55 protein-coding genes (2 of these 55 cut by a window edge) are annotated in these 57671 nt (G+C 56.3%); 24 read left to right on the plus strand and 31 right to left on the minus strand.

Annotated features, from left to right (window positions below; all coding sequences use genetic code 11):
* From VJ369_RS11205 to VJ369_RS11235, 7 genes are all read left to right on the plus strand, one after another.
* Positions 1-691: the 3' portion of a 3-carboxyethylcatechol 2,3-dioxygenase gene (locus VJ369_RS11205; RefSeq protein WP_324092156.1), read on the plus strand. 248 nt of this gene lie to the left of the window's left edge; the window shows 691 of its 939 coding nt (coding positions 249-939); its start codon lies off the left edge, out of view; it ends in the stop codon at positions 689-691.
* Positions 691-1533: a 2-keto-4-pentenoate hydratase gene (locus VJ369_RS11210; protein WP_324092157.1), complete on the plus strand. Its 843-nt coding sequence runs from the start codon at positions 691-693 to the stop codon at positions 1531-1533. Before VJ369_RS11205 ends, VJ369_RS11210 begins: the two co-directional genes overlap by 1 nt.
* 57 nt (positions 1534-1590) lie before the next feature.
* Positions 1591-2526: an acetaldehyde dehydrogenase (acetylating) gene (locus VJ369_RS11215; protein WP_324092158.1), complete on the plus strand. Its 936-nt coding sequence runs from the start codon at positions 1591-1593 to the stop codon at positions 2524-2526.
* A gap of 20 nt (positions 2527-2546) precedes the next feature.
* A complete protein-coding gene (gene dmpG / locus VJ369_RS11220) occupies positions 2547-3575 on the plus strand; it encodes a 4-hydroxy-2-oxovalerate aldolase (protein ID WP_105678383.1) in 1029 nt (342 codons plus the stop codon).
* A gap of 307 nt (positions 3576-3882) precedes the next feature.
* Positions 3883-4584 carry an IclR family transcriptional regulator domain-containing protein gene (locus VJ369_RS11225; protein ID WP_324092159.1) on the plus strand — a complete coding sequence of 234 codons (702 nt, stop codon included), beginning with the start codon at positions 3883-3885 and terminating at the stop codon, positions 4582-4584.
* 147 nt (positions 4585-4731) lie between these two features.
* A complete protein-coding gene (locus VJ369_RS11230; RefSeq protein WP_324092160.1) occupies positions 4732-6462 on the plus strand; it encodes a bifunctional 3-(3-hydroxy-phenyl)propionate/3-hydroxycinnamic acid hydroxylase in 1731 nt (576 codons plus the stop codon).
* A 78-nt stretch (positions 6463-6540) separates the two neighbouring features.
* On the plus strand, positions 6541-7293 hold the full coding sequence (locus tag VJ369_RS11235) for a 4'-phosphopantetheinyl transferase superfamily protein (protein ID WP_324092161.1): 753 nt from the start codon (positions 6541-6543) through the stop codon (positions 7291-7293).
* Between the two features lie 10 nt (positions 7294-7303).
* On the opposite strand, the gene VJ369_RS11240 is transcribed toward VJ369_RS11235, so the two are convergent.
* From VJ369_RS11240 to VJ369_RS11255, 4 genes are all read right to left on the minus strand, one after another.
* A complete protein-coding gene (locus tag VJ369_RS11240) occupies positions 7304-7651 on the minus strand; it encodes a cupin domain-containing protein (RefSeq protein ID WP_324092162.1) in 348 nt (115 codons plus the stop codon).
* 114 nt (positions 7652-7765) lie between these two features.
* Complete coding sequence (locus tag VJ369_RS11245) at positions 7766-8596, minus strand: hypothetical protein (RefSeq protein ID WP_324092163.1); 831 nt, start codon at positions 8594-8596, stop codon at positions 7766-7768.
* Between the two features lie 434 nt (positions 8597-9030).
* Positions 9031-10254 (minus strand): MFS transporter, encoded by a 1224-nt coding sequence (locus VJ369_RS11250; RefSeq protein ID WP_324092164.1) that lies wholly within the window; start codon positions 10252-10254, stop codon positions 9031-9033.
* A gap of 97 nt (positions 10255-10351) precedes the next feature.
* A complete protein-coding gene (locus VJ369_RS11255) occupies positions 10352-10555 on the minus strand; it encodes a helix-turn-helix transcriptional regulator (RefSeq protein ID WP_229676933.1) in 204 nt (67 codons plus the stop codon).
* Between the two features lie 232 nt (positions 10556-10787).
* On the opposite strand from VJ369_RS11255, the gene VJ369_RS11260 reads away from it, so the two are divergent.
* On the plus strand, positions 10788-11276 hold the full coding sequence (locus VJ369_RS11260; RefSeq protein WP_105678393.1) for an Lrp/AsnC family transcriptional regulator: 489 nt from the start codon (positions 10788-10790) through the stop codon (positions 11274-11276).
* 3 nt (positions 11277-11279) lie between these two features.
* Here VJ369_RS11260 and VJ369_RS11265 read toward each other — a convergent pair whose 3' ends face one another.
* The 5 genes from VJ369_RS11265 to VJ369_RS11285 form a co-directional block, all read right to left on the minus strand.
* Positions 11280-12521, minus strand: a complete 1242-nt coding sequence (locus tag VJ369_RS11265; RefSeq protein ID WP_324092295.1) for an MFS transporter — start codon at positions 12519-12521, stop codon at positions 11280-11282.
* Positions 12472-12903, minus strand: a complete 432-nt coding sequence (locus tag VJ369_RS11270; RefSeq protein WP_324092296.1) for a low molecular weight phosphatase family protein — start codon at positions 12901-12903, stop codon at positions 12472-12474. Before VJ369_RS11270 ends, VJ369_RS11265 begins: the two co-directional genes overlap by 50 nt.
* A 47-nt stretch (positions 12904-12950) precedes the next feature.
* Entirely contained in the window at positions 12951-14459 is a 1509-nt protein-coding gene (locus VJ369_RS11275; protein ID WP_324092165.1) for an APC family permease, read from the minus strand.
* Between the two features lie 76 nt (positions 14460-14535).
* Positions 14536-15393, minus strand: a complete 858-nt coding sequence (locus VJ369_RS11280) for a universal stress protein (RefSeq protein WP_324092166.1) — start codon at positions 15391-15393, stop codon at positions 14536-14538.
* 2 nt (positions 15394-15395) lie between these two features.
* Positions 15396-16808, minus strand: a complete 1413-nt coding sequence (locus VJ369_RS11285; protein WP_324092167.1) for an NAD(P)/FAD-dependent oxidoreductase — start codon at positions 16806-16808, stop codon at positions 15396-15398.
* Positions 16809-16913: 105 nt separating this feature from the next.
* Between VJ369_RS11285 and VJ369_RS11290 the strand changes: the two genes are divergently transcribed.
* Complete coding sequence (locus tag VJ369_RS11290; protein ID WP_324092168.1) at positions 16914-17567, plus strand: TetR/AcrR family transcriptional regulator; 654 nt, start codon at positions 16914-16916, stop codon at positions 17565-17567.
* A 214-nt stretch (positions 17568-17781) separates the two neighbouring features.
* On the opposite strand, the gene VJ369_RS11295 is transcribed toward VJ369_RS11290, so the two are convergent.
* The 13 genes from VJ369_RS11295 to VJ369_RS11355 all read right to left on the minus strand — a co-directional run bounded on the left by VJ369_RS11295 (position 17782) and on the right by VJ369_RS11355 (position 29111).
* On the minus strand, positions 17782-17970 hold the full coding sequence (locus tag VJ369_RS11295) for a hypothetical protein (protein ID WP_324092169.1): 189 nt from the start codon (positions 17968-17970) through the stop codon (positions 17782-17784).
* A 167-nt stretch (positions 17971-18137) separates the two neighbouring features.
* Positions 18138-18518, minus strand: a complete 381-nt coding sequence (locus VJ369_RS11300) for a hypothetical protein (RefSeq protein WP_324092170.1) — start codon at positions 18516-18518, stop codon at positions 18138-18140.
* Between the two features lie 353 nt (positions 18519-18871).
* Positions 18872-19111: a hypothetical protein gene (locus VJ369_RS11305; protein WP_324092171.1), complete on the minus strand. Its 240-nt coding sequence runs from the start codon at positions 19109-19111 to the stop codon at positions 18872-18874.
* A gap of 237 nt (positions 19112-19348) precedes the next feature.
* Positions 19349-19837 carry an Lrp/AsnC family transcriptional regulator gene (locus VJ369_RS11310; protein ID WP_096254879.1) on the minus strand — a complete coding sequence of 163 codons (489 nt, stop codon included), beginning with the start codon at positions 19835-19837 and terminating at the stop codon, positions 19349-19351.
* 86 nt (positions 19838-19923) lie between these two features.
* A complete protein-coding gene (locus VJ369_RS11315; RefSeq protein ID WP_324092172.1) occupies positions 19924-20373 on the minus strand; it encodes a DedA family protein in 450 nt (149 codons plus the stop codon).
* A 42-nt stretch (positions 20374-20415) separates the two neighbouring features.
* Entirely contained in the window at positions 20416-21672 is a 1257-nt protein-coding gene (locus VJ369_RS11320; protein WP_324092173.1) for an MFS transporter, read from the minus strand.
* A complete protein-coding gene (locus VJ369_RS11325) occupies positions 21669-22814 on the minus strand; it encodes an NAD(P)/FAD-dependent oxidoreductase (protein WP_324092174.1) in 1146 nt (381 codons plus the stop codon). The genes VJ369_RS11320 and VJ369_RS11325 overlap by 4 nt, the downstream gene beginning before the upstream one ends.
* Positions 22815-23132, minus strand: a complete 318-nt coding sequence (locus tag VJ369_RS11330) for a bifunctional 3-phenylpropionate/cinnamic acid dioxygenase ferredoxin subunit (protein WP_324092175.1) — start codon at positions 23130-23132, stop codon at positions 22815-22817.
* A gap of 167 nt (positions 23133-23299) precedes the next feature.
* Positions 23300-24379: an oligopeptide/dipeptide ABC transporter ATP-binding protein gene (locus VJ369_RS11335; protein ID WP_324092176.1), complete on the minus strand. Its 1080-nt coding sequence runs from the start codon at positions 24377-24379 to the stop codon at positions 23300-23302.
* Positions 24376-25443, minus strand: a complete 1068-nt coding sequence (locus VJ369_RS11340; protein WP_324092177.1) for an ABC transporter ATP-binding protein — start codon at positions 25441-25443, stop codon at positions 24376-24378. The genes VJ369_RS11335 and VJ369_RS11340 overlap by 4 nt, the downstream gene beginning before the upstream one ends.
* Positions 25440-26411, minus strand: coding sequence for an ABC transporter permease (locus VJ369_RS11345; RefSeq protein ID WP_324092178.1), 972 nt, complete (start codon positions 26409-26411; stop codon positions 25440-25442). The genes VJ369_RS11340 and VJ369_RS11345 overlap by 4 nt, the downstream gene beginning before the upstream one ends.
* A 9-nt stretch (positions 26412-26420) precedes the next feature.
* Positions 26421-27452, minus strand: a complete 1032-nt coding sequence (locus VJ369_RS11350) for an ABC transporter permease (protein ID WP_324092179.1) — start codon at positions 27450-27452, stop codon at positions 26421-26423.
* A 66-nt stretch (positions 27453-27518) separates the two neighbouring features.
* On the minus strand, positions 27519-29111 hold the full coding sequence (locus VJ369_RS11355) for an ABC transporter substrate-binding protein (protein WP_324092180.1): 1593 nt from the start codon (positions 29109-29111) through the stop codon (positions 27519-27521).
* A 268-nt stretch (positions 29112-29379) separates the two neighbouring features.
* On the opposite strand from VJ369_RS11355, the gene VJ369_RS11360 reads away from it, so the two are divergent.
* The 4 genes from VJ369_RS11360 to VJ369_RS11375 all read left to right on the plus strand — a co-directional run bounded on the left by VJ369_RS11360 (position 29380) and on the right by VJ369_RS11375 (position 33296).
* On the plus strand, positions 29380-30372 hold the full coding sequence (locus tag VJ369_RS11360) for a 2-hydroxyacid dehydrogenase (RefSeq protein ID WP_324092181.1): 993 nt from the start codon (positions 29380-29382) through the stop codon (positions 30370-30372).
* Positions 30373-30507: 135 nt separating this feature from the next.
* Positions 30508-31194, plus strand: coding sequence for an NAD(P)H-binding protein (locus tag VJ369_RS11365; protein ID WP_324092182.1), 687 nt, complete (start codon positions 30508-30510; stop codon positions 31192-31194).
* Positions 31195-31398: 204 nt separating this feature from the next.
* Entirely contained in the window at positions 31399-32532 is a 1134-nt protein-coding gene (locus tag VJ369_RS11370) for an L-talarate/galactarate dehydratase (RefSeq protein ID WP_324092183.1), read from the plus strand.
* 59 nt (positions 32533-32591) lie between these two features.
* Positions 32592-33296 (plus strand): FadR/GntR family transcriptional regulator, encoded by a 705-nt coding sequence (locus tag VJ369_RS11375; protein ID WP_414652651.1) that lies wholly within the window; start codon positions 32592-32594, stop codon positions 33294-33296.
* A gap of 134 nt (positions 33297-33430) precedes the next feature.
* On the opposite strand, the gene VJ369_RS11380 is transcribed toward VJ369_RS11375, so the two are convergent.
* From VJ369_RS11380 to VJ369_RS11395, 4 genes are read right to left on the minus strand one after another with little or no spacing between them, the layout of a single operon-like run.
* Positions 33431-33823, minus strand: a complete 393-nt coding sequence (locus VJ369_RS11380; protein WP_324092185.1) for a universal stress protein — start codon at positions 33821-33823, stop codon at positions 33431-33433.
* Complete coding sequence (locus VJ369_RS11385) at positions 33820-35355, minus strand: tripartite tricarboxylate transporter permease (protein ID WP_324092186.1); 1536 nt, start codon at positions 35353-35355, stop codon at positions 33820-33822. Before VJ369_RS11385 ends, VJ369_RS11380 begins: the two co-directional genes overlap by 4 nt.
* A gap of 23 nt (positions 35356-35378) precedes the next feature.
* On the minus strand, positions 35379-35951 hold the full coding sequence (locus tag VJ369_RS11390; RefSeq protein ID WP_324092187.1) for a tripartite tricarboxylate transporter TctB family protein: 573 nt from the start codon (positions 35949-35951) through the stop codon (positions 35379-35381).
* Positions 35952-36001: 50 nt separating this feature from the next.
* The gene (locus VJ369_RS11395) at positions 36002-37006 is read right to left on the minus strand and encodes a tripartite tricarboxylate transporter substrate binding protein (RefSeq protein WP_324092188.1); all 1005 of its coding nucleotides are present in this window, start codon (positions 37004-37006) and stop codon (positions 36002-36004) included.
* 152 nt (positions 37007-37158) lie between these two features.
* Here VJ369_RS11395 and VJ369_RS11400 point away from each other — a divergent pair, with 152 nt between their 5' ends.
* The 5 genes from VJ369_RS11400 (at position 37159) to VJ369_RS11420 (ending at position 43203) form a co-directional block, all read left to right on the plus strand.
* Positions 37159-38046, plus strand: a complete 888-nt coding sequence (locus VJ369_RS11400) for a LysR family transcriptional regulator (protein WP_324092189.1) — start codon at positions 37159-37161, stop codon at positions 38044-38046.
* Positions 38047-38212: 166 nt separating this feature from the next.
* A complete protein-coding gene (gene kdgD, locus VJ369_RS11405) occupies positions 38213-39151 on the plus strand; it encodes a 5-dehydro-4-deoxyglucarate dehydratase (protein WP_324092190.1) in 939 nt (312 codons plus the stop codon).
* 51 nt (positions 39152-39202) lie between these two features.
* Positions 39203-40804 (plus strand): aldehyde dehydrogenase (NADP(+)), encoded by a 1602-nt coding sequence (locus tag VJ369_RS11410; protein ID WP_324092191.1) that lies wholly within the window; start codon positions 39203-39205, stop codon positions 40802-40804.
* Between the two features lie 3 nt (positions 40805-40807).
* Positions 40808-42136, plus strand: a complete 1329-nt coding sequence (locus VJ369_RS11415) for an enolase C-terminal domain-like protein (RefSeq protein WP_324092192.1) — start codon at positions 40808-40810, stop codon at positions 42134-42136.
* A 125-nt stretch (positions 42137-42261) separates the two neighbouring features.
* Complete coding sequence (locus VJ369_RS11420; protein WP_324092193.1) at positions 42262-43203, plus strand: AEC family transporter; 942 nt, start codon at positions 42262-42264, stop codon at positions 43201-43203.
* Between the two features lie 80 nt (positions 43204-43283).
* Here the strand turns inward: VJ369_RS11420 and VJ369_RS11425 are convergent, their stop codons facing one another.
* Complete coding sequence (locus VJ369_RS11425; RefSeq protein WP_324092194.1) at positions 43284-44489, minus strand: FAD-binding oxidoreductase; 1206 nt, start codon at positions 44487-44489, stop codon at positions 43284-43286.
* Positions 44490-44814: 325 nt separating this feature from the next.
* Positions 44815-45759 carry a LysR family transcriptional regulator gene (locus tag VJ369_RS11430; RefSeq protein ID WP_324092195.1) on the minus strand — a complete coding sequence of 315 codons (945 nt, stop codon included), beginning with the start codon at positions 45757-45759 and terminating at the stop codon, positions 44815-44817.
* A 102-nt stretch (positions 45760-45861) separates the two neighbouring features.
* Between VJ369_RS11430 and VJ369_RS11435 the strand changes: the two genes are divergently transcribed.
* The 3 genes from VJ369_RS11435 to VJ369_RS11445 all read left to right on the plus strand — a co-directional run bounded on the left by VJ369_RS11435 (position 45862) and on the right by VJ369_RS11445 (position 49689).
* Positions 45862-47187 carry an enolase C-terminal domain-like protein gene (locus VJ369_RS11435; RefSeq protein ID WP_324092196.1) on the plus strand — a complete coding sequence of 442 codons (1326 nt, stop codon included), beginning with the start codon at positions 45862-45864 and terminating at the stop codon, positions 47185-47187.
* Positions 47184-48158: a 2-hydroxyacid dehydrogenase gene (locus tag VJ369_RS11440; protein ID WP_324092297.1), complete on the plus strand. Its 975-nt coding sequence runs from the start codon at positions 47184-47186 to the stop codon at positions 48156-48158. Before VJ369_RS11435 ends, VJ369_RS11440 begins: the two co-directional genes overlap by 4 nt.
* A gap of 226 nt (positions 48159-48384) precedes the next feature.
* Positions 48385-49689, plus strand: a complete 1305-nt coding sequence (locus VJ369_RS11445; protein WP_324092197.1) for an aromatic acid/H+ symport family MFS transporter — start codon at positions 48385-48387, stop codon at positions 49687-49689.
* Between the two features lie 172 nt (positions 49690-49861).
* On the opposite strand, the gene VJ369_RS11450 is transcribed toward VJ369_RS11445, so the two are convergent.
* Complete coding sequence (locus VJ369_RS11450; protein ID WP_324092198.1) at positions 49862-50659, minus strand: class III extradiol ring-cleavage dioxygenase; 798 nt, start codon at positions 50657-50659, stop codon at positions 49862-49864.
* A gap of 140 nt (positions 50660-50799) precedes the next feature.
* Between VJ369_RS11450 and VJ369_RS11455 the strand changes: the two genes are divergently transcribed.
* Positions 50800-51243: a MarR family winged helix-turn-helix transcriptional regulator gene (locus tag VJ369_RS11455; RefSeq protein WP_324092199.1), complete on the plus strand. Its 444-nt coding sequence runs from the start codon at positions 50800-50802 to the stop codon at positions 51241-51243.
* 6 nt (positions 51244-51249) lie between these two features.
* Here the strand turns inward: VJ369_RS11455 and VJ369_RS11460 are convergent, their stop codons facing one another.
* Together VJ369_RS11460 and VJ369_RS11465 are read right to left on the minus strand one after the other, a co-directional pair.
* The gene (locus tag VJ369_RS11460; protein ID WP_324092200.1) at positions 51250-54450 is read right to left on the minus strand and encodes a DEAD/DEAH box helicase; all 3201 of its coding nucleotides are present in this window, start codon (positions 54448-54450) and stop codon (positions 51250-51252) included.
* A 168-nt stretch (positions 54451-54618) separates the two neighbouring features.
* Positions 54619-55476: a helix-turn-helix transcriptional regulator gene (locus VJ369_RS11465; RefSeq protein ID WP_324092201.1), complete on the minus strand. Its 858-nt coding sequence runs from the start codon at positions 55474-55476 to the stop codon at positions 54619-54621.
* A 299-nt stretch (positions 55477-55775) separates the two neighbouring features.
* Here VJ369_RS11465 and VJ369_RS11470 point away from each other — a divergent pair, with 299 nt between their 5' ends.
* Both VJ369_RS11470 and VJ369_RS11475 read left to right on the plus strand, forming a co-directional pair.
* Positions 55776-57065, plus strand: a complete 1290-nt coding sequence (locus tag VJ369_RS11470; RefSeq protein ID WP_324092202.1) for a benzoate/H(+) symporter BenE family transporter — start codon at positions 55776-55778, stop codon at positions 57063-57065.
* Between the two features lie 557 nt (positions 57066-57622).
* A protein-coding gene (locus tag VJ369_RS11475) for a hypothetical protein (RefSeq protein ID WP_324092203.1) crosses the window boundary here: on the plus strand, positions 57623-57671 show its start. Its footprint extends 1109 nt past the window's final position; 49 of the gene's 1158 nt are visible here — the first part of the coding sequence; the start codon lies at positions 57623-57625; its stop codon lies off the right edge, out of view.

The following is a 57671-nucleotide window of genomic DNA, read 5'->3' on the forward strand; positions in this document are numbered from 1 at the left end:
TATCAACGTCCCCACCTCCATCGCCGAAGAGCTGGCTCAGTACGTTATTGATCAGGACATCGATACCGCGATCAGCCGGAAGATGGAAGTCGACCACGGCGCGGTCCAGCCGGTGGAAATCATGTATGGAAATCTGGCCGACAAGCCAATGATTCCTATCTTCATCAACTCCGTTGCTCGTCCTTTCTCTAAGGTCGCTCGCGTACGCAAGTTCGGCCAGGCTGTCGGAGAGTTCTTCAAGGACTCCGATAAGAAAGTTCTGTTTATCGGTTCCGGTGGCCTTTCACACGATCCCCCTGTCCCACAGATCGCCACGGCTACCGAAGAACAGCGCGCCTTCCTCACCAACGGACGTAAGCCAACTCCGGAGGCACGGGCAGCCCGTCAGCAGCGGACCATCGATACCGCACTGGCCTTCGCCAAGGGCGAGGCCAACATCATGGAATTGAATCCCGAATGGGATCAGGCATTCCTCGAAATCTGCAAGTCCGGAGACGTCACAGGGTTTGATGCGCTCAACCCGGACGAAATGGACGCAGTAGCAGGACACTCCTCGCATGAGGTACGCACGTGGGTAGCAGCCTATTCGGCGCTCAAGGCCTGCGGTGACTACGAAGTCACCTACGAGTTCTACAAGCCAATCAAAGAATACATAGCCGGATTCGGCGTAACGACAGCGGTGATCAAATAATGACTCAGGCTCCACAGACAGGCGCAACGGAATGGGCAAGCAACCACTCCGACGAAGCTCCACGAAGCGAACTCATCAAGCGTTTGGCCGACGAACTACTTGTCGCCACCGAAACATTAGTTCCAGTTCCGCCGCTGCGTGACCGCGTGTTGAACATGACGGTGGAAGACGCCTACCAAATTCAGGATGCGCAGTTGCAGCATCATGTGGCCAAGGGCCGTGTTCTGGCCGGACGTAAAGTCGGACTTACCTCCTTGGCGATGCAGAAGCAGCTCGGTGTTGATTCACCGGACTTCGGTTACTTTTTCGCCGACATGGTTCACCACGAAGACGCCCAGATTCCCGCGGATTCGTTCATCTCCCCCAAGGTAGAACCAGAATTCGGTTTCGTCCTGAAGGAAACCTTGACCGGTCCCGGTGTCACCCGCGAGCAAGCGGCGGCTGCTATCGGCGAGGTCTACGCAGCTATTGAAATCATTGACTCCCGAGTCGAAAACTGGAATATCAAGCTAGTAGACACCGTGGCAGACAACGCTTCCTGCGGCGCCATCGCGGTGGGAACCACCGCACTTGATGTACGCATCGAAGACTTGGCCGAGGTTGAATGCTCGCTCATTATCGATGGCGAAAAGGTAGCTACCGGCAAGGGCAGCGCAGTGATGAATGATCCGGTTGCCCCACTTGCTTGGCTGGCCAACGTGCTCGGTGAGCAGGGTGTCGCCCTTGAAGCAGGACAGCTGATCCTGTCAGGTTCCTTCACCGGCGCAATGCCGGTAGTCAAGGACTCTACCGCCACCGCAGATTTTGGTGAGCTCGGTTCGCTGAAGATCAGTTTCTCCTAGTAACGCCCCCGCGTTACCCCACCCACATTTTTGCTCTGTAGCTAAGGAAGCTCTCCCATGGCCAAGAAAACAGCCGCCATTGTCGGTTCCGGAAACATCGGTTCTGATCTGATGTTCAAAATTATGCGCCGCTCGACCAACGTCGAGGTCAAATACATGATTGGTGTCGACCCGGCCTCGGACGGCCTGGCTCGCGCAGCCCGTCTGGGCATCACCACCTCTGCCGAAGGTGTGGACTGGCTGCTCGCTCAGGACGAACTGCCTGACTTTGTTTTTGAATGCACCTCCGCGAAAGCGCATGAGGCCAATGCACCGAAGTACAAGGCCGCCGGCATTCACGCCATCGACCTGACCCCAGCAGCAGTCGGTCCGTACCTGGCACCGGTGGTGAATCTGGATTCACTGACCGACACCATGAACGTCAACATGATCACCTGCGCCGGACAGGCCACCACCCCAATCGTCGCCGCAGTCTCCTCGGTGGTTCCTGTTGAGTATGCCGAAATCGTTGCGTCCATCGCTTCGAAGTCAGCCGGCCCAGGAACCCGTGCCAACGTGGACGAGTTCACCGAGACCACCGCGAAGGCATTGGAAGTAGTTGGCGGTGCCAAGCGTGGCAAGGCAATTATCATCATCAACCCGGTCGAACCACCAATGATGATGCGCAATACTATCTACGCGATGATTCCTGCCGCGGCAGCCGCGGCCGGCGAAACTCAGGATAAGATCCGCGCCGCCATCAACAAGGCCGCCGCCGACATCCGCGACTACGTCCCAGGTTATGAACTTCGCATGGAGCCACAGTTTGAGGAAGCGCGCGAAGACTGGGGTGGCTTTGGCCGCGTGGGCATCTGGGTTCAGGTCGCCGGCGCCGCCGACTACCTGCCAGAATACGCAGGCAACCTGGATATCATCACCGCCGCAGCTACCCGCACCGCGGATCTGCTCTCTGACAAGATCGACGCCGCGCGCTCCGCAGCGTCGGTGAACTAGGAATTAGGGACACGCACATCATGACTGCACCTATGGACACCACCTTTGATATTCGCCTGACCGACACCACCTTGCGCGATGGTTCCCACGCGATGAGCCACAAATTCACCGAAGAGCATGTGCGCTCGGTAGTACGCGCACTGGATGACTCACGTGTTGAGGTCATCGAGGTCACCCACGGCGACGGACTGGGCGGCTCATCGTTCAACTACGGCTTCTCGCTGACCCCGGAACTGGACCTGATCAAGGCCGCGGTAGATGAAGCCAAGCAGGCAAAAATTGCCGTGCTGATGCTCCCAGGTCTGGGTACCATCCATGACCTGAATCAGGCCCATGAAGTTGGCGCATCGGTGGCTCGTATTGCCACCCACTGCACCGAAGCAGATGTCTCCATCCAGCACTTCCAGCACGCCCGTAAGCTGGGCATGGAAACCGTGGGCTTCCTGATGCTCAGCCACCGGGTTTCCCCTGAGGAATTGGCCAAGCAGGCACGCATCATGGCTGATGCCGGCTGCCAGTGCGTCTACGTCGTTGACTCGGCTGGCGCCCTGATCCTCGATGATGTTTCGGACCGTGTCTCGGCATTAGTTTCCGAGCTTGGCAATGATGCTCAGGTGGGCTTCCACGGCCACCAGAACATGAGCTTTGGTGTTGCGAACTCGGTGTTCGCCGTACGTGCCGGAGCGAAGCAGATCGATGGCACCCTGATGGCATTGGGTGCCGGAGCAGGCAACTCCCCTACCGAGGTCCTTGCGGCGGCCTTTGATCGTCTTGATATCAAAACCGGCGTGGACATCCAGGGTCTGATGGGTGCCGCCGAAGATATTGTGAAGCCATTTATCACCCGCATGCCGGTGATGGACCGTGCCTCGATCATGCAGGGCTACGCAGGTGTTTATTCCTCGTTCTTGATTCACGCTGAGCGTGCCGCCGAACGTTATGGAGTTCCTGCCTACAAGATCCTTGAAGAGGTCGGCAAGGCCGGCTACGTAGGCGGTCAGGAAGACATGATTGTCGACGTTGCCGTGCAGCTGGCAGCAGCAAAGTAAAGATCTTTTGCAGTACAGCGAAAGCCGGGTTGATCATCATGATCCACCCGGCTTTTGTCAGTCTTTCCACGAAATGGTTGCAGGAGTTCTTGGTAGGTAGCAGTCCAACGTCGTTTTCAGATGCTTCTAGTGGGTATTCGGACTGTCAACCTTTACTCGACTCAACACGGCAGGTGCCGTTGACTACCGAGTGACTGCCTCTACGACTTCGAACGTTAGTTCAAAACATCTCCGAGATTAGCCGCCATGTGCCGCACCTCGAAACACCGCAGAGCAAATAACGCACTACTTATGGCACTATCTACATATGAATACGAGCACTGCCCCTTCCGTTTCCCGGACTACGGGGTCCCAGACCCTCGCCCGTGGCCTGACAATTTTGCGCCAGGTTGTCGACACACAAGACGGATTGAGCGCAACGGAAGTCGCGCAGCATGCAAAGGTTCACCGCACTGTCGCCTACCGAATCTTAAACACCCTCTGCGAAGCTGAATTACTACACCGCGGCGAAGACAACCGATATCGTGGGGCGGCCGGCTTGCTGTCCTTGGCCGCGGCTGGACACCAGCATTTACGCAATGTCGCATCATCTCATCTACGCAGTGCCGCAGACTCCCTTGGCGTGACGGTTGCGTTGCTAGTACGCGAAGGCAATCGCGCGGTGTCCCTCGCGGTGGTCTCCCCGCGCGCGGGCACCTACCATGTTGCGTTCTCTGAAGGCTCGAAGCATCCGGTTACCAGTGGCGCGGCGGGACTAGCGCTTTTGGCAGCAGAGCCAGCATCGGCCCATGATACCGAGCAAGTGCGGTCGGTGCGAGAACGTGGTTTCGCGCAGACCTTTGGGGAGGTGGAACCAAATATGCATGGTCTGGCAATCCCACTTCCAGGGGCTGGAAATCGGCCGACCGCGTGCCTGAACGTCATCACCCTCCATGAACAATCCGCAATCGACTGCATCGAGCCGCTGAAATTAGTCGCGGGGCGTCTGCTGGATGAGTTGAACACTTAGCCGGTCCAGCATTCCTTTGCGCAAAACGTTCCGGCATGCAGAACGCTCTCTTTGATCCAGGACACATCTCATGGTGTGATGAACCACAGGTTAAGTGCACATGCAGTTCACATATGTGCGTTATTTACACAAATAAGTGAGGGTTAGATGTCTTCAACGACTACCAGCGAAGTCCTTATCGTCGGCGCAGGGCCAACAGGTCTGATGCTCGCCAACATCTTAGGGATGTATGGCCGCACGGTCACCGTCCTTGAAGCGCGCGACACCCTCATCGATTACCCACGCGGAGTGGGACTCGACGATGAGTCGCTACGGACCATTCAGACCGTCGGGCTGGTAGACGAGGTCCGTCCGCACACCACACCGCAGCACATCATGCGTCTAGTCAATGGACGCGGCAAAACCATCTTGATCAATAACCCGCAAACCGATGAATTCGGATGGGAACGCAAGCACGGTTTCATCCAGCCCGAAGTTGACCGGGTGCTCTACGACGGCCTTGCACGCTTCGAAAATGTTCAGGTACTTTTCGGCCACGAAGTACTCGACGTCACCGAAACTGCCGATTCTGTGACCACACGGGTCAAGGTCAGCGGCAAAAACGGCGGAGAAACTGAGCGGACCTTTGAGGCAAAATACATCGTGGGTTGCGAAGGCGGTAAGTCCCCTACCCGCAAACGTTTGAACGTCAGCTTTGAAGGAGAATCCCCCTCCACCCGCTGGCTGGTAGTGGATGTCAGCAATGATCCACTGGGCACTCCGAACGTGTTCCTCGGCGCCGACCCGGTACGCCCTTACGTATCCATCGGGCTACCCCACGCGGTACGCCGCTGGGAGTTCATGCTGCTCGATGGTGAGACCGAAGAAATGGCCACCGATCCAGAGTTCGTGAATCGCATGCTGGCAGATCACGTTCCGGACCCGGCAAACCTCGAATACATTCGCCGCCGCGTATTCACCCACCACGCCCGCGTGGCAGGAAACTTCCGTAAGGGACGCCAACTTATCGCGGGCGACGCCGCGCATCTAATGCCTGTCTGGATGGGCCAGGGATGGAATTCAGGCATGCGCGATGCAACAAACCTCGGATGGAAACTCACTTCAATCCTCTCGGGACAAGCCGGGGATGAGCTGCTGGACACCTACACCTCCGAGCGTAAACAACACGCTAAGGCAATGGTGGATCTTTCGTTGACCATGGGCAACGTCATTAAGATGACCAATCCAGCCGGAGTGATTCTGCGAGATACCGCAGCCAGCGTACTCAATCTTTTCCCCTCGGTGAAGAGCTATTTTGCAGATATGCGATTCAAACCAATGCCTCGCTACACCGTGGGCGTATTAGCGGATCCCACCACCGGTCAGTCAGGCACTGCCAACGGAATTTTGAGCAGCAAACTCATCCCAGTGACCACGGCGAACTCCCGGGTCTCTCCGGTAGGTGTGCAGTTCATTCAGCCCAATGTACGTACCGATGAGCTGGGTGTCAGCAAACTCGATGACGTCATCGGTAACTGGTGGACACTCATCGTCTGGGGCAATGATCCAATTGACGTCCTTCCCGCCAAAACAATCAATGATTTGAAAGCACTCGGCGCGAAGCTCGTTGCGGTGGTCCCAGAAACCCAATACAAGTGGGCCAAACGCGATATGAATCCGCAGACTCTGGTAGTTTCAGACGTGACCGGACGGTTAAAGAAGTGGTTTGACGACCGCCCAACCCCGATGATTCTGCTGCGCCCTGACCGATTTGTTGCCGGCGCCAGCCTGCACCAAGATGGGCCGCGCACCATTGATGCGGTGCTCAATTCGATGAGCTTCAACCGTGGAACAGCGGAAACCGAGTCCGAGCTGGCCGGCTTGGACGCGCAACATTAGTCAGTACAAATTGGGGTCTACTAGACTTAGCAGATCCCAATTTTAGTACCTGGAACTCTACGACGTAGTCTGGACAGCATGACCCGCGCCCGCTCTGACTCGCAGATTTTCTACGCTGTAGCCTCGCCTGGACAAGTACAGTTGGCGGCCCAAAAATTTGGCGGCCCGGAGAAAATCCTCGGTGCTGAAGCCAGCCGGGCCGAAGACTTCGCCCATCGGGAGGATCGCGAAGCGTTTATCGGTTCTCGAACGCTATTACGGTTATTGCTCTCCTACCTCACGTACGGAGAGCTTGATCAAGCGTCGGCCGTAGACATTTCACGGCATTGCATCTCCTGCAATTCCAGCAGCCATGGCAAACCAACAACGCCACAGCACGCAATCTCGTCCTCCAGAACTAGAGAACTAGTCATTGCTGCCGTGGCTCCTAAAGGCTTACTTCTTGGCGTTGATATTGAACGCGGAACCTCACTCAGTCCGCCGGGGGTCTTTCCCGGCTTTGACCAACTCGCACTAACGTCTAATGAACTCAAACGGGTGCACCGGGACAAGAGCCCGGACTATATAAGGCTCTTGGCATGGACTGCCAAAGAAGCACTGCTCAAGGCGGATGGCGCAGGATTAAGACGCGAACCTTCTACGGTCCAGGTCCTCTCGGCTTCCGTGATGAGAGCCACCCGCCTCAATAAGTGGGCCAGCCCTCGACATCTGGCCGGATACAGCCTTCGCCGGATCCCTGTGCCATCAACTCATGTAGCTTCCCTTGCCGCTTCGAAGCCTCTGCCGATTCAAGAACTCAGTGCGGAGATTTTCAACGTGGCACTGAGCTGAGAAATCATTTTTAGACGTTGATGAAGGTAATGAGTATTCGGGCTGGTTTCTCCGCATAGACGGCATGGGTTACTCCGGCCTCAAGTCGAACAATCCCCCCGTAGCTGAGGTGGTGGGTTTCATCGCCCACACTGAAATCGACTTCCCCATCAAGCACCTGCACAATAATTGGCGTGCCAGCTTGATGTTCGGCGAGCTCAACATCTGCGTCAAACGCAATCTGCACCAGGGTAGCTCCCGAGCCCGCGCTGAGACGTTTGGCAGAATATCCTCCGGGCTTTATCGGATTCGCCTGCTCCAAATCGCCAAGTTCCTGCGCCAGCAGATTGCTTGCGTCCTTAGTATCGTTATTGTCCACCACGAACATTCCTTTACATCAGGTGATGCCAGGTTTCCAGACCCCGGTCTCATCCGAGTATCTCAGAGATTGCGGCTCTTGGACGCTCTGCGGCCTTTGCGCTTCACCGAACTACTACGAGCGTCGTTTGGCCTTACGGACAATTAGCAGAGTAACGCTCACCAACATGGCTACTGCTAGGGTCACCAAGGACGGTATGAGCCAATCGGTTTGCCCGATGGCATCTTGACTCAGCTCACCAAACTTGACCAATGAAGCGCCGACGGAACCCGCCGGATTTTCCAGCAGCGCAACAACCGCGGAGATTACCGCTGGCATGACCCACTGGATAACTAATGAAATAACCCAAACGACCAGATGCCAGATCTGCAGGAATCCGAGGAACCCCAACACCAACCCGAGTATCAATGCTCCAACGTAGATCAAGGAGGAGTAGATCTCCGGTTCCAAGGGAGTATAGGTCGCCACCATCTGCAGCCATTGGCCCACATTAAGAACGAGCGCGGCTACCAGTAGTGCCACGATACTCAGCTGCAATTTGGCGATCAAAAAATACAGCACTTGGCTGACTACGAATACTACGCCCAGGGCCCAGAACTGAGCTTGGAGTTGGTCGCTGACTTTGCCTTGGAAAATTTCCGGTGCATCGCCCCAGATCCACTGAAAAACGAGTCCAACCAGTGCTAGAAGCACACCAATATCGGTCAGGATTGCGAAGCTCGTACTTCGCCGGCCCATTACTCGCGTAAACCAACCACCAAGCAAGGCGATGATTGCGAAGATGATTATCAACCCCGCCGCGTCGCTCTTCGACGTCGGCAGCATTGTTTGCTCTCGTTGCCCCAGCCAAAGCCACAGCCACGGACCAACCGCGAGCAGGACAATAATTAGCCCGGCAATGATCTGTGCCCACCAGGGGCGCCAGAATTGACGGCTGTTTCTCATACTTAACGTGTGTGCTCCCACGCGCTCATTCTGTCAGAGCCGGGCTATCGTTCCTAGGACCTCCGAGGCCGTTTCACAGCTCATCGAACACGTAAGGGTATCTAATGCTTCAAGATTTTCTCCGCGATTAAAGTCAAAAGGATCCGTAAGCGCTTCTCCAGAGCTGGAGCGAACGCTTACGGATCCCTTGGTCTGACCCTTCGATGCCCAAGAACGGTATCTTTGTCCCGTGTCTAAAACCAACCGGAAAGACATGATGATCTTTCCGGTGATCGGCGCAAGTCATACAAGGCGGTAGCCCGATGACTTCAACTGAGTTCAGTAAACACCGAACCAGTCAGTGTGCGCAACAGGCAGAGAGTGCATTGGGCAATATGAACAATTCAATCGGAGCAGTCGCGTCTAAAGCCTACATTTTGCAAAGTACACTGAAATTAGTGTCGTGGATCACTGTCGAGTTCCTGCTCATCAGGGACCCGTTCAAGTTTGATTTTTCTTTCGCCAACTGCCGAAGAGAAAAATATTGCGACAATGACAAATCCAAGGGGAAGGAGCAGCGCCTGCCGTAGCCCAAATTCATTCCCGATAAATCCCAGGAGCGGTGGACCGACTAAGAAAGCGATATATCCGATGGTGGCGGCCACGGCAACGCGCCCCGCAGGATCTGCTCCGGAGGCTCCAGCCGCGGAGATTGCCAATGGAAAAGCCAACGAAGTACCCAGTCCCCAGAGCATGACGCAGGCGCCGGCAAGGACTGGGTTGTTGAGGAAGATGACACCCGAAAGCCCGAGTGCTCCAAGAAAAGCACTGACAGCAAAAGTTCTACTTGCGCCAAACCGCCCAATAAACCAGCCGCCACAGAAACGCCCGACAGTCATCGCCAGCGCGAATCCGGTGAAAATCAATGACCCCGCAGCAGGATCAAAACCGTGCCCGTCAACCATCACCAGCGGCAGCCAGTCATTTGCTGATCCTTCGGCGAGCGCCATCGCCAAAACTATAAAGCCAATCAACAGCAAGCGTGGGTCCGTCCAGAGTTTGGCTGCGCTCGGCGATACGGTTTCTGCGGATCGTGATCTATGAATTTTCCCTGTGCCTTGGGGAAGGTAGCGGATGACGTATAGAAATAGTGCTAGCGACAGAAGCCCGCTGAGCACCAAATGCCAGAGCACTGGAAAAGCGATTGAAGTGAAAAAAATTCCGGCACTGGCGCCAATGACCGTGCCAAGGGAGAAGAATCCGTGAAGACTCGCCAGGAAAGGCTTCTTGGTGAGTCGTTCAATCTCGGCGCCTTCTACATTCATTCCAACTTCTGCGCTCCCCATGCCGGCACCGAAGAGAAACAGCCCAGCGGCCACACACCATTCAAGTTGGAAGTGGGCGCTAATCCCAATGAACGGCATCGAGGCGATCACCGCTGCAGAGCCGGTACGGATAACTGGACGCGCGGCAAAACGTGCAACAAGTTTTCCGGAGAAGATGATGCCGAGCATGGAACCGACCGATATGCCGAAGAGCACGAGGCCCATCTTCGCCGGGGTGGCTTCCAGCAGGTCTCTAATGGCTGGGGTGCGCGTCACCCATGAGGCCATGCTCAAGCCCGGTAGGAAAAAGAGTGTGTACAGGGCCCAACGACGTTGGGTAATGGTCGGTGACAATTCCGCTCCTGGTGCGGGTGCTGGCAGTGCCGAAATCGGCATTCAATCTAAAACTACACAAGTTCCGGATTCTCTACTTGCTAACCGGCATCTTAGGTCAGTCCAGATCTCCGGTGACTTCCTCACGGGCTTGGGCATATCGATGCTGAATGTAGTTCTCCAGTTCTACCCGCTCCACCCGCCACATGCCACGGCCACCAATTTGAATTGCAGGAAGCTCACCGCTTTTCACCAGCGCACGAACCTGGGGAAGCTTTACGTTCAATTCCTCGGCAACGTCCTCTAATCTCAAAAACCTCATATCTGAAAGGTTACTGCGATTTAGAACCATTTGGTATGAAACCGGATAAGTTCTTCATAAGTAATGCTTTGTGATTCGACGCAAGCCAAGCCATGGCACATAATGGGTTAGACGCAACAAAACCGGTCAGACCGTGCAACACAGTTGGGCATGGCTGGTCATTTTGACTAAAATCCTATGAAGGCACCTAGGCCGCGGACCACCCCACATGGCAGCACAGGAGAATCTCCACATGAATTCGGAAACGTATCAGCTCGATGAGACCGACCGCCGAATTCTGTTGGCTTTAGATAACGATCCGCGTGTACCGATCATGATGCTCGCTCAGCAGCTGGGCTTGGCGCGCGGAACAGTGCAGACGCGTCTTGAACGTCTGGCACATTCCGGTGCTTTGCGCCCGAACACCGCCCGTATCCTGCCAAGTTCTATGGGCCGCGGAGTCAGCGCGTTTGTGAGCGCCGAGTTGAACCAGTCGAGCCTCAATGAGGCCATCGAGGCGTTGCGTCGCATCCCAGAAGTTTTAGAATGCGTTGCTCCTGCGGGGGAAACCGATCTGCTGATTCGTGTCTCGGCTACCGATCCAGATGACCTGTACCGGGTCTCTGAAGAAATCCGTTTATGCCCTGGGATCACCCGCACCTCAACCTCAATGATTCTGCGTGATGTTATCCCCTACCGCACCACTGCATTGCTGTCGAAGCTGAGCGGAACCAAGAACTAGTTTCTAGCCTTGCACCAGATCTAAGGTTCGTGCCGGCAGATGCTTACGGGCCGCATAGACGCAAACCATGCTCAACAGGCAAAACCCGATAAGTAGCGCGATAAACCAGAGGGGATCCGCAAACGGCCGCCACATGGCAAAGAGCGTCGGGAAGCTAAATCCGATAAAGCACACGGCATAAAACCGGCCGGTAAGTTTTCCGATTTCCCCAGGCCCTGCAAGGTCAAGTACCTGGCTCAGCCCGGCGACCAGCAACACGCCGTTGGCCGAACCCGAAACGATGAAGGCTACATAGCCCAGCGCTTCAGATCCGCTGAGATACACCAGGATCATCAATGCGAACGCCAACACCGAGAGAAGCAGCCCAGCCATCAATACGTTGACCTTGCTGGTGTCGTTATAGCGCTTGGCCACGGGCTGGACCAGCACGCCCATCCCCATAGTGATCACTACCGCGGCAGTAGTGAAAAACAACGATGACTGACCTGCTGCCGAGCTCAAAGCGGGAACGATAGCAAAACCACTAGCCGCTAGCCCGAACACCCAGGGTGCTGCGGGAAGCACCACGAGTTTAAAACGTTTGAGGTTCTCGGGTGTGGTCGCAGTTCCAGACGTACTGCCCAGAACCGGCTTTTCTTCCTTGACCGTGGTAATAAGCAATAACCACGAGAGCGCAGCCACGGCGTGAATTCCATAGGCGAGTTCCGGACTGGCGCTCGCGCCCACAATAGTTCCGGAGATCATTGGGCCAATGGCAAACCCTGCCGAGGTGCACAGCGCCGCTCGGGTTGCTCCTGCAGGTCCCACGCTGAGCACCTTAACCCAGCTGGTCACCGCCACCATGGCTAGTCCCATGCCCATTCCGGTGAACACTCGTCCGGCATATAACCCAGAGTCGTGAACTACCCCGAATATCATGCTGAGCGAGCCGAGCGTGGAGGCGCTCAAGGCCAGGAGGGTGAAAGGCTTGCGGCCGAATTTGTCGGCTAGCGGCCCACCCAGCAGTAGCGTCGGAATCATACCGAGCAGATAACTGCCCATCACCAGCATTGCTTCAAATTCGCTTAGCTCACGGTGCTGTTGATACCAGCTAATGAGTGAAACATACTGGTTAGCGCACCATCCGGTGAGAATCAGGCAGATTCCCGGAAGCCACCACGAGGCAGTGCTCTGCTTCGTTTTACTGAGGATGATCTTATTTCTCCAGTTCGCGGTACAGTTCGCGTACGCGCTCGGCGATTTCATCACGGATTAGGTTCATCCGTTCGGCGCCCGTCACACCATCCTCGCTTGGCTCATAGGTGACCCAGCGTTCTGTGGGAATACTTTCCTTAATATTGGGATTCGCTTCGCTGCCCAGAATAACTACGCGGTCCACCTGGTCCAATAGTGCAGGGTCAATGCTCTTGGGAATACCTGAGGACATGTCTGCGCCGGCCTCGGCCAGCGATTCAGCAGCCTCGTGATTAATCACGGCGCCAGGATTTGTCCCGGCCGAATAGCTGGTCACCTTGCCGTTTGAAACGAGGTCCATCAAGGCTGCAGCCATTTGCGACTTGCCTGCATTGCGAGAACAGATAAAAAGAACCGAAGTAGCCATGAACATATTGAACCACCCACTGAGCATTAGTGGGTGGTTCAATAACAATTGTTGAGCGCAGCCAGGGTTACTGGCTATCTGGTCTTAATGGTTTCTCCTCTGAAGAAGGCTGGATGCCTCCATTTGGTGTACAGCATGATTGCGACACCGAGTAGCAGAACACCCACCCCCAGAATGAAGACCATGCCCACGGAACCAATCGCGGATCCTGAACCATAGTCGGGATTCATGGATTCGACGGCGGTGCTGAAGAACATCACCAGCAGCACTACACCGCCGATGAGCGGTGCAAGGAACTTGAAGAAGAAATTCCGGACGCTGGCAAACAGCTCAGAGCGGAAATACCAGACGCAGGCAAGTGCGGTAATCCCGTAGTAGAAGCAGATCATCAGTCCCAACGCAGTGATGGTGTCCCACAAGGCATTCTCAGAGATCAACCGGGTCACCACGTAGAACACCGCAGCGGCTGCTGCCGAGACTACCGTGGCAACCGAAGGTGACATGAAGCGTGGGGAAATTTTTGCGAAGCTCGGTGGCAACGCCTTGTAGTACCCCATGGCCAGCAAGGTACGCGCCGGAGAAACCATGGTCGACTGCAGCGAAGCCGCCGAAGAGGAAAGAATTGCCAGCGACATCAGAATAGCTAGAGGACCCATGATAGGTCCGGAGAGCACCGCGAAGATTGATTCCTGGTTTGCCTCGTTACCCGCGCCGAGTCCGGTTTGGCCTACTCCGGCCCAGTATAGGACGCCCAAAGATACTGCCAGGTACAACGCGATGATGACGAGTACCGTCCACGTTGCACCACGTCCGGGAACCTTGGCCGGGTCAGTGGTTTCTTCGTTCATGGTCAGCGTGACATCCCAGCCCCAGAAAACAAAGATAGACAGCGAAATACCCGCGGCGAAGGCGCCGAATGAATCCACTGAGGCCGGGTTGAACATGTCAAAGCTAATAGGTGTCCGGTCAAAGGGGGTGCTACTGGTGAACGCCATGATCGCGAAGAGCAGCAAGACCGCCACTTGGAAACCAACCAGTACGTACTGGAACACCTTGGTGGCGTTGAGCCCCCGATAGGAAATGTAGGCGGCCGCCGCGATGAAGACCAACGTGGTGGGAATGTTGACCCACAGGTTTTTAGTCAAGTCGGCGATTGCCTGGTTTCCAGTGAGCTGGGCAAGGAGGATATAGAAGAAGTCCACCGCCACTGCTGCAAGGTTGGATAAGACGATCACGGTGGCTGCGATAAGCCCCCAACCGCCCATCCAACCGATCATCGGCCCGAAGGCGCGGGTAGCCCAGGTAAATGAGGTTCCAGAATCCGGCATCGCGTTGTTTAGCTCACGGTAGCCCAAAGCGACCAGCAGCATCGGAATGAAACCGGCTAGCAAAATCGCCGGAAGGCTCGTACCAACCACTGCCACGGTGGCGCCAAGTCCGGCGGTCAAGGTGTAGGCCGGGGCAATGCAGGAGATACCGATGACTACTAGTCCGACTACTCCTACGGTGCCGGTGGACAAACCTTTGGAGTGCAGACCACTCTCGGGTTGTTCGGCAGTTTCCTGCCTCAGTTCTTGCGACATAGTGTTAACCTTCTGGGTTTATTCCCGGCAGACTTCTGCGGCCGCCAAGAAAACGGGGAGTCCCCGCGCGATGGTTCTAGTTCGGTATCACTGCCATGGGCACGTGCAACTTACCTAGGATTCGTTGGGCGTTGGCTCCGACAAAGAGACGACGGTTAGCAGCCAATCTGGAAGAGCCCAGAATTGCTATTTCTCCGGCTTCCCATGCCAGCGAATCAATGGCTTCATCCAGGCTTTGACGTGAAATTACTTCGACACTTGCGCGCAGCCCCATGGACTGGGTCAGCTCCGTGAGGAAGGCCTTGGTACGCACCAGGTGTGGATCAAGCTCGGTGGCAGGATCCGACACGTCGCTATCGGCTACGAGGGTTGCGACGCGCAGTGCAACCTTACGGATCGTGGCGAACCTGGCCGCACTGGCAATGACCTCGCGCGCTCCCGGACGGTCTCCGACGAATGCTGTCATTCGGGTGATTTGTCCATTCGCTGCGCGCAACGAGGCAAGAGCCTGCGGACTGGACATGAAAACCGGAACAGGTGAGGCGTGCAAGAGTGCATTTGCCACCGCGCCGGGCATGAAAAACCCGGCACGGTGTCTTTTACGCCCACCTAAGACGATGCCATGTGCGCCAACCTCGTCGGCTAGCTCAATCAGCCCTTCGGCGACCGACGATACGGAGCGAGCCACCACTTTGGCGCTGACTCCTTGAGGAACTTGGGCTAGCGCGGTCACTGCCCACTCATCAACTTTGGCCGAGAGAATAGAGTTGAACCCATGGTCACCACCGGGGTAGATGGCGCTAAAGGGTGTCGTTGCAGGAACCACGATACCTATGGTCAGGCTAGGCGTTGCGGTTCCCTGCACTAGAGCCGCCGCCAGCTCCAGTGCTTCGGCACCGCGCTGATCTGCGGTGTATCCAACAAGCAGGTTCATGGTTAGGCGTTGACCTTATCTAATGGAGCAACACCGTCATAGCTTTCGTCATAGCTGCTACCCTCTAGCTGCGCAATGATTCGAGCAGCGCTACGGCGTCCCATGCGTACCGCACCATCCACATGCTGGTAGCCCTCACCGGCAAGATCTGATGATGAGAAGTACAGCGGTCCTACATTGTCGTTCTGGACTGACCCGAAACGGGACAGTCCACCAAGGTCGTAGCTGGTGGCGTAAGCGCCTCGGGTCCATTCTTCGGCCCCAAAATCAGAGAGATAGAAGACCTTAGGTTCCAAAGCTTTGTCTCCGAGGAAGTCGGCAATTCCCTGCAAGATCTGCGATTTGCGTTCTTCTTCGCCTAGCTCCCACATGGCGTCAGCATCAACATCGGAGATAAATCCGACCAGTGTGCCGGTGCTTTCTCCGGTGTAGGTGTTGTCGTAGAGCTCCTGGACCACCGAGTTAGGTCCGAAGCAGGTCCCGGAAAGTCCCGCTTCACGCCAGAAAGGTGTCTCGTAAACTGCGTGAACCTTGATGACCAATCCCATGGACTGGTGCTGGTGGGTGATCAGTTGCTTGCGTGGAAGCGCAGGAACGTAGCTGATACGTGAATACAGGTTCGGCGGAACCGCAATCACGGCTTTTTTTGCCTTGACACTCACCGTCGCGCCGTGAGCGATCACGCCATCTTCGGACCATTCAAGTTTAAGTACCGGATTTTCCAGGTACACGTCATCGCCCAGGCGTTCGGCCACCGTCTTGGAGACGCCCTGCATGGTGCCAACGATACGGCGGTCAAGAATGAAGTCTTCGTCTACAAGATTGTCGAAGGACCCAGCCGAGGAAGCCATGAGCACCGCTTGGAGCGCCGAGAAGGTATGGGCGGGTTTGGTCAGCATGCCGCCGGCGATAAATAGACCCACGTTATCGCAGGCAAGTTCGTCGGTGCTGTGCTCGCGCAGGAAATGATGGAAGGAGATCATATCCAGTTCTTTAGCCTGTGGGTGGTCCCACGGCTTGTCCGGATTCATTTGTGCTGCGAGGTCATTCATCACCTGGACGAGCTTGTTCATCTCGGCCACGGTGCCAGGTGCAACGGGGAAATCTTCACCTTCGTAGGCAATGGTTTCACCCTGCGCGGTGCGGTACAGGCTTTTGCCTTCCTTGTAACGCTCGAAGGTTTCAATGCCTAGTTCATTGATTAGCGAGTACAGGCCGGTTTGGTCCGGGCTAATCCACTGCCCGCCAATTTCAATGGTCGCCCCTTCCATTTCTTCGCTCCAGGTACGTCCGCCGACACGGTCGCGGGCTTCTAGAACTGCCACCGTTTTCCCACACTTTTTCAGTTCATAGGCGGCGGTGAGACCCGATGGGCCAGCCCCGATAATGACAACGTCTCGTTCAATCTGTTTCACAATAATCCCCTCCGGCACTAAATGAATTTGGTTCATTTACCTCTGCGTATAGCATAGGGTACGAAGATGCTCTTGTGAAGCATGCCACGTCAGGGGGAAATTGGAATGAGTACCGTGAGTCCTCGACGGGCCGGCAGGCCACGCACCGCCATACTCAATCGGGATCGCATTACCGAGCACGCGCTGAGCCTAGTCTCCCAAGATGGTTACGATGCATTGACCATGCAGCAACTCGCGCGGTCTTTAGGGGTATCCCCTTCGGCGCTCTACAACCATGTCGATTCCAAACATGACCTACTGCAATGGATCCAGGAACTGGTCATGACCCAGGTTGACACCTCTGCTTTTGGGAAACTTGAGATTCACGACGCGCTGATCCAATGGGCGACGAGCTACCGAAACGTTTTTGCGTTGCACATCCCGCTGATTCCGATCATCGCAGTGCTACCGGTATCTAATTCCCCGCGCACCATAGCAATGTACGAGCAAGTGGCGGAAACGCTGAAAACCCATGGCCTGGCCGAAGCCGAAGTAATTCCCACAATCGTGGCCCTGGAGTCCTTCATCTTCGGATCGGCAATGGACACCGGCGCACCGCACGACATCTTTGACACCAGCAATCACCGCGAGGCGACCCCGCACTTCACTCAGGCAGTGGCGGCGCAACGCGCAACCGGGATCAACACCAGTGACGACTCTTTTGGACGCGGACTACGCGCCCTAGTGACCGGACTACTAGCATCGCGAGACCTCACATGATCCAGGAATCACGCCCTACAGGAAACCGCCGGCTTTCTGCCAAACAATGGACAGCAATTGTTCTGGGAATTATCGCATTAATATTTATCTTGCAGAACCTGAATTATGTTCGAGTGGAGCTACTGATATTTCATACCAGCGCCCCGCTCTGGGCGGTGCTCAGCATAACCTTATTCATTGGTTATTTGATTGGTCGTTTCTCTAAGAAACGGGATTAGTCCTCTAGCAGCGCCCACTCGCCAACCTCTTCGCCTTCGGCGTCGAGGATATCTTCCTGCGCACCGGCTTCAAGAGGGTAAAGCGCGATATTTTTAGACCAATCCGAGAGAATTTTCTGCAGCTCTTCCAGCGGCTTGAGTTGCATACTCTCGGAGTCAAAATTTACTTCCATGACGAAACGCATGTTGGGCTCCAATCCCTAGGATTATCGCCATCCTATGCCCAGAAAACTTAAATTGCGAGACTTGTCAGCCTGCCTTCAAAGTGCTCACCTATAAGGAATCTGGTTCTCCATATGCAACAAGGGCGAAACCAGATGGTTTCGCCCTTGTTGTCAGATAATTTGAGAACCTACAGTGTTGCACCCATGCTTGAAAGGGAGGCAATCGCTTCGTTGCCACCGACCTTGTACAGGGCTAGAAGCAGTCCGCCAAAGACAATCCCCATCACTGCACTGAATCCGAGGGACACCTTGACCAGTGAGCGAACTTCTTGGCGGCTAACAGAGGATTCGTTGTTAAGGTAGGCCACCGCTCCCTGGCTGATTGCCTGGACAGGGGTGCGCATCGAGCTGCTGAGAACGCTCGCCGAGATTATGTTGGACGCCGAATCCATTTCGCCACCACGCAGGTAGGCTACCGTCGAACGGTTCTTGCGATCCTGGCGGAATTTGACAATACTCTCACCATGGCGGGCCAAGAGTATGTCTTCACCAAGAGGGATCGCACCCATTGTTTTCTCCTAAAGTTTCAATAACACTGTAATTCCAGTAAAGCCCATAAAGTTTTCTCTTTAATACAGAACCCCCTTATTCGTTCACAAGGTCACAGGAGACTGTGATTGAATCGGCATCAATTCCATTAGAATTCGATAAGAAAGGTGACCTGTGTCATTTTATGAAAACTATTATGGAATGTTATTCACCCTTTAGTTACTGGCGGGGTTTTGGCTACTTTCATGGCGAGTCACACCACACAACACAACACTCAATGCCTACTCGGCGCTACGAAACCAAATGCAAAATGAGGACCGAAAGAACCTTACGATTCCTTCGACCCTCATCATGCTGCACTAGAGCTAAAGAGCTATGCGACTTTCATCTGCCTTTGTTTACTTTCACGTTTAGCATCGTGAATTGCTACTGCCAAGTCATGGTTCGTCAGCTCATCCGGAGACGTAACTGCGTACTTTCTTGCCTGCCGCATTAGCGATTCGCGAATCTGCGTCGCATGCGTCCGACGATACTTCGCAACCAGATAGATACTGGCACCTGCCAATATCGTAAGGGTGACCAGTGCGGTTAGTAGAGTAACTTCAATACCCATTGCCTTCTCATCCTCCTCAAATCTCAACCGGAAAGGTGATCCGTCGTAGTTAACGTAGGGCCCTAGTCGTTCAGGACCTCATCACATCTCGCCTCAGAAGAGAACATTGATCTTAGCATTTTTATTCGAATAGTTCAAATACTTTTAGTGAGAGAATACGAATTCGCAGGTGGTCAGCTGAAATTCGACGACCGGAATGACGGGACGAGATACATATAATTTGATCGAGCCCGGGGACTAGTACTCGTCAGTTCCGTGGCTATGTTCGAAGACTAGGGATGTTTGAGTGGTCGCCACCGCAGGGTTAGCTGACAGGTTATCCAGAACAAACTGTCGGACGTCGGCTGAATTACGGACGGCGATATGTAACACGAAGTCGTCTGCTCCGCCCAGGAAAAATAACTGCTGCACCCCGGGCTTTGACCGCATATCCGAGGCGAAGGTAGACATCAGATGCCTTGCACCTGGCCGGATTTTTACGAAGATCAATGCTTCGAGCTCACGTCCTAGGACTTGAGGGTTCACCTCAATGGTAAATCGTGAAATAACCCCCGAGTCGCGCAAAGCGTTCAGTCGAGCCAGACATGTAGAAGCCGCAATGCCTAATTCCTCAGCCAACGAGTTATTGGTTCGCCGCGAGTTCTCTGAAAGCAGGGACAACAGACGACGGTCTAACTCGTCGAGTTGCGCCGTGCGCTTTTCGCCGGAGGCAGGATTGTTCAGCATTAAGTGGCACCGGCTTTCACTGCTACATCTTTTGACTCTGAAAAACTCGCGGGATTCCCGCGCGATAGAACTACAGCATAGTAAATTTAAGTCTCGTCTGACTTCTCCGCCGAAGACTTACTCTGCCGTAATCGAAAAACCAGAATAACAATGACGGCGATGAGTAGAACGCCTCCCACAAGGTAGGGCCACTCCAGTGAGAGCCAAGCATAAAATATCGCCATACCAATGGTCGTGTATATCAGGGCCCAAGCTAGAGCTCCCACAGTGACCGCGGGAAGATAACGTCGTAATGGCATTCGACTCACCCCTGCGGTTGCATTCACGGCGGATTGAATACCGATGGTAAGAAAGCACAATGGGACTGCCAGCATTCCCCACCGAGCGATGAATCGTTGTGCACGCTGATACATGGCCCCGTGCAAGATCTTTTGATACCGGGTATTCTCAACTCCGCGCGCCACAGCCCTGCCCGCCCAGTAGGTCGCGTTGCCACGCAACAATGCTCCAATGAAGAAGAAAGTAAAAGTCACCATAAAAGGTGCCTCATTTACCAACCAATTTATTGTCATTACTGGCTACGGAACGCTTTTGATTTTCAAGACCAGCGCGGCACCAAGCAGGCTGATCACTGCAGAACACATGAATAACGTTGAATAACCGCCTAGCCAGGTCACCGAAATCCAAGCAATAAGTGGGGCAAACACTTGTGGCAGCGAGTTCGCAATATTGATCATTCCCAGGTCTTTACCGCGAGAATCCTCGAACGGCAGTACCTGTGTAAGCAAGGCAAAGTCGACGGCGAGGTAAGCGCCAAAACCAACCCCGAGAAACACGGCAGCGAAGATCGCGGTGGTGAAGGTAGTCGCAAAGGCCAGGGTCAATGCAGCGCCAGCCACAATGACCGAGGAGATGATCACGTATTTCTTACGTTTTCCATCCCGGTCAGAGAGTCGCCCGGCAATCACCGAGGAGAAAATCACGCAGAAGGCGTAGGTCGCCGTCAGGACCAGCACGCCAGTGGCGGGTTCTGGGTGGTGCAACTTGTCCTGCAAGAAAAAGAGCAGGTAAACCAAACACAGCTGGCTTCCCAAATACAGCAAGAAACGGGAAAGCCAGGCCCACCCGAAATCTGTGTGCTGCATCGGACTGATCCAGAAGCTCTTGACGAATTCCATGAGCTTTAGCGGTTCTAACGCACCCTTTGGAAGCGGAACATCTTGTCGCAGCAAGACAAACGGAATCGCACAAATGGCTACAGCCGTTGCAACAATCGCATAGCCGAACACCAGATCTGAGGCCGCAAACATGCCAATGACCGCACCAATAAGTGAGCCACAGGTTTGTCCCAACGCCACCATTCCACCGACAAGGCCACGTTGTTCCACCGGTACTTTGTCTGGGATGGCTGCAAAAATCGCGGCTAAGGCTGCATTGCCAGCTGCCTGCATCAGTGCCCAGCCCAGTACCAACATGCCCACCGTTTGAGCGGTTGACATAAGTAGCAGCGCTAACGCTCCGCACACGGTGCCGCACAATACCCACGGAACACGCCGGCCAAATTTCGAGGTACTCCGATCGCTCAAAGCCCCGAAGAGCGGATTTGCCACCAAAGAGACAGCCGCACCAACACCGGTGACGAGCGAAAGAATGGCTGCTTTCTGGCTCGCATCGAGCTGTTCAGCGTGTAGTCCAAGGAGGACTTGGATCGGTGCGAAGAAGCCAACATTAATCCCAATATGAACGGTGACAACAGCTGCAATCCAACCGACCCCCACACGTTTGGTAGGGATCCTGAGAGCTTCGGGGACACCGGAATTGCGTTCCGTGATCATGCTTGTTCCTGCCGTCCAAGGTCACGCGGACCAACACCGGAATCTTGCAGTTCTTCAATGCTCGGGATGTAGCCACGTGCGATGAGCCGCTTAACAGCTTTAGCCATTTGCCCACCGTCAATCATGGAAGCGGCTACCAAATTTCCCGCGTGGTTAAGACCGAAAAGTACCTGCAACTGCCCGCGACGGTTCAATCGCGACACATGCTGCGTGGCTTGGGAAAAATCCCCCACCGCTTCAATATGGCTGTCGTGCCTATCAGACCAGAACCACGGCACCGAATGCTTGCGGGCTTCGCCGCCCATGATGGTCGCCGCGGCAATCGCTGCGTCTTCCATGGCGCCTTCCCAGTGCACTGCACGGGAGCAATCCTTGATTCTTGCCGCGTCCCCTATAGCCAAGACCTGGCCGTGGTTAGTGGTGCGCAACTGCTCATCAACAAGTATTCCATCGTTGATTTCCAGCCCCATTGCTTGTGCGAGGGTAGTTTCGGGTTCAACCCCAATGGCAGCGACGAGAATTTCTGCTTCGAGGTGTTCCCCATCGACCACCGCGTAGTCCGGACCGAGCAGCGTTGGGGTTCCAGACAATACGGTAATCCCATGACGCGAATGCTCTGCATGTAACGCGGTCGCCATTTCTGCACCCAGAACTTTGGACAGTGGAGCGGACGAATTTGAAACAAGCGTGACCTGAGCGCCGAGCATTTTGGCCGTCGAGGCGAACTCCGCTCCGACCAGTCCTGCTCCGATGATCACGGCTCGTTGTCCGAACATGCCGTCTTCCAAGGCGGCCGAAAGTGCAGACGCATCCGCAGCAGTATGGAGGCTCTCGGCGTGCTTGGCACCTGGAACTTGCAGTTTTTTGGGGGTGGTTCCGGTAGCTAGAACTACCCAATCATCCGGAGAGCTGGGTGCTTCTAGTTCAGTAATGGTTTCTTCAACGAGCGAGACACCATGTTCTGCGAACCAAGTTCGTGGCACAAAGTACTCACGCTGCAATGATTTGCTCAGTGGTGGCCGGTCATAGGGCAAGCCCTCGGGGTCACTGATTTTGATGTTCCCGGCATACCCTTTGCTCACTAATTCGCGTGCGAGGGTAAAACCGGCAACACCGCCACCCACAATATGTACGGATGGCATTTAGATATCTAGCTCCAGATTTCCGTCAACTACGGCAACTTTGTAAGTGCGTGCATCTTCGGTGGCCGGCATGCACTGCACCTTGCCGGTACGCAGATCAAAGCTGGAGGAGTGCATAGGGCACTCGACTTCGCAGCCTTCAAGCCAGCCGTCGGAGAGCGAGGCTACCTCATGGGTGCATTCGTCCTGCAACGCGTAGAAGTTGCCATCCTCGGCGTGGAACACCGCAATGTCTTCGCTTGCGCCACTCTCACTGGCAGGAACTAATAAGGCTTCGCCTTCGGGTAGCTCCGCTGCAGGACCTACTTTGTAGCTCACGATGACTCCTTTGATGTTGTTAAACGTCTAGAACCATCTTGTCACTCTTGGTGCCCAGTATCCTATCTGGCGGGTCACGCCGGCTCATCAGATGTCACGCATGTTTGCCCCTCCACGGCCCACGTACCGGATTAGGCACGGCTACCGAGGAGGGGTAGCGCTCAAATTCACCCGGCTGGGACAAGTCCTGCCTCGGCCGGAGAGGACACCGGGAAATGGCACTCCGCCAGTTGCTGACCCGAGTCTGGCCCGATACCAGGCATACCCAAAAGAATCTGCCCGGCACCATCGCGGGAGACCGCCGGCGGACGTTCTGCAGTGCAAATTGGCTGTGCTTTCCAACAGCGGGTACGAAAACGGCATCCGGAAGGCGGGTCCAAGGGAGAAGGAAGTTCCCCTTGGAGGACTATGCGCTGCGCGGGACGTTTCGCAGGGTCCAGTTTCGGAGACGCGGACATCAGCGAGGCCGTATATGGGTGCAAAGGTGAGTCAAAGACCTGTTCGGTGCTGCCAGTTTCGATGATTCGCCCCAGATACATTACTGCTACCCGGTCGGTCACGTGTCGCACCACAGACAGGTCATGGGAGATGAAGATGTAGCTGACGCCTAACTCCTGCTGCAATTCGTTCAGCAGGTTCAAGACCTGTGCCTGCACCGAAAGGTCAAGCGCCGAAACCGGTTCGTCCAAAATAATCAGGTCGGGGTCCAGGGCAAGGGCGCGGGCAATACCGATACGCTGGCGTTGTCCTCCAGAAAACTCCTGTGGCGACTTGGATGCATCGGTACTGCGCAAACCGACTAGGTCAAGCAGCTGGTTCAGGCGTTTATTCTTGGCGGCGCTTCCCTTATGAAGATCCTTATGCGTAGCAAATGGCTCGGAAATAATCTGTCCAGCAGTCATCCGTGAGTTCAGGGAGGCGAATGGATCTTGGAAGACCATCTGCACACGGCGGCGCCACGCAAGCAACTCCTTGCCACGAAGTGCAAAAGGATCCTGCCCATCGAAGCTCACTGTTCCCGAGTCGGGCTGTTCAAGCATCATCAGTGTGCGAGCAAGAGTCGACTTGCCGCAGCCTGATTCTCCCACCAGCCCAAGCGTCTCCCCCTTGCGGACGCTCAGATTGATTCCATCCAACGCACGCAGTTCTTTCGTGCCGGAGGCACCCGCAGAAACATGAAAGGTCTTGGTCAGGTCCTTGACCTCTAAAACGTTTGCTTCGCTGATCTCATGTTCTATGATGCTCACTGGTTTTCCTCCTCAGCTTGGACAACTCCTGATTGGCTGACCGTGGCCTGGCCAACTTTTTCGGCAAAATGACAGGCGGAACGCTGCCCTGGTGCAGTCTCGCGCAGCTGCGGGCGTTGCTCGCGGCAGATCGCGCTGGCCAACGGGCAGCGGTCCTGATAGACGCAACCCGCAGGAATTTTATTCAGCTCCGGCGGGCTTCCCGGAATCGAGGACAACTCCTCGCCGCGCTGTGCATCGGTGGGCACCGAATCGAGCAGCCCTTTGGTGTAGGGGTGGGTTGGGCTGGTGAATACCTGCGCAACGGGTCCTTGTTCCACCACATTTCCTGCATACATCACACAGACATCATCGGCTTCTTCGGCGACAACCGCGAGGTCGTGGGTGATGAGCACTACCGCCATCTGGTCTTCAGTGCGCAGCTTGCGCAGCAGTTCCATGATCTGGGCCTGCACCGTAACATCGAGCGCGGTGGTTGGTTCATCAGCAATCAACAGCCGCGGGCTGAGTGCAACCGCCATGGCGATGAGGATACGCTGGCGCATGCCGCCGGAAAACTGATGCGGGTAGGAGTTCACTCTGGTTTCGGGCTCTGGGATGCCCACCCGGCGCATTAGATCCACTGCTTCGAGCTTCGCTTGTTTCTTGTTTGCTCCGCGGTGAATGCGGAAGGCCTCCCCCAGCTGGGTGCCGATGGTATAAACCGGGTTCAGTGCGGTCAATGCATCTTGGAAGACGATTCCAAGACCGGGGCCGGCTACCGCACGGCGTTGCTTCGGGTTCATGGCTATGAGATCTTCTCCGTCGAGCGAAGCGCTGCCTCCGGTCACCGAGGCCACCGGATCAAGCAACCCGGCAATGGCTTTAGCAGTCATCGACTTGCCGCACCCGGATTCTCCGAGCAGTGCCAGGGTTTTGCCGCGGCGGGCAGTGAAGCCAACTTGGCTCACTACGCGCACTGTGCCTCTTGGGGTTCGGATGTCTACGTCCAGTCCGTCCACCTGAAGCACCGTGTCATTGCCTGTGCGGATGGGGGCTTTAGGTTCAAGCATCTCGGTCATCATTTCGCGTCCTTGATTACTGCCGTCAGTGATTTTTTAGTCTGCTTGTCCAAGGTCAAGCGCCAACGTTGCGCCGGGTCGGTAGCAATACGCATCCATGCGGCCAGAACATTCGCGGCCACCGCGGTGATCACAATTGCCAGCCCTGGAAGTATCGAAAGCCACCACGCGGTTTGCAGGTACTGGCGTCCCTGGGCGACCATCAAACCCCACGAGACATCTGGTGGCTGAATGCCGATGCCAAGGAATGACAGCGAGGATTCGGCAAGCATCACAAAACAGAATTCGAGTGTGGCCAGGGTCAGCAGAGTCGGGGTGACCACCGGAATCACGTGGCGCAGGATAATTGAATTCGGTTTGGTGCCGAAGGTGCGCGCTGCGTCAACGAAGGTGCGTGACTGCAGTTCTGCTGATTCGGCACGCGCGGTGCGCATGTAGATGGGAATACGGGTAATCGCCAGGATCAGCACAATATTTGCTGCCGAAGGGCTGAAGACAAAGAGCACCACCACAGCGAGCAGCAAAGAGGGGAAAGACATGATGATATCGGCGATGCGCATGGAGATGTTTTCCCGGCGCCCCCGGTGGTAGCCAGCCCATACTCCCCACAGTGAACCGATGATCAGTGCAACGAGCACCGCCGGGACGGCGACCAGCAAGGTGGTCTGCGTGGCCACGACCAAGCGGGCCAGCATTGAACGTCCCAGCGAATCGGAGCCCAGAACGTAGGCCCACCCGTTGGCCGGGTCGAAGGGAGGCTTATTCATGAACATCAGATTTTGCTTGGTGGCCAGTTCCCCCATGAGGGCCGGGCCGAAGATCGCGATGAGGATGACAACGCCGAGTAGCGCAGCGGCCACCGTAGCGAATTTGTCGCGCAGCAGCATGGAGAACATGCTTGGCCGGCCCAACCGTCCAGCGGTTTTTGCCTTCCGCCCAGCGGCTAGTGGCTTGTCTTGAATTTGTGTCATGGCTTTTCCCTAGGCGTCGAGAACGGCGGCGGCCGGGTTGTTGGCGGTTGGGGCAGATGGAGTGCTTGGGCCGTTGGACTGACCGCGGAATTCACTGCGGGCCTTGCGGCGCTTGTGCGCCCCTGCGCTGGGGCGAACCCGGGGATCCAGCAGTGCGTAGCCCACATCGATGAGGATGTTGAGGATGAAAATCGCCACTGCGGTCAGCAGCACACAGGCCTGGAGCACCGCAAAGTCGCGTTGCAGGATCGAGTCGATCATGAGCTTTCCAATGCCTGGCCAGCCGAAGATGGTTTCCACGACTACCGCGCCGTTGACCAGGCCGACTGTCAGGTCCCCGGCCACGGTGAGTCCGGGTGCCGCGGCATTGCGCAGGGCATGTGCCCCAACTACGCGGTATTCGGTGGCTCCCTTGGACCGGGCAAGTTTGATATACGGTTCCGAAAGCGAAGAAACCATCGCACCGCGCACCACCTGCACCAAGGTGCCAAACGGGCGCATCACCAGGGTGGCTACCGGAAGCACCCAGGCTGCCATGCCCATGACACCGGAGGTAGGCACCCAGCCCAAGGTGATGGCAAAGACCCAGATACCCACGATTGCCAACCAGAAATCCGGGATGGAGGCGGCGGTCATGGACAAGAAACTGCAGAACCTGTCCAGGATTCCGTTCGGTTTCAGCGCCGCCGCGGAACCGACAATGACTGCCAGCACGATAGCAATGACCATGGTGGTGCCGGCAAGCTGCAATGTTGCGGGAAAGGCCCGCAACGCCATATCTGCTGCGCTTTCACCGGTGCGCATGGAGCTACCGAAATCAAAGCGCAAGACTCCGCCGAAGTACTGGGCCATTTGCACCCAGATTGGCTGATCCAGCCCATTGCGAATGGCGAAGTCCTCGCGCATGGCTTCGGTGGCGTTCAGCGGCAGGTACAACGCGGCCGGATTACCGGTCATGCGGGCCAGCGCGAACACGCCTACGATGACAACCAGCAACGGCACGGCCGAAGAGATGATCCTTTTACGCAGATAGGTGAGCATTAAACTGTGTACTTTCGATAAGTTCTGTCATTGTCGGTTCCGCTTGGCGCTCAGGGAGAATCCTGGCTATTTCGCCGCGGTGACCTCTGCCAAGCGCAGCTCGTCACCCGAGGAGGAATTCGGCTCGTAGTTCACTGACTGAGCGATGCCGAGCATTCCGGTCTGGTGGGCGATGTGCGCAAACTGCACCACATTGTCATTCTGATACTGGAAGACCTTTTCAAAAGCTGCCTGTCGGTCTGCTTCAGAAGAAGCGTCCGCTTCCTCGATCAGCTTGTCCAGTTCCGCAGTTCCGAAGGCCGACTGGGCCCCCTTGGTGGTCATGTACTGATCCACGGTGAAAGCGGCGTCACCTGCCTGGTTGCCGTGCTGAGTCATCAGCATGATGGCACCCTCGTCATCTGTGGGGAACGGACGAACCTGGTAGGTCAGGTGCTGACTGGTCTCAAGCATCTTCAACTTCACGTTAAGCCCGGCCTGGGAAAGCTGTTCCTGGATGACCTGGCCCAGCTCCTCGATCTTCGGGAACTGCGCGGTGCGCACGATCAGGCTGATCTGAGCGGAGGTGTCAACACCAGCCGCCTTGGCCTCTTCCACAAGAGACTTGGCCTTTTCCGGATCATATGGCCAGACCGGCAATGAGTCGCTGTGCCCCACTACCCCTTCAGGCACCAGTTGGGCAGCTGCCTTGTCGCGTCCACCGTACAGCGAGGCGACAATGGATTCCTTGTCAATAGCGTAATTAACCGCTTGGCGGACCTTGATGTCAGTGAATGGTGCTTTGTCTGCGTGCATGCGCAGGGCGACGGTCTCATTGTTTGGATAGCTAACGCCCCGATCCCCGATATTGTCTTCCGGGCTCAGGCCGGTGGCGATATCTGCTTCACCGGAGGTGATCATTGCTGCACGGACACTTCCCTCGGAACGCCACTGGTAGTTTGCCTTGGCGAAGGCCGGGGCTTCTCCCCAGTAGTCGGCGAAGGCGGAGGCGTTGATGGATTGGCCGGCATCCCATTTGTCCAGCTTGTAGGGTCCGGTACCGATAGGCTCACGGACTTTTTCGGTAGCGGAGGTTTCGGATGGGACTACTTCGAGGAAGGACAGTCGCAGCGGAAGGATCGGGTCGGCCTTGACCGCGGTGACCTCCAGCGTGCTGTCGTCTACGGCCGTGACCTTGAGGTCATCGTCGCCGAAGACGTAGCCTTCGACGTTGCAGCCTAGATCCGAGTTGACCGCACGCTCGATGGTGACGGCGGCGTCTTCTGCGGTGAAGTCGCTGCCGTCATGGAACTTCACGCCTTCGCGCAGCTTCAGCGTCCAGGTGGTGTCATCATCGCTGGACCATTCGGTGGCGAGCTTAGGTTCCAACTCACCGGTGGTGGGGTTGCGTTCAATTAACGGTTCGGTGATCGTGGAGCGGACCACCACTCCGGTGCTGGTGAGGTTCGATTCGCAGGCTTCGAGCGTTGGCGGTTCCTGCTGGAGCACCACACGCAGGGTGTCGCTTACGGCTGCTCCTGGCGCCGCCGACCCTCCGGCCGCGTCTTCGGAATTGGCTACCGAGCAGCCGGCCAGCGCGGTGGTGCTCAGCAGGGCTCCGGCGGCGACCGCCATGGAGATGCGCCGTGTCCGCTGAATAGGGGTTTTCGAATTGAACATCGTTGTTTCCTTCGGGATGCGAGTGCGAGGTGACCGTGGTGTTTCCGGCCCTGTCCGTATCCAAAGCTTTGACTGCTCCCGGATGCCGGTCAAGGGATGAAGACCTGCCGGAACGCAACCTGACCGGGCTGTGGTTCTCCTACTGCCCAGAAATAGAATGTGACTTGTGCGACATTCCGGGCGAGATGGCTGATCGATGCTTCAAGGGCATTGATCTATCTAAACTGAGTGTTGGACGTGGATCGATGAAAGTTCATACGATTCCCTTATGTCCACCGATATCAGCGCGTCCGCACGACGCAGCAGCTCAGCAATCACCGGTAACGCCATTGTGCGCGTTGGCCCGGTCAATCCCACCGTCGCCAAGGCGCTCAGCGAGGACTTCGGCTCGCTCATACTGCCCGCTCCGGGCACCGAGCGCGAAGCCTTCCTGCAAAAACATGGGCAGGATATCCGGATCGCCGTGTGCTCCGGCAAAGTCGGTGTTGACACCGAGTTGATGAGAGCACTCCCAAACCTGGAGGCCATCGTCAACTTCGGAGTGGGCTACGACGCCACCGACGTAGCGCAGGCCGCCGAACGCAGCATTCCCATCAGCAATACTCCGGATGTGCTCACCGATTGCGTCGCAGATACCGCCCTGGGCCTGTACCTGATGACACTTCGCTCGCTCGGCTCGGCCGAACGCTTTGTCCGAAACGGCACGTGGGGCGGAGGCGAGAACTTCGCGCTCGCCACGCGGGCCAGCGGCAAGCGTGTAGGAATCCTCGGACTGGGACGAATCGGGCAGGCAATTGCCAGCCGGCTGGAGGCTTTCGGCTGCGAAATCCACTATCACAACCGCTCCGAGAAAACCGATACCACCTATGCCTACCATCGCTCCGCCGCCGAGCTGGCCGAAGCTACGGACGTACTGATTATTGCCGCCGCCGGCGGGCCGCAGTCGGCGAACCTGGTCGACGCAGCCGTGCTCTCCAGCGTAGGTCCTCAGGGGTTCGTGGTGAATATTGCCCGTGGCAGCGTCATCGATGAGACGGCACTGGTCAACGCACTAGAGAACAACCTCATCGCGGGCGCCGGTCTTGATGTCTTCGCCCACGAACCTGCAGTTCCCCAGGAATTGCTGGGGCTGGAGAACGTGGTCCTGCTGCCGCATCTGGGAAGCGGAACCCATGAGACCCGCGCGGATATGGCGGCGCTGACACTGGATAACCTCCGCTCGTACATCAACCAGGGCACCTTAATCACCCCAGTCTCCTAATAGCCTGGCCTCGTTTTACCTGTTCTTCATGCACCTGATGGTGGCTCAATATTCCCTGATCTGTGATCTGTTGGAATATCGAGCCACCGCTTCGCGTTGTGCCAAAGACGACAACCGAGGAGAAAAGAGCAGCATATGTCCGAAACAAATCGAGTAGTCATCATTGGTGGACACGGGAAGGTTGCACTTCTTGCGGCGCCAAAACTTGCAAGTCACGGGCTGAACGTAGAGTCGGTGATTCGCAACCCAGATCATAGCGATGAAATCAGCGCCCTGGGCGCCACCCCGGTAGTGCTGGACATCGAACAGGCAGACGTTGACACGTTGGCCCAGCAGTTTAACGGTGCAAAGACAGTGGTGTTCTCCGCCGGCGCCGGCGGCGGAAGTCCCGAGCGCACCGTCGCGGTGGATTTCGAAGCCGCAGTGCGCACCATGAAGGCGGCCCAGCAGGCCGGAGTGAAGCGCTTTGTCATGGTCTCCTATGCCCGCGCATCTGTTGACGTGGACAGCCTGGACAAGGACAACTCCTTCTACACCTACGCCAAGGCCAAGCATGACGCGGACAAATTTCTGCGTGCAACCGACTTGGACTTCACAATTCTTGGTCCGGGCCTGCTGACTCTGGATCCATCCAGCCAGAAGGTCACGCTGACCGATGACGAAGGAAAGATCCAGGGACGCGACCCGCAGGGGGATGAGGGCAATACTGCGCGTGAGACCGTTGCCGATGTCCTGACCCATGTTGTTGTCAACAACGCAGCTGTTCGCCAGACAGTGAATTTCTATGACGGACAGACAGCGATCGCCGAGGCGATCAGCTAGCACATCCAGCTACCACGTGAAGGGCCGCTTGAATATTTTCGAGCGGTCCTCACGCTTTTAACTGGCCATCGGGCAGGCCGCCGGGATCAAATTAAGAAGAGCAAGAAATACTCCTCAGAACAGTTGTATGATAACTTTTCAACTTGTACTATAAGTACATAACAAGGTCCGTCCGGGCACCTTGACCGTCAGGAGTTTTCAATCATGAGCTACACGCCAGATGCCATCCGCCACGTCAAACTCTCCACCGCGCGTTTGCCGCTGGCAACGCCCATCTCGGATGCAAAGGTCTTCACCGGACGGCAGAAGCCAATGACCGAAGTGGTGTTCCTCTTCGCAGAGATCACCACCGAACAGGGCCATGAAGGCCTTGGCTTCTCCTACTCCAAACGTGCAGGCGGCCCGGCGCAATATGCCCACGCCAAGGAAGTCGCCCAGACAATGATCGGCGAGGACCCCAACGACATCGCCAAGCTCTACACCAAGCTGCTGTGGGCTGGTGCATCGGTAGGCCGTTCAGGTGTTGCCACCCAAGCGCTGGCTGCTCTGGATATTGCCCTCTACGACCTCAAATCCAAGCGCGCAGGACTTCCGCTGGCCAAATTCCTCGGCTCCCACCGCGACTCGGTACGCACCTACAACACCTCCGGCGGCTTCCTGAACGCAAGCATTGAAGAGGTCAAGGAGCGCGCAAGCCAGTCAATTGAAGAAGGCATTGGCGGCATCAAGATCAAGGTAGGACTGCCTGACAGCGCCGAGGACCTGCGCCGCGTGGCGGCGGTACGCGAACATATCGGCCCGGACTTCCCGCTGATGGTTGATGCAAATCAGCAATGGGACCGCGCCACCGCGTTGCGCATGGGCCGCAAGCTCGAAGAATTCGATCTGGTCTGGATCGAAGAACCGCTGGACGCTTATGACGCCGAAGGCCATGCCGCGTTGACCGCGGCCTTGGATACCCCGATCGCCACCGGTGAGATGCTCGCCTCCGTCGCCGAACACGAGCGGCTGATTGCAGCCCGCGCTTGCGACATCATTCAGCCAGACGCCCCGCGCGTTGGCGGCATCACCCAGTTCCTGCGCCTGGCAACGCTAGCAGACCAGGCCGGACTGGATCTGGCTCCCCACTTCGCCATGGAAATCCACCTTCATCTGGCCGCCGCCTACCCACGCGAGCCATGGGTGGAGCACTTCGACTGGCTGGACCCGCTGTTCAACGAACGCCTCGAAACCAAGGATGGCCGGATGATCGTGCCTAACCGCCCGGGCTTGGGATTCAGCTTCAGCGACCAGGCCCGAGCCTGGACTACCGACGCGGTTGAGTTCGGCATCGCCTAATAACGCCTCTACGTCGCCGTTGCTCGCCAAGCGTGAGCAACGGCGACTACTCTTTAAGGATGCATAGCGTGAAACCAAATCTGACTACTACTTTGGTCGAGTATCTTCGTGAGCAGATCATCAGTGGACAGATTACTGCCGGCGAAAAACTCCCCAGTGAGAACTCGTTGATAACCGAGCATTGCGTCTCACGCACGGTAGTGCGCGAAGCTATCACCCGCCTGCAAGCCGAGGGGTTAGTTCACACCCGGCGTGGCGCGGGCAGCTTTGCGCTCACTCCCCCAGCCCAGGATGGCGAGCACAACAGCAGAATTCCGCGGACCTTGGAAGAACGCCGGCAGCTGCTGGAATACCGCTTGGGGTTCGAGACCGAGGCGGCGGCTCTGGCCGCGATGAATCACCAGGACAATGATCTTCATTCCATGGACCAGGCACTGCAAGGATTTGAGGCTGCCGCGGGCAACGCCGCGCAAAGCATGAGTTGCGACTATGAATTCCATCTGGCGCTGGCCCGCGCCACGGGCAATGCGTACTTCATCCAGGCAGTGACGACCTTCGGCCCCGCCATGATCGCCATGCCCCGCCAACGATTCGAGACCGGGATATCCGGCGCCTCTGATCGCCTGGGGTCTGTAATGGCCGAACACGAGACAATACGCCAGGCGGTAGCCTCGGGAAATGCGCTGACCGCGGCAGCTGCCATGCGGGTGCATTTAGGCAATTCAATCTCAAGATTGGAATCCGAGGCCGGAAAGAACGCCTGAACTCTGCGGCCGCAGTCTGCATACAGATCAACTAATGGGTGCCCTTCGGCGTAGCTGTTCGCTAGCCAAAGGGCACCCATCAATTTTCCACGCTCAGCGCGGTGACGCGGTGTCCACTGCGGTCAAAGTAATACCTATTCCGGCTTAACCGCCAGCACCGGGTGCTGGGCCTGCAAGAGGATCCGCTGGGCATGCGAGCCCATGATGAATTTTCCTACCTGGGAGCGCTGGCGCAAACCGATAACAATGAGCGAGACGCCGTGCTGATCCGCGAGACCAAGAAACTCTTCAGCCAGATCATCACGGTAGCTTGATTCCAGAACCTTTGCCTGGACGCCCGCCTGCGCCGCGTTCCCCAGGATCCTTTCCAGGTCTTGGGCCGAGGCAGTGTTTTTGTCCACCAGTGCCCCGGCACGTGAGGAGTTGACGATCAGCAGCTCCTCTTGGCGCAATTTGGCTTCGGCAATGGCAGCGGTTACCGCCGCCTCCCCGACATTGGTGGGCACGTATCCGACGATGATGCTCATGCGTTTTCCTTTTCTTTTTCCTGCGTTGCCAAGGCTGCAAGAGAGCCGGACCTACGCTTGTCGATAACACTCTTGATCATTGGCCACACCGCTACGAAGACGAAGAGCACCAGCAACGTGGCCGAAATTGGCCGGGTGAAGAAACCCGTGGGATCTCCTTCCAAGACCAGCAACGAGCGTCGCAGGTTTGATTCGAGCAGGCTGCCAAGCACGAACGCGAGCACCAGCGGTCCAGGTTCAAAACCGAACTTCTTCATCAAGTAGCCAATGGCACCGAAGATGACAACCAGCAATACGTCGAACATCGAGTTTCGTATGGTGTAGGCACCGAGCATGGTGATCAACGCGGTGATCGGGGCAAGGATCGCCGCACGAATCCGCAGAATTCGAACAAAGACGCCAATCAGCGGGATCGACATGATCAGCAAAAGAATATTGCCGATGTACATCGAGTTCACCACGCCCCAGAACAGCTGGGGGTCATTGCTGATCAGCTGCGGGCCTGGAGTGATTCCCTGAATCAATAGCGCACCGAAGATGATGGCCATGGTGGCGTTCGCCGGGATACCCAAGGTCAGCAACGGGATGAATGAGCTGGTCGCGGCAGCATTGTTGGCAGACTCCGGGCCTGCCACCCCTTCGATGGCACCTTTGCCAAAGCGCGAAGGATCCTTTGCGGTTTTCTTTTCCATGGCATAGGACGCCAGCGAGGCAATGGTCGCGCCGCCGCCGGGAAGAATGCCCAGGAAGAAACCGAGAACCGAGCCGCGGCCAATAGCTCCGGATGCTTCTTTGATGTCTTTGCCCTTGGGCCAGACATTTGAAACCTTCATCGGGGCTGTCGCCGCACGGTGGCGTTCCTCTAGGTTGTAGAGAATCTCACCAACACCAAAGAGGCCCATGGCGATGGGAACAAAGTCGATGCCATCTGCCAGCGAAAGGTTGCCAAAGGTGAAGCGTTCAGCGCCGGTAAAACCGTCACGACCAATCGTGGCCAGGAAAAGACCCACCGCTGCGGCGATAATCGCCTTGATTTTGGTGCCGCCCGAGATCGTGGCGACAAGCAAGATGCCCAGCATTGCCAAGGCCGTGTATTCCGGCGGGCCGAAGTCCAGCGCAAAGCTGGCAACCAACGGAGCCAGGAACGTCAAGCCAATAATGGAGATCGTGGCACCGAAGAAGGAGCCGATGGCTGCAATACCCAGGGCAGTGCCTGCCCGGCCTTGTTTAGCCATGACGTAACCGTCAAAGACTGTCACCACGCTGCTGGCTTCACCCGGTAGACGAAGCAGCACCGAGGTGATGGTGCCGCCATACTGGGCGCCATAGAAGATACCCGCCAGCATGATGATCGCGGTCACCGGCTCAACGCCGTAGGTCATGGGCAGCAAGATCGCGATGGTGGCTGCCGGCCCGAGGCCCGGAAGTACACCGATGAGCATGCCGACGACCACGCCGAGCAGGCAGTACAAAAGATTTGTGGGGTCAAGTACGACGTTGAAGCCGTCTAAGACCGGTCCGAAGAATTCCATGCGATTAAACCTTTACGTGCGACTTAGAACAGTCGGGGAATGGTGGTGCCAAGCGCGGCGATAAAGATTGCGTAGAAGGCTCCAACGATCAGAATCGAGTAGATCGTAGCGGACCTCCAGCGTTCGCCGCCCAACCAGCGCATCCAGACGAAGCACAACAACAGCGAGGGGATTTCAAATCCAATCAGCGGCATCAGCACCACCATGAGGATCAGCGTGGCGAATCCAATGACCGCGTACCAGCTCATGGAACTGAATTTCTCGCCGTCCTTGCCACCGGTGCGGCCCACGATGATCTGCACCACCGACATCACCGCTGCGATCAGCGTGATGATAAATGGCCACATTCCGGCAGCCGGGGCCGCGGGGGTGCCCAGCCCCAACCCGAGGGAGATCACCATGCCGGTGACGCTCAGTGCAAGAACTACCAGGGAAGAAAGCAGGTTTGCGATAGGCCCCGCTGGATCCGGTGCTTCTGCCTCCCACTGGGCGGCGAGTTCTTCCGGAGTGAGGGTCTCTTCTTCGTCAGCGTTTGGCATGACGTCGAGATCAGCAGGCACTTTCTCCTGTTTAATCTCTGCCTTTTTCGCATCCATTACGTTCATCCTTTGATTCTCGCTTTCGGGTTGGGGCCGGTAGCTGAAAGCTACTTGCCTGCCAGCGAGATGTTGTGCTCTTCGGTCAGTTCCTTGTACTTGGCAGCCAGTTCGGTCCATTCGGTCACGACTTCTTCGCCCGAAACTTCATGAGCGGTCAACAGGTTCTGCTTGTTGAAGTCCTTGTAGCTATCTGCGGCGACCGCATCCTGGATGGAGGCAACAAGCTTTTCCTTCGCCGCATCATTCAGGCCCTTAGGGGCTGCGATGGCACGGTACTGGGAAACTGGAACTTCGTAGCCGGATTCGATGGCAGTGGGTACGTCAGGAAGGAACTCATTACGATCCTTGGAGAAGACCACAATCGGGGTGACCGTACCGGCGTCGATCTGAGGCTTGGCTTCGCCGAGCTGGACGGTGGATACCTGAACCTGATCACCCATGACGGCTGTCAGCGCCGGGGATCCGGAGTCGAAGGGAACAGTGGTTCCGTCAATCTCGGCCTGGGCCAAGAGCAGCTCCTGGGCCAACTGTGAACCCGTTCCCACGCCGGTGGTGCCGAAGGACAGCTTCTTATCACTGCTCTTGATGTCATCGAGATTTTTCACGCCCGAAGCGGTGCTCGCGACCATGACGTAGTCATCCTGGGACAGGCCCATCAAAACATCAAGGTCGTCGAGGGAGACCACTTCGTCTTCCGAAACGGCCAGCGGGGTGATGGTGATCAGCGAGGCGTTGAGCAGAATCAAGTTCTGCCCATCGGGAGCCATGGCTTCGACTTCTTTAGTGGCCAGGGCGCCGTTGGCACCTGGCTTGTTTACGACTGGCATCGAGACGCCTAGCGATTCGGCCATGCCTTCGGCAGCCGCACGGGCGATCAGGTCGGTGGAACCACCTGGTGCCTGGCCTACGGTGAGAGTCACTGGACCGTTGGGAAATTCGGCAGACGATGCGTCGCTGCTGCCTCCCACATTTCCGCCGCATGCGGTCAGAGCCAGAGCGGCACCTGCTGCGGTGAGTGAAAGCATTGCGCGTCGGGTCATACGATTTTTCACGGGAGATTCTCCTATGGTTGCGAGTGGACGTGGCCAGGCACAAGCGATCAGGTGAAACAGATCACTCATTTGGCCTCGGGTACAGCCTAAGAAACAGATATGATGCATGTCCAAGGTCAACTATGCATGGAATGATGCCTGAAAGGTATTGAATGTTTACTCTGGATCAGGCCCGCAGTTTTGTTGCGGTCGCCGAAGAACTCCATTTTGGACGAGCAGCCGAGCGGCTGAATATGACTCAGCCGCCGCTCAGCCGTCAGATTCAAAAGCTGGAACGTTCGGTCGGCGTCGAACTACTGGACCGGGACAACCGGCGGGTTGCACTGACCGCGGCGGGCCACGCCTTCCTCATTGATGCCAAACGCCTGGTCGTTGCCGCCGAGCGGGCCCCGGATAATGCCCGGCGGATTGCCGCCGGGCAACTGGGTGAAATCCGCATTGGATTTACCGCGGCGTCCGGCTTCAGCCTGCTCGGGCCATTGCTGGCGGAGATCAGCGAGCGCATGCCCAAAGTCCACCTCGATCTTTCGGAATTGGTCACTCAGGAGCAGGTCAACGCACTGCTCGACGGCGATCTTGACATGGGTCTGGCCAGGCCGCCCTTTGACGAGAAGCTTTTTGAATCGGCTCTCTTATTCTCTGAAGGCCTCTTCGTTGCCGTGCCCAGTGGACACCGCCTTGCGACATTACCGCGTGACATCCTCTTCGCGGATCTTCGTGACGAGGCGCTCATCATGCATTCGCCGATTAAAGCCCGATACTTCTATGATCTGGTGGTCCGGAGAGTCGAGGTGGAGCACAAGAACGTGCGTCATACGGTCAGCCAGATCCTGACCATGGTGGCTCTGGTCGCGGCAGGACGTGGAATCGCCTTTGTGCCTGAAAGCGCCAAACTTCTGGGCGTGGATGGCGTGCGCTACCTGCGGCTGGCGGAAATTACCGATGACCCGGTCGAGTTGCACGCAATCTGGAGCCGGGAATCACGCAACCCTGCCCTTGGCGGATTGGTGGACATCATCAAGGGCGGATTGCACCATTGATCATCCTCGCGGAGGCCACTCCCTTCAATGATGCTCAGAGGGTATCAAACAATATAAATATGGGCTTGGACAGGCATCATAGAACGTCCATACGCTGGGATCAACGAACACGTTCCACCCACCTTCGGCCGGCAATGCGCCGGCCGAATAAGAAAAGGACATTTCCATGGCTCAGTACACCCCTCTCGAACTCGCCGACAAACTCAAAGACGGCTTGCTCTCCTTCCCTGTCACAGCTTTCGACGAGAACCTCGAGGTCAACGAGGCAGCCTACCGCAGCCACCTGGACTGGCAGTCGAGTTTTGACGTAGCAGGACTCTTCGCAGCCGGTGGCACAGGCGAAGGATTCGCCCTAACTGCCGAGGAAGCATCCAAGGTAGTGCGCATGGCAGTCGAAGAGGCAGGTTCACGAGTTCCCGTTCTGGCCTCGGCCGGCGGCTCCACCAAGCAAGCCATCCAGAACGCGCAGGATGCGGAAGCCGCAGGCGCCGAAGGCTTGCTGCTGCTGCCTCCTTACCTGACCGAATGCGATCAGGACGGCTTATATGAGCACGTTTCGGCAATCTGCTCCGCAACCAAGACCGGCGTGATTGTCTACAACCGCGCCAACGCCATCTACTCTGCAGAGACCGTGGCCCGCTTGGCGGAGAACCACGAAAACTTCATTGGCTTCAAGGATGCGCTGGGCGATATCGAGCACCTCACCAAGGTCTACGCCAAGAACGGTGACCGGCTGTTCTACCTGGGCGGACTGCCCACCGCGGAAACCTTCGCGCTGCCACTGCTGCAGCTGGGCATGAGCACCTACTCCTCGGCGATGTACAACTTCGTTCCTGAGTTCGCTTTGGACTTCTACAAGGATGTCCGCGCCCAGGACCGCGTCGCGGTCAATGAGAAGCTGAACCGCTTTGTCCTTCCATACCTGGAGATCCGCGATCGGGTGAAGGGCTACGGGGTGTCCATCGTCAAGGGCGGACTGAAGGCCATCGGCCGCGACTCCGGCCCGGTACGCCCACCACTGCAGGACTTGACCGAAAAGGATCTTGCGGATCTTACAGCCTTGATCCAGCAGGCAGGCATCGTTCCTGCCGGTGCGAGCCTCTAAGCAGATTTCAATCCTCACCGACACACCTACTCGTCGACTTAGGAGTAATTTATGAGCACCACAACCCAGAATTTGACCGGACAGTCCATCCTCGCCGGCATCAGCACCACCGGCACCGGGCGTGCGGTTCACGGTTATAACCCGGCCACCAATGAGCCTTTGGAACCTGCCTATTCTCTGATTGATGAACAGCAGCTGAAGACCGCCACCGCTGCGGCGGCGGAAGCATTCGAATCCTTCCGTTCTCTGGATCCGGCAAAACACGCAGATTTCCTGGATGCCATTGCCGATAACATCGAGGCCGTGGGCACCGAACTGGTAGCTCGCGCCATGGCCGAGACCGGATTGCCCGAGGCACGCCTGACCGGCGAGCGCGGACGCACCACCGGCCAGCTGCGCTTGTTTGCGAAGGTCGTCCGCCAGGGAGACCAGCATGGTGTCCGCGTTGACCCGGCGATGCCAGATCGCAAGCCGGCGCCTCGCGTGGATATCCGCCAGCGCAAGATCGCCGTGGGCCCGGTTGCAGTCTTTGGCGCTTCCAACTTCCCACTGGCATTCTCCACCGCCGGCGGCGACACCGCCTCGGCGTTTGCGGCCGGCTGCCCGGTGGTCTTCAAGGCGCACAATGCCCATCCTGGCACCAGCGAAATTGTGGGGCAGGCCATCACCAAGGCAGTTGCCGACCTTGGTCTGCAGCCCGGTGTCTTCTCACTGGTCTACGGCCCCGGTGCATCCATTGGCCAGGCGCTAGTCGCAGATCCGGCGATCAAGGCTGTGGGCTTCACTGGTTCGCGTTCTGGCGGTACCGCGCTGATGGCCACCGCCGCCGCTCGCCCGGAACCGATCCCGGTGTACGCCGAGATGAGCTCCATCAACCCGGTGATTTTCTTCGAGGGCGCCCTCGCCCAGGATCCTGACGCACAGGCCCAGGCTTACTTGGCTTCGGTGGCCGGATCCTCGGGCCAGCTGTGCACCGCCCCTGGCTTGGTCTTCGTTCCCGTCGGCGAGGCCGGTGACGCGTTCGCCCAGGCTGTCAGCGGCCAGGCCCCCAACACTGCGGGCCAGACCATGCTCACCGCGGGCATCTACAAGTCCTGGAACCAGGGCGTCGAAGCCCTGGGCGGCCAAGAAGGTGTTGAGCTATTGGGCCGCGGTGTCGAAGGCTCCGGCGAAAACGCTCCAGCTCCGACCATTTACTCCTCAAACGTTGAGCAGTTGCTGAGCAACCCGGTGCTGCAAGATGAAATCTTCGGTGCCGCTTCACTGGTTATCCGCTATGCAAATGCGGAAGAATTGAAGACCGCGCTCACCAAGCTGGAGGGCCAGCTCACCGCGACCTTGCAGCTGACCGATTCTGATCATGAAGCAGCCGCGGCGGTCATCCCCACGTTGGAAACCAAGGTGGGACGCATTCTGGTCAACGGCTGGCCAACCGGCGTTGAGGTGGGACATGCCATGGTTCATGGCGGACCATTCCCTGCCACCTCTGATTCGCAGACCACTTCGGTCGGCACCCTGGCGATCGAACGATTCCTGCGTCCGGTGGCCTACCAGAATTTCCCTGACGGACTGCTGCCCAAGCCGATTGGCACGGATAATTCTTGGAACCTGACCCGTCGTATTGATGGCACACTGAAAATTGCTGGAGAGTAATAGATGAGCAATCAACCAACAATCGCCTCGGTCCAGGTCATCCCCGTCGCCGGTCACGATTCAATGCTCCTGAACCTCTCCGGAGCGCACGGGCCATTCTTTACTCGCAATATCACCATCGTGACCGATTCCGAGGGCCGCACCGGCCTCGGTGAGGTGCCGGGCGGCGAGGCAATCCGCTCGACCATCGAAGAGGCCGGCGCACTGCTTACCGGCGCTCCGGTGGCCAAATATCGTTCACTTCTACGACAGGTTTCCCAGCGTTTCGCAGATCGTGATGCCGGCGGGCGCGGTGCTCAAACCTTTGACCTGCGCACCACCGTCCACGCGGTCACCGCGCTTGAATCTGCGCTGCTTGACCTGCACGGCCAGTTCCTCGGCGTACCGGTGGCCGAGCTACTCGGTGACGGCCAGCAGCGCGATGCGGTGCCTATGCTCGGTTACCTGTTCTACGTGGGCAACCCGGACCAGACCGATCTTCCCTACCTGCGCGAACCGCAGGGTGCGGACGGCTGGGAGCGGGTGCGGCGCGAAGAAGCGATGACCCCTGAGGCCATAGTTCGCTTGGCCGAGGCGGCACAGGCGCGTTATGGATTCAAGGATTTCAAGCTCAAGGGCGGTGTCCAAGACGGTGATGCTGAAGTGGACGCGGTCATTGCGTTGAAACAGCGTTTCCCCGAGGCCCGCATTACCTTGGACCCTAACGGCGGTTGGCTGTTAAAAGATGCCATTCGCTTGGGTCAGCGTATGCAGGGAATCGTCGCCTACGCCGAGGATCCTTGTGGTCCGGAAGGCCGGTTCTCCGGCCGCGAGGTCATGAGCGAATTCCGCCGCGCCACCGGTCTGCAGACAGCCACGAACATGATTGCCACCGATTGGCAGGAAATGGCCCATGCGGTACGCACCAATGCGGTAGATATCCCGTTGGCTGACCCGCATTTCTGGACCATGTCCGGTTCGGTGCGAGTGGCTCAGTTGTGCAATGAATTCGGTTTGACCTGGGGTTCGCACTCCAACAACCACTTTGATGTCTCATTGGCGATGTTCACCCAGGTTGGTGCGGCTGCCCCCGGGGAGATCACCGCGCTGGATACCCACTGGATCTGGCAAGACGGTCAAGGACTGACCGAAGAACCATTGCTGATTCGTGACGGAGAGATCAAGGTCCCGCAGCGTTCAGGATTGGGCGTCACCCTGGATATGGATCGTGTACAGCAAGCTCACGAACTCTACCTTGAACATGGTTTGGGGTCACGCGATGATGCAGTATCCATGCAGTACCTGATCCCTGGCTGGACCTTCGATTCGAAGAGCCCAGCGCTGGTTCGCTAACCGGTACTTGACATAGTACGGCCATGAGTTCAAAGACGGTGGGAACAACTCTTCAGGTTGCACCCACCGTCTTTGGCCGTGCTTCAGCACATTTGGCAGTGACAACTTTTTGGTGAGGAAAAAATATGCAGGGAGTATTGCAGGGATTCACCATAGTCCTGATCTTGATTGGCCTCGGGTTGGCCGTCTCGGTATTCCTACCGCGTCAACGCGAGGCCATCGCCAAGGGATTGACTCCCCTGATCTTCTACATCACCAACCCCGCCCTGATGTTTATCTTGCTTTCCGGGACTGACTTGCGTGCAGTCATCGGGGTCTTTGCACCCATCGCACTGATCACCGCGGTGTTGACCGGTGGGTTGTACGCACTGTTGGCAAGGGTAATATTCAAGACTCCCGGCAGTCGTTTACCTGCCGCAGCAATGTCCACCAGCTACGTGAACGCGGGAAATATCGGCGTTCCCCTGGCGCTATACGCGGTGGGTAGCACCAGCCCGGTAGTTTCGGTGCTCATTGCCCAACTACTAATCATTGCGCCGGTTTATCTTTGCATCTTTGCGCTGACGTCGCGCAAAAACCGTGAGTCTCAGGTCAACCAGCATTTGGGAATGACCATTCTCAAATCAATTGCCAATCCGGTCACCATTGCCACCTTCATAGGGGCGGTATTCTCACTCCTGGGATGGACACTTCCCGAAGTGCTGCACTCCCCCATACAGATGTTGGGAGATGCTTCTATCCCGTTGCTCCTCATGGCTTTCGGCATGGCACTTTACGGCCAACGCCCACTATCTGACAAGGCGTTAAGGCCCGAAATCTACCTAGCCACCTTCTTCAAGGTGCTGTTCATGCCCATCCTTGCGTGGGTCGCAGCCCATCTGGTCTTCGGGTTGGAAGGTGTAGAGCTGCTCGGCGTGGTCATCATGGCCGCACTGCCCACGGCACAAAACGTCCTGCTCTTTTCCCAGCAGTTCAAGCTCAACGTTTCCATCCCGCGAGAAGTCATTCTGACCAGTACCCTATTGACCATTCCTGTCGTGCTGCTTGCAACGTTCCTCCTTGGATAATGACATTCACCAGTCCTGCGTAAGAACCTTGAGGGCCAGGTTGTGCGGCCACTCAAGATCCTTCACATCGCTGTTTGCACCTACTGGAAGTCCGCCAACCACAGGTCAGGTCCGAAAACTTCATATTGGATGTCCTTGGCGGGAATCCCACGGGCAATCAGCGCGCTACGCACAAGCTTCATGAATGCCAATGGCCCGCAAAGGTAATATTCGGCATCTTCTGGCAAATCGACATCGTCGATGTTCATATACCCGGAGTGTTCATTTCTTTCTAAGTTGCCCTCCGAACGTTCAAACCAAGCGTCGAGTTTGCCCTCATTGAGCTGGGCCAACGAGTCCTCGACTTGGCGCCACAGGGCAAAGGAATCCGAGTCGCCGTCTGCATGGAGCAGCTGTACTTTCCGGTCGGTATCGGATTTGACCGTGTGGGAAAGCATGCCCGCCATCGGAGTAATACCAATTCCTGCGCTGGCTAGAACTAGCGGACGGTTGGAGTAGTTCAGAACCACGTCACCAAAGGGTGCCGACAACTGCACACGGTCTCCCACCTTCACGGTGTCGTGCAATAAATTGCTCATTTCACCATCCGGAGCTCCTTGAATACCTTGCACTCTCTTGACTGCAAACTGGCGGTGGTCACCGTCATCCGCGGCGGTCAATGAGTATTGCCGAAGCTGGTGGACACCGTCTTTCATGAGCATCTTCAACGAGACGTATTGTCCGGGCAAAGACTGCTTGGTGGGGCGTGGATCGGTGCGCTTGACGACGAAGGTGACCACATCTGCGGTCTCCTCTCTGCGCTCAACGACCTCCCAGGTTCGCCAGATTTCATCCGGGTTCAGATCCACTGCCGAGTAGAGGCCCCGCTCCTTATTGATGAGCATATTGGCCATAAGCCAGTACACCTCATCCCAGGCTGCTGCGACTTCCGGGGTGACTGCATCGCCAAGAACGTCAACGATGGCCCACATGAGATTCTCATGAACGATAGCGTACTGATTCGGGCGCAGCCCCAGCGAAACATGTTTGTGCGCTACACGGTTGAGCAGGTGGTCGGGAAGATTATCCGGATTATTCACCAATGCCGTGGCGAATGCAGCGATGGACCCGGCAAGTGCTTGTTGTTGATGCCCATCTGCTTGGTTTCCGCGGTTGAAGAGCCCATCAAGTAGTTCCGGGCGCCCCTCAAACATGTGGGTGTAGAACCGGCGTGCTATTTCATGAATATTTTCGCCGACCACAGGAAGTGTGGCTTCGATTATCGGCAGGGACGTGTCGGAAAGCATGGTGCAAACTCCTCGCTGGTACCTGTTCCACCAGCAACGAATTTCCCGGCGGACTTAGCGTGAAGCTACCACCGAAGTTCGGTCTCGGACAGTAAGTTTCCTGCTGGAAATACGTATACGATCTATAACTGAAATTTCAACGTGACCAGATCTTTTGCAGCCCGTTGTTGACATGCGGTTTGTACTGCAATCATTTCGTCTATCGGGATATTCGGTTCTTATTTGCACGTTTCTGGCGCAGAATATTACACCCGCTTTTTGCTGAATCTGACATAATTATGTCAGCGAACAAATAATTCCAATACAGACCATCAGTCTCTTCACTTTATGAGTGCACTGCTTTGCTCTTCGGAATGACTGCGCCTTCCACGCTTTCCAATGAATCTAAAAATACATCTTTGAGACGCCGTACCGCCGGATTTGTTGAAGACTCATCCCACGCGAGAAAAATGTCCGAGTGATTCAAATCCTGTAATCCATCAGGGCCAATGAGTTCTTCAAAAACGACATTGTTCGGTGCAAAATCCATTGCGCTGGCTGGAACAAGGGAAACTCCCAGACCTACCGCAACAAGCGCCATCAAGGCCGGAATCTGACTCGCAATCTGGGAAATGGTCGGTTTAGCACTCACCGAGTCAAAAAGCCGCAGAACCAAATCGTAGAAGTATCTCGCCTCATTGGTGGAATACATCATCAACGGCAGTCCGACCAATTCTTTGATCAGTACGCCCTTACCAGTTATTAGATGATGGCCCACAGGCAGGGCGACTACTAAACGATCTTTCATCACCAGACAGGTTTCCACGCCAGCCCGGTGAACTACCGGACGCAACAGACCAATATCGATGGTTCCCTTGCTCAGCGCGTCTAGCTGATCTACCGAGACCGCCTCGCGTAGCACCATGGTTAGGTCTGGAAGTTTCTGAGCTGCCCGCGCCAGAAATTCAGGCAAGACCGATTGCCCGGCGACCGAGGTATAACCAACAACAACCGTGCCTGAATCGCCAGACGAAACGCGTGATACCTCGAGGCTGGTTTTCCGGCTCATGTCCAAGATTCGACGTGCATTGGGGAGAAGCACTTCGCCTGCTGCGGTGAGCGCGACATTGCGCGAGGTGCGAAGGAACAACTTAGCCTGGAGCTCACGTTCAAGTAATTGGATCTGCCGGCTCAGCGGAGGCTGGGTCATGTTCAGGCGTTCAGCGGCTGCACCAAAATGAAGCTCTTCGGCCACCGCAACGAAGGACTCGAGCTGGATCAGCGAGAACATCAATACACTCCTTGAATCGTTGATTGCATTATTTAGCTTGGACAGGCATCGATCCGCACTCTTAGTGTGAGTCTAAACGGCAATGAAAACGGGAGTACAAATATGTCGCATTTTTCCCCGCTCGACAGCATCGCGCCACGGTCGGAAGGCACCGCCAGATGCCCCGTGCGAATAACTGATATTCAGATCACCCCGGTGGCCTTCGCCGACCCTCCCCTGCTGAACTCGGTGGGAGTCCACGAACCATTTGCGCTGCGCGCTGTTGTGGTGATGCGCACGGAAGATGGGACCTATGGCCTAGGCGAAACCTACGGGGACGAGGCCCATCTGATTCGTCTCCGGCGAGCTGCCAGCTTCCTCATCGATGCCGACGTATTTAATCCCAACCAGATCTCGGCACTAGTATCACAATCCTTGGTGGACGATCAGGGCGTGGGAGGCCACGGCACTGGTGGGATGGTCACCACCACCTCCTTAGATGACCGGGTGCTTTCTGGCTTTGATGTTGCCTGTTTGGATATTCAAGGAAAAATTCTCGGGGTTCCTGTGAGCACACTGCTAGGAGGTGCGGTCCGCGAAAAGGTCGACTTCAGCGGATACCTCTTTTACAAATGGGCATCGCATCCCGAACGGGATGCCGATAGCTGGGGCGCGGCACTGGATCCGGCAGGAATCGTTGACCAGGCACGCAAAATGATCCGTGACTATGGGTTCAAGGCACTCAAGCTGAAGGGCGGAGTTTTTCCACCCGAACAAGAAGTCGAGGCAATCCTCGCTTTGCGCCAAGAATTTCCGCAGATGCCGCTGCGCATTGATCCAAATGGTGTGTGGACCGTAGAAACTGCGATTCAGGTAGGCCACCAGTTGGAATCGGTTCTTGAATACCTGGAAGACCCATGCCTCTCAATTGTCGACAACGCGCAAGTTCGAAAGGCCATCACGCTGCCTATCGCCACGAATATGTGCGTGGTCTCCTTTAACGATTTACCACCGGCGATTGCTGCAGAAGCCATCGACGTGGTGTTATCGGATCATCATTTCTGGGGAGGACTTAACAGGTCTCGGCTCTTGTCGGGGATCGCGGAAACGTTTGATCTTCGACTTTCCATGCACTCAAACTCCCATCTGGGGATCAGCTTCGCTGCAATGATCCAACTTGCTGCGGCGACAAAGAGCATCGATTACGCCTGCGATACCCATTGGCCTTGGAAACGCCCCGAGGATGATGTCATCGTTCCGGGAGTCTTGGCGATCGCTGATGGCTCGGTCAATGTCCCCACCGCACCGGGTTTGGGAGTGGAACTCGATGAAGCGGCTCTGGCACGGCTACATCAGCAATATTTGGACTGCGGAATCACCCGGCGTGATGACACGAGTTATATGCGGAGCATTAATCCGTCCTTCGAGCTCAAGAGCCCCCGTTGGTGACCCCGCTGCGAGTCGTCGTCACCGACCCGATAGTTTCCCGCTTCGCCTCGCTTTTCACACAGCTCAGTCCCGAGCACCAGTGGCATTTCGTCGCCGGTTTATCCCCCGAGGAACAAGCAGAATCCATCGCCAGAGCCGATGTGCTTGTCTGTGCAAAGCTCAGTGCCCAAGAGGCTGGAATCTGTACGGCGCGATTAGTGCATGTGACAGGCTCAGGCACCGACCGCGTTGCCTTGGCCCAACTGCCTGCGTCAACCACCATCGCTCGCACTGCTCATCATGAACCCTCGATTGCCGAACATATTTTGATGGTCATCTTGGCTCATCAACGCCGCCTGTTAAATGTCACCGAAGAACTACGAGATGGCGCCTGGCGGACGGTGTCAACACACTCCACGGCTCCTATGCATCGCACCTTTGCCGATCTTACAATTGGTTTTGTGGGGTTGGGAGCTATTGGTGAGCAAGCACTGAAATTTACCTCCGCGCTAGGTGCCAACGCCGTTGCTGTACGTCGCACCGCGCCCACTAACCATCCGAATCCACGGATGAAATGGGTCAGGGACATGAACTCATTACCAGAACTACTCCAGGTCTCTGATGTGGTAGTTCTCGGCTTGCCGCTGACAACCGAGACTCGCGGGCTTATCGGGTCCAAAGAACTATCTCAAATGCGTAGTGATGCGCTGCTAGTAAATGTCTCGCGCGGGGCAATTATTGATCAGGCAGCCTTGTGGTGGGCCTTGAACAACAGCATTATTGGCGGGGCTGCCCTAGACGTTTGGTGGGACGCACCTCAAGGAACTCAAACGCCTGCGGAGGTTCACGAGTTCTTGAATCTGCCCAACGTAATCTGCACGCCCCACTACTCCGGGCACGCCGCACGGACCTTCGAAAACCGTGTGAGGGAAATTGCCGAAAACATCAATGCGTTCGCAGGCGAACTTCCATTGAGCAACACCGTCAGGTAGGAGTTCTCGTTAGCTGTCCATGACGACTGCACAAGCGATAGTCAAAGCCATCCGCACCCGCCGGCAGCACCATCCTAGGTGAATAATTTTCGAATCAGCGTCGCCATGTTTCCAAAACGGTGAATGCTTACTCTCAATCGGGCCTCTGTTACCAACCAATCGGTCACTAATTCTGCACAGCAGAATCTTCGAGCTTGCAGGTGTGAGGCAGGGAACACTTGAACCTATGACTTCTCCCATCCCTAGCAGCACCTCCAGTTTGACCGGCCAGAATCACGAGGATTCCGGCCGGTCAACCGGCTCAAAGAAGCCGTCACAGCGCAAAGCTGTTTTGGCGATTCTGACCTGCTGGCTACTGGTCGTCTTTGATGGGTATGACCTGATTGTCTACGGCACGGTTCAGTCTTCGTTGCTTGCCATGGACGATTGGGGACTCACTCCAACAACCATGGGAACCATCGGTTCTCTGGCATTTGTGGGCATGATGATTGGCGCGCTTGGCGCCGGACGTCTCGCCGACGCGCTGGGTCGACGCCGCACCATTCTGGCCTGCGCCATTATTTTCTCCACACTGACCATCTTGTGTGCCTTCGCACCGAACCCTGTGGTCTTTGGATTGCTGCGCTTGTTGTCCGGTATCGGCTTAGGCGGACTAGTCCCGTCCGCGAACGCGATGGTTGCCGAGCTGGTCCCTGACCGCTGGCGCTCCACCATGGCTACCTTGATGATGTCGGGTGTACCGATTGGCGGCTCCATCGCCGCCATCACGGGCATTTGGGTTATCCCCGCCTTCGGCTGGGAGATGATGTTCTTGCTGGCAATCATTGCGCTGGTAGTCGTTGTTCCCATGGGCTTCCGCTATCTGCCAGAAACTCTTTCCTTTGAGCATCGCAGCGGACCAGGGGCCCGTCGCAGTTCTGGATTTGGGCAGATCTTGCGTGCCCCCTATCTGCGCGCTTCAGTCCTCTTCGCTACCGCCTCACTAGCTATTCTCTTTGCCTGGTACGGGCTGGGCACTTGGCTACCGAGCCTTATGGAACAAGCCGGGTACGATTTAGGCTCTGCATTAACATTTGCACTGGCGCTGAACCTCGGTGCAGTGGCAGGCTCCGTAATTACCGCTTGGGCCGGAGACCGCTTTGGAGCGGCTCCCTCCTCCGCCGTGGCCGCCCTCATTGCAGGCATTGCCTTGGCAGTCATCATGGCTACTCCTCCAGTCGCCGTCGTCTACGCGATGTTGATCCTCGCCGGTGTCGGTACTCACGGCACAGCCGCATTGCTCATTGCCGCCGTCGCCAACCACTACCCGGAACACCTGCGAGGCACTGCACTTGGCTGGGCCATGGGCATGGGACGTATTGGAGCAGTGGCGGCACCTCAGGTCGGTGGCTTACTGCTAGCGTCCGGTCTGGGCGTCAATTCAAACTTCCTCGTGTTCGCACTCGGTGCAATCGTTGCGGCGGTACTCTTTGGAGTCATCACCTTCCGAGTGAAACCGGTCGTGGAAACCGCGGTGCACGAAGTTCAGTAGCAGGAAGCTCAGACCAAGCAGAAACGGGTGCTCGACTTCTTTCCGAAGACGAACACCCGTTTCTGTTTGGAGTGCAGTGCAACCGGGCCAGACAAAGCTTGCGTGTACCGTCAACTGACGGGCTCCAGCTATCTTTTTCGGTGTCCAGCTCAGCACCGTTGGAAACCTGCTCTTAGGTCAGTGTCCACGAACGCTTGGACAGCCCAAACCAGAATCCGTCGATTGCGGTTTTCGCCTCAATGCCGCCCGATGCGTAAGCGGCGCCGAGCGAAACATATAAAGGAGCCCAATGCTCGGAGCGCGGATGAGCTTCCCGAGCGGCAGGAGCCTTATGCATGAAGTCGAGAATCGAGTCCACATCCCCGCGAGCCATTGCCTCTTCGGCCCAATGATCAAATTCGCTGGAGGCGCTTGGCGGTGTGACGTCGGCGCCACCGGCAGGATTGAACCAGCGCAGGTTGTGCGTGGTGAAACCGGAACCGACAATCAGGGTTCCGCGTTCACGCAAGGGAGCCAAGGACTTGCCCAGCTCAAAAAGTCCGGCGGGATCTAGCGTCGGCATGGACATCTGCACCACTGGCACGTCGGCATCCGGGAACATTTCTTTGAGCGGGACATAGGCTCCGTGATCCAGTCCGCGGCTCTCATCGCGCTCCACATGGTGGCCATGAGTTGCGGTAAGCCGTTCAACTTCCAGCGCAAGATCTGGAGCCATCGGCGCGTCATAACGCACGTCGTAGTACTTCTGCGGGAAACCCCAGAAGTCGTAGACCAGCTCATTTTTCTGCGACGTTGCACTGAGCGTGACCGGAGCATTCTCCCAGTGCGCAGAGATCATCAAAATGTCTTTGGGCTTGTTAATAGTTTCCGACCAGCCAGCTAGTTCACTGGTCCAGCGGGCATCGTCGGCCAAGGGTGGTGCGCCATGGCTCAAGAATAATACCGGAGGGAGTTCTGCTGACGGTGTCATGAATTAAGCATATACCCGCTTGATTGAAGCTTCAAGTGTTTTTTGTATTCTTCTGAGTTTCAGAGCACCTGTAGCCGGCCAACGTCTTACTTTGCCGATAAATGCCGGTGACAGTCCTGCTGTTCCCTAGAATAGAAACCATGCACGATGAAAAGCTGCTTGCCCAGGTAGAAAAAGAATTCACCGCCACGTTGCTCCGCGCGCGACAATCGATCCGCGAACGCGCCAAAGCTATCCACCCTGATCTTCAGGCACCTGGATACCGAATTCTGTCATTTTTGATCCACAATGACGCCCAACAACAAGGGGCCCTCGCCGAGCACCTTGAACTGGATAAGGCCACCATCTCGCGGATGGTCAAACAGCTTGAAGCTATGGGTCTTATTACTCGCACGACGGATCCATCCGACGGCCGAGCACAACTGGTATCAATCACCGCCAAGGCGCACGAAGCATGGAAGACCAGCGGAAATAGCCTTCGCACTCGACTTCACAACCGTCTGTCTGATTGGGACGAAGCAGACGTACAACGCTTCGCAGATCTCCTGCACAAGATGAATGAGGACCGCGAAGACCTGCGCTAGTCGCCGCTACTCAAGTAAGGCCAAAAAGTCCTCGGTATCCAAGGTGGTTGCCGAGGCCATTTGCTCCGAATCCCCCAGCACATCGTTAAAGAGCTGGGTTTTCTTAGCCTGTAAAGCCAGAACTTTGTCTTCAATCGTGTCTTTAGCAACCAGCCGATAAACATACACCGGTTTATCTTGTCCGATACGGTGCGCTCTGTCGATCGCTTGAGCTTCTGCAGCCGGGTTCCACCACGGGTCCAACAGGATGCAGTAATCAGCCGCGGTGAGGTTAATACCGAAGCCACCAGATTTCAAAGATATGAAAAAGACGGGGAACTTGCCTGCGCTGAAATCCTCGATTAGTTCTCGCCGTCTGGCACCGCTGGTGCTTCCATCGAGATAACCGGTCTCAAAACCAAGTCCGAGCGCTACCCCACGGGCCTTCGCTAGGAACGAGGTGAATTGGCTGAAGACCAAAATCTTATGCCCTTCGGCTACCGCATCTTCCAACAATGATTGGAGAAGCTCCAGTTTGGCACTTGGCCCGTTACCTTCATCAACCAGTGATGGATCCAAGGCGAGCTGACGCAGCAAGGTCAGCGACTGCAGGATCTTGAAACGGTTGGAATCAACGTCTTGAACCAGTCCCAAGACTTCTTGACGCACCCGCTGAAAACGCCGGTCGTAGGCCTTACGGTGAGCCGGTTCCAATTCGACGTGAATGACTTGCTCGGTCTTCGCCGGTAGATCTTTGGCTACCTGGTCCTTGGTACGGCGCAGCACAAACGGGCGCAATCGACTCTTCAACCGTTGCATACGCGACCCATCTCCTGAGGCAATGGGCTTGGAATAATTATCTTTAAATGCCTTGAGGCCGCCTAAGAGCCCCGGTGCGGCCAGAGAAGTCAACGCCCAAAGTTCCAAGAGATTATTTTCAACCGGAGTACCAGTGACGACAAACTTGCAAGGGACCTGAATTTGGCGAACTTGCTTGTACCCCTTGGAGGCGTGGTTTTTCACCATCTGCGCTTCATCCAGGATCAGCACAGAGAATCCCATCTGTTCAAACTGTTCAAAGTCCAGGCGGAAAATCGCGTAACTAGTCACTACTAGCTGTGCTTCACCGACCGCCTCGACAACGCTGCTACGTCGCTTGGTGCTCGTTTCGTTCAAAGCCGTTGTGCGTAATTGGGGAGTAAATTTCGCGGCTTCGCTTGCCCAGTTACCGACTACCGAGGTCGGCGCAACCACCAAATACTTGGCTTTGGGATTTTCTATACGCGCCTTATCCAATGCGGCCAATAATTGAACTGTTTTGCCCAGCCCCATATCGTCGGCCAGCACGCCACCAAGCTGATGACGACGTAAGAAATCGAGCCAATTCAGGCCCTGCTGCTGGTAATCACGCAAGGTGGCGGTAAAGCTTTCGGGCACGTCAACATGTTCGGGGCCCTGGGCACCTGTTAACTTCGCCATCGCGGCGAGCCACTCATTTTCTTGAGCCTCGATAATTCCCAGGGCCACAAGTTCTTGCCACCAGTCAATGTTCAGCCGGTGCATCCGCACCCCTGAGGAGGTACTTTGCGCTAGCTCTCCGGCCTCAGAGATCAGTTGGCGAAGGGCGTGGAATTCTTCACCGTTGATGGGAACAACCTGCGCATCGTCTAACACCAGATAGTCGTCGCCAGCGCTGAGCGCACTGAACAACTCGACAAAAGGAATGTTTTTCTCGGCAAGTTTGATATCGACGTCTAGATCGAACCAATCATTGCTAGTTTCACCCACACCAATGCTGACGACCGTTTGCCCTTCGGCCCGCTTATAGTCTGGAACGGCGCTATGCTCATCAACTTGTACGTCGGGGTGCTCACGCAACAACGGCAAGGTATCCAAGACGAAGTCGATGCTCGCACTGAGGTTGAGTTTCAGGGGCGCGAAACTTCCCGTACCTGATTGAACTAATGGATGCTCCGTTCCCACTTTGTCCAATACGCTACGCAGAATTTCTCGTTCCACGGTTCTCTGCCGGGAACCGGAATCTACGTAATGCCACGAGAAATCACCGGACAGTTCGTTCAGCGAGTGACGCAGCTGCAGTTTCAGTACCGGACGGGCAGGCTCCGGAACCTGGTAACTTCCATCGGAGCTCTCTAGCGGTGCAACTTTGCGCATCCGCGTCATGAATGAGTGGTGGAATTCCGGGATCTGCTCCGTGGGGATCTGCACCGGGCCATTGCGCACTAATTCAACGAGTTCGTTCGTAATTGCAGGTACAAAGCAGGCCAAATGTAAAGCCTTGGCTTTATCTGGGCTTCCTTCGAAGAACAGTGCCGCTGCCGGTGGCGTGCCCAGTGCGATCATTGAGGTGGGGAAACCTTCGGGAGCCAGAATTTTAGGTTCCAGCTTTAGGCCCTTCTCATCTTCTACGAAGTTCACCAGGCCCTGTGCAGGAGTCTGCGGGAAGTTAATGGGTTCTTTGGTCTTTGCCGAGATCACGCTAACGCCTGCGTCACGGATGCTTCGGAGGATGCGTCCAAGTTCTTCGCCGGGCAACAAATTCAGTGTCACCCAATCGTTACCCCAGTGATCGTAATAATGGGTTTCATTCATACGCAAGGAAATTCCGTACAGGTCCATCATGACTCGGCGCTGGGTGTCATCAAATCTTCTATCGCTTGCCAGGTGCGTCCATGAGACACCGCTTTGCACCCAGGGCGAACGAGTGCCAGGTTGTGCCGGGCGTACCTTCACATCATAGGCATCCCGTTTTCGGTACTTTTCGTGTACTACCGAAACTAACAAACCAAGCGGGATGGTCTCGATCTCCGGCTCCAGCACCGGCAACAGCGCATGCAGCGAACGCTGCCAGTGCGGCACCGGACGCGGGCTGTCTCCGTCATGATCTTCTAGCTTTGGATCATCGCTGACGGTGAGTTCTTCTTCCGGGGTCCGGGTGAGATACAGACCCAACGCCGCAACGTGTTCGCACGGGCCTTCCAACTCTCTAGCCGTGCAATTAAACCGGTAGCGCACCTTTCCTTGGATAAGGTCCAGCTGCATGAAGACCTCGGCATCCGCTACGTCGGCATACACCCGGCTCATTCCTGCACTTTGTACCCAACGAAAAGGGTTCACCTCGCCGGAGCTCACGATGAGGCTTCCCTCCATCATGGTCCGAGCGGCAAAGTGCCGGTTCAGCTCGGGAAAGGTCAGGGTGTATTCCATGTCCACCATTCGTTGCAGTGCAGGCCAAAGTCCTTGGCCGGTACCAGTCTATTTTGTTTCGCCCTCGCATTGGGTGCGGCTAGGTCTTCAGTCAGAGTAGTTCTAAAACCCATCCATTTTATAAGGCCTTATGATTTGGCGGGCAGGGACCAAGCTCTTGCGGAAAACTCACGGCGTGCGGGCTGAGCGCTTTGAATCATCGTGGATCCACGAAGCTAAGGTCCGCATTTTTTCTTGAGAAGCAGAGCCGGGTTCAGTTGTATAGATAAACATGGTCTGATCAGCTACCCCGGTGACATCAAGTGCTTCGTAGCCGATTTCCAGTTCTCCAACCAGAGGATGATTGAGCCGCTTAATCCCGTCACGGCGTTCGACGACGCGGTGATCAGCCCACCAGGTGCGAAATTCTTCGCTGTGCAGGGATAATTCACCGACCAACTGTGCAAGTAACGGGTCGTGCGGATGCCTTCCGGCGTCCAAACGCAAAGTGCCCACCATAGACGAGGCAACCTTGTCCCAGTCAACATATCTGGAACGCGCTTCAGGATCCAAAAATGCCCACCGGATGAGGCTGCGTTCGCGCACGGGCTTGGCCATGACATCGGTCAAGAGGAAGGCAGCCAGCGGATTCATTGCCAAGATTTCTGTTCGGCGGCCTCTAATGAATGCTGGGTGTTCGGTGAAGGAGTCCAATAACGCATGCAGTGATGGGCGTACCCTTTGAGCTCGTTTGTCGAGTTTGTTGCCGTTGGGATCTGCCACGGCTCTAGCGAGGTCAAAAAGATGACGAGAAGCCGTTTCATCTAATTGCAGCGCCCGAGACAGTGCATTGAGCACCGATTGGGAAGGGCGTTTATGCCGTCCTTGCTCAAGCCGAGCGTAGTAGTCCGCGCTTACCCCGGCCAGTGTTGCTACTTCTTCACGGCGCAATCCGGCGACACGACGGCGTGGGCCACCGTCGCCACTGGGGGCGACTAGTGCTCGACGTGCCTTGAGAAAATCACCAAGTTCGGTACCGGGAGTCATCTCCAAGCTCCTTTCACCACAGGACCAGAGATTGTTCTCCATGGTAGGCAGATGAGCCAAAACTACGCACCTTGTGACTCGTTGCAGCTCTGATTCAATGCGTGCACTTCGTACGGGTCCCACAAGTTGCGGCGATAAAAACGATATTTTGACCAGAAAGTGAAACCGCCTAGCTGATCCTAGGTATGCCAGTCCTAGGATCAGCTAGGTGCTCCCCATGGCTTAAATGTCCGCACATCTCTGATGAACTGAATAGGTACAACAATCTCGATACTCCGCGACATCACCTAGGAGCTGTAATGAGCACTGTTCCGCCAGACTCCAAGCTGAGCGAAGAGCCCGTACTCGAAACCGCCCAACGTCAGCCGCTCATTGAGCGTCCCGGCGTTGCTCCGGCGGGGCTACGTCAACTGATGAGGGACATCGGCCCCAATTACGTCTCCAACGGGATCATCGGGTTGATTTTCTCTTCTTCGGGACCAATCGCTGTGACCTTGGCGGTCGGAATGGCTGGTGGACTCACCGAAGGGCAACTAGCTTCGTGGGTATTCGCGATATTCCTCTCCGCAGGACTCGCAACGCTGGTCATGTCGTTGATCTATCGCCAACCGCTGGGTTTCGCTTGGTCCATTCCGGGCACTGTACTACTTGGGCCATCGTTGCAGCATTTACAGTTCACAGAAGTCGTCGGCGTATTTTTCACCTCTGGTCTGCTCATTCTTGCGCTGGGGTCCACCGGAGTGGTGCGCCGAATCATGTCGGCTATCCCCATGCCCATCGTCATGGCTATGGTTGCGGCGGTCTTCTTGCGGTTCGGCACCGACATTGTTGCCTCCACCCAGAGCAACCTCATCGTGGCCGGACCAATGGTATTGGCCTTCCTGCTGCTCAGCGCGGTTCCAGTCTTGGGTAAATACTTGCCCCCAGTGCTGGGAACCTTGGTTGTCGGTATTGCGGCCGTGGCGGTCAGCGGACAATTTGCATTGCAGTCAGCCGGCGGCCCGATTCTGGCCTCTCCTCAGTTCACCTCCCCTAGCTTCACGTGGGCCTCTCAAGTGGAACTGTTATTACCGCTGGTGCTGACCGCACTGGTGGTACAAAACGGGCAGGGTGTGGCAGTGTTACGCGCTGCCGGTCACCGGCCACCCATCAATTCCTTCGCTATCGCCACCGGTGGATTCTCGGTGCTCAACGCCTGCTTCGGTGCAGTATCTGCCTGTGTCACCGGACCAACCAATAGCCTGTTGACCTCATCTGGCGAAAAACACCGGCAATACAGCGCTGCGGTAGTTTATGGTTCTCTATCTTTAGTTTTTGCGCTGTTTGCACCATTGTTGACGCGACTTATGCTGGCAACTCCTGAAGCTTTCGTGCTGGCTTTGGGCGGTATCGCGATGCTTAAAGCTCTGCAGCAAGCCTTCGTCACAGCATTCGCTACTAAGTTCACCATGGGCGCGCTCATTACTTTTGTCGTGACAATTTCCGGGATGAACTTATTCAATATTCACGCGGCATTCTGGGGAATTCTTATCGGTTACTTTGCGTCACGTCTCTTGGAACGCAACGACCATATCGCAGCCAAACTGTAGGTCTAACCCCAGCGTACCTAGTGCCGAAACGTCGATATCGAAAAACAAAAATCTCCGGTGCACTTCCAATGTTGTTGGAAGGGTACCGGAGATTTTCTTGGAACTCTTAGCGCGTCTGCGAGTAGAACCAAGTGAGTTGTTCTTCTATCAGCTGCGCAGCACATTCGCGTTGGTTACTGGCAAAAGCGTGATAGTTCGCCAAGATTCGTCGTTAGGCATATGAAATGCCGGTGCAGTGCTTAGACATGGCGGCCACCGCAATGTTGGGATTCGAACCGGTCGATGGTTACCCGCGGACGTCCGGCGGTAATTTGTCGTACCTGCCTCGTAGCGTTGATCATGCGCCCTCGGATTTGAGGGGAAATGTGGCACCTAATGACTTTGGGCTCGCTCCAAAATAGGATCGTCGGTGAAACGGAATTCGGTAGTCAACAGCTATCGGTCTGCTAAGCGGTCTGAAGACATCAGGCTGCTCATCTAGCAGATCGTTTTCATGGCCCAACTGCACCGCTGATACCCAACCCGCAGCAATACGACTTACCGGAGGAAATATGTATATGCCAGAGCGGTTTCAGCTGGTCTTCGACCCGGAATACAGCCGGTTAG

It is taken from the genome of Glutamicibacter sp. (genome assembly GCF_035257265.1).
Classification (GTDB): domain Bacteria; phylum Actinomycetota; class Actinomycetes; order Actinomycetales; family Micrococcaceae; genus Glutamicibacter.

Coding starts and splice junctions, on each gene's coding strand:
- VJ369_RS11350 (WP_324092179.1), bottom strand. CDS start 27,452: ATGCTCACCTATCTGCGTAAAAGGATCATCTCTTCGGCCGTGCCGTTG.
- VJ369_RS11230 (WP_324092160.1), top strand. CDS start 4,732: ATGTCTTCAACGACTACCAGCGAAGTCCTTATCGTCGGCGCAGGGCCA.
- VJ369_RS11235 (WP_324092161.1), top strand. CDS start 6,541: ATGACCCGCGCCCGCTCTGACTCGCAGATTTTCTACGCTGTAGCCTCG.
- VJ369_RS11370 (WP_324092183.1), top strand. CDS start 31,399: ATGAGCTACACGCCAGATGCCATCCGCCACGTCAAACTCTCCACCGCG.
- VJ369_RS11445 (WP_324092197.1), top strand. CDS start 48,385: ATGACTTCTCCCATCCCTAGCAGCACCTCCAGTTTGACCGGCCAGAAT.
- VJ369_RS11385 (WP_324092186.1), bottom strand. CDS start 35,355: ATGGAATTCTTCGGACCGGTCTTAGACGGCTTCAACGTCGTACTTGAC.
- VJ369_RS11300 (WP_324092170.1), bottom strand. CDS start 18,518: ATGGGTGCGATCCCTCTTGGTGAAGACATACTCTTGGCCCGCCATGGT.
- VJ369_RS11435 (WP_324092196.1), top strand. CDS start 45,862: ATGTCGCATTTTTCCCCGCTCGACAGCATCGCGCCACGGTCGGAAGGC.
- VJ369_RS11360 (WP_324092181.1), top strand. CDS start 29,380: ATGTCCACCGATATCAGCGCGTCCGCACGACGCAGCAGCTCAGCAATC.
- VJ369_RS11270 (WP_324092296.1), bottom strand. CDS start 12,903: ATGCTCAGTGGGTGGTTCAATATGTTCATGGCTACTTCGGTTCTTTTT.
- VJ369_RS11380 (WP_324092185.1), bottom strand. CDS start 33,823: ATGAGCATCATCGTCGGATACGTGCCCACCAATGTCGGGGAGGCGGCG.
- VJ369_RS11315 (WP_324092172.1), bottom strand. CDS start 20,373: ATGGTGACTTTTACTTTCTTCTTCATTGGAGCATTGTTGCGTGGCAAC.
- VJ369_RS11420 (WP_324092193.1), top strand. CDS start 42,262: ATGCAGGGAGTATTGCAGGGATTCACCATAGTCCTGATCTTGATTGGC.
- VJ369_RS11415 (WP_324092192.1), top strand. CDS start 40,808: ATGAGCAATCAACCAACAATCGCCTCGGTCCAGGTCATCCCCGTCGCC.
- VJ369_RS11375 (WP_414652651.1), top strand. CDS start 32,592: ATGCATAGCGTGAAACCAAATCTGACTACTACTTTGGTCGAGTATCTT.
- VJ369_RS11355 (WP_324092180.1), bottom strand. CDS start 29,111: ATGTTCAATTCGAAAACCCCTATTCAGCGGACACGGCGCATCTCCATG.
- VJ369_RS11340 (WP_324092177.1), bottom strand. CDS start 25,443: ATGATGACCGAGATGCTTGAACCTAAAGCCCCCATCCGCACAGGCAAT.
- VJ369_RS11215 (WP_324092158.1), top strand. CDS start 1,591: ATGGCCAAGAAAACAGCCGCCATTGTCGGTTCCGGAAACATCGGTTCT.
- VJ369_RS11465 (WP_324092201.1), bottom strand. CDS start 55,476: ATGACTCCCGGTACCGAACTTGGTGATTTTCTCAAGGCACGTCGAGCA.
- VJ369_RS11365 (WP_324092182.1), top strand. CDS start 30,508: ATGTCCGAAACAAATCGAGTAGTCATCATTGGTGGACACGGGAAGGTT.
- VJ369_RS11275 (WP_324092165.1), bottom strand. CDS start 14,459: ATGTCGCAAGAACTGAGGCAGGAAACTGCCGAACAACCCGAGAGTGGT.
- VJ369_RS11305 (WP_324092171.1), bottom strand. CDS start 19,111: ATGGGTATTGAAGTTACTCTACTAACCGCACTGGTCACCCTTACGATA.
- VJ369_RS11470 (WP_324092202.1), top strand. CDS start 55,776: ATGAGCACTGTTCCGCCAGACTCCAAGCTGAGCGAAGAGCCCGTACTC.
- VJ369_RS11320 (WP_324092173.1), bottom strand. CDS start 21,672: ATGATCACGGAACGCAATTCCGGTGTCCCCGAAGCTCTCAGGATCCCT.
- VJ369_RS11425 (WP_324092194.1), bottom strand. CDS start 44,489: ATGCTTTCCGACACGTCCCTGCCGATAATCGAAGCCACACTTCCTGTG.
- VJ369_RS11210 (WP_324092157.1), top strand. CDS start 691: ATGACTCAGGCTCCACAGACAGGCGCAACGGAATGGGCAAGCAACCAC.
- VJ369_RS11245 (WP_324092163.1), bottom strand. CDS start 8,596: ATGAGAAACAGCCGTCAATTCTGGCGCCCCTGGTGGGCACAGATCATT.
- VJ369_RS11310 (WP_096254879.1), bottom strand. CDS start 19,837: ATGCTGAACAATCCTGCCTCCGGCGAAAAGCGCACGGCGCAACTCGAC.
- VJ369_RS11260 (WP_105678393.1), top strand. CDS start 10,788: ATGAATTCGGAAACGTATCAGCTCGATGAGACCGACCGCCGAATTCTG.
- dmpG (WP_105678383.1), top strand. CDS start 2,547: ATGACTGCACCTATGGACACCACCTTTGATATTCGCCTGACCGACACC.
- VJ369_RS11290 (WP_324092168.1), top strand. CDS start 16,914: ATGAGTACCGTGAGTCCTCGACGGGCCGGCAGGCCACGCACCGCCATA.
- VJ369_RS11400 (WP_324092189.1), top strand. CDS start 37,159: ATGTTTACTCTGGATCAGGCCCGCAGTTTTGTTGCGGTCGCCGAAGAA.
- VJ369_RS11325 (WP_324092174.1), bottom strand. CDS start 22,814: ATGCCATCCGTACATATTGTGGGTGGCGGTGTTGCCGGTTTTACCCTC.
- VJ369_RS11295 (WP_324092169.1), bottom strand. CDS start 17,970: ATGCGTTTCGTCATGGAAGTAAATTTTGACTCCGAGAGTATGCAACTC.
- VJ369_RS11280 (WP_324092166.1), bottom strand. CDS start 15,393: ATGAACCTGCTTGTTGGATACACCGCAGATCAGCGCGGTGCCGAAGCA.
- VJ369_RS11460 (WP_324092200.1), bottom strand. CDS start 54,450: ATGGAATACACCCTGACCTTTCCCGAGCTGAACCGGCACTTTGCCGCT.
- VJ369_RS11410 (WP_324092191.1), top strand. CDS start 39,203: ATGAGCACCACAACCCAGAATTTGACCGGACAGTCCATCCTCGCCGGC.
- VJ369_RS11430 (WP_324092195.1), bottom strand. CDS start 45,759: ATGTTCTCGCTGATCCAGCTCGAGTCCTTCGTTGCGGTGGCCGAAGAG.
- VJ369_RS11390 (WP_324092187.1), bottom strand. CDS start 35,951: ATGGATGCGAAAAAGGCAGAGATTAAACAGGAGAAAGTGCCTGCTGAT.
- VJ369_RS11265 (WP_324092295.1), bottom strand. CDS start 12,521: ATGAAATCGCCGAGCGCGTACGCGAACTGTACCGCGAACTGGAGAAAT.
- VJ369_RS11225 (WP_324092159.1), top strand. CDS start 3,883: ATGAATACGAGCACTGCCCCTTCCGTTTCCCGGACTACGGGGTCCCAG.
- kdgD (WP_324092190.1), top strand. CDS start 38,213: ATGGCTCAGTACACCCCTCTCGAACTCGCCGACAAACTCAAAGACGGC.
- VJ369_RS11455 (WP_324092199.1), top strand. CDS start 50,800: ATGCACGATGAAAAGCTGCTTGCCCAGGTAGAAAAAGAATTCACCGCC.
- VJ369_RS11255 (WP_229676933.1), bottom strand. CDS start 10,555: ATGAGGTTTTTGAGATTAGAGGACGTTGCCGAGGAATTGAACGTAAAG.
- VJ369_RS11345 (WP_324092178.1), bottom strand. CDS start 26,411: ATGACACAAATTCAAGACAAGCCACTAGCCGCTGGGCGGAAGGCAAAA.
- VJ369_RS11450 (WP_324092198.1), bottom strand. CDS start 50,659: ATGACACCGTCAGCAGAACTCCCTCCGGTATTATTCTTGAGCCATGGC.